At 71.3% G+C, this 54,668-nt stretch carries 52 protein-coding genes and 1 pseudogene (2 of these 53 only partly in view); 29 read left to right on the top strand and 24 right to left on the bottom strand.

All coding sequences use genetic code 11. The features are described 5' to 3' along the window. The 5 genes from ACWTPI_RS04650 to ACWTPI_RS04630 all read left to right on the top strand — a co-directional run. Positions 1–639, top strand: the 3' portion of a protein-coding gene (locus ACWTPI_RS04650; RefSeq protein WP_454731048.1) for a sensor histidine kinase. 1,323 nt of this gene lie to the left of the window's left edge; 639 of the gene's 1,962 nt are visible here — the last part of the coding sequence; the start codon falls outside the window, past its left edge; it ends in the stop codon at positions 637–639. After that, positions 629–1,951: a sigma-54-dependent transcriptional regulator gene (locus tag ACWTPI_RS04645; RefSeq protein ID WP_454731047.1), complete on the top strand. Its 1,323-nt coding sequence runs from the start codon at positions 629–631 to the stop codon at positions 1,949–1,951. The genes ACWTPI_RS04650 and ACWTPI_RS04645 overlap by 11 nt, the downstream gene beginning before the upstream one ends. A 324-nt stretch (positions 1,952–2,275) precedes the next feature. Further along, positions 2,276–2,842, top strand: coding sequence for an LbetaH domain-containing protein (locus ACWTPI_RS04640; RefSeq protein ID WP_020205648.1), 567 nt, complete (start codon positions 2,276–2,278; stop codon positions 2,840–2,842). Continuing rightward, the gene (locus ACWTPI_RS04635) at positions 2,823–3,878 is read left to right on the top strand and encodes a glycosyltransferase family 2 protein (protein ID WP_454731046.1); all 1,056 of its coding nucleotides are present in this window, start codon (positions 2,823–2,825) and stop codon (positions 3,876–3,878) included. The genes ACWTPI_RS04640 and ACWTPI_RS04635 overlap by 20 nt, the downstream gene beginning before the upstream one ends. A gap of 563 nt (positions 3,879–4,441) precedes the next feature. Beyond that, on the top strand, positions 4,442–5,044 hold the full coding sequence (locus ACWTPI_RS04630) for a helix-turn-helix domain-containing protein (protein WP_020205646.1): 603 nt from the start codon (positions 4,442–4,444) through the stop codon (positions 5,042–5,044). Between the two features lie 46 nt (positions 5,045–5,090). Here ACWTPI_RS04630 and ACWTPI_RS04625 read toward each other — a convergent pair whose 3' ends face one another. Further along, positions 5,091–6,167, bottom strand: a complete 1,077-nt coding sequence (locus ACWTPI_RS04625) for an ornithine cyclodeaminase (RefSeq protein WP_454731045.1) — start codon at positions 6,165–6,167, stop codon at positions 5,091–5,093. Between the two features lie 40 nt (positions 6,168–6,207). Further along, positions 6,208–7,107 carry a dimethylarginine dimethylaminohydrolase family protein gene (locus ACWTPI_RS04620; RefSeq protein ID WP_454731044.1) on the bottom strand — a complete coding sequence of 300 codons (900 nt, stop codon included), beginning with the start codon at positions 7,105–7,107 and terminating at the stop codon, positions 6,208–6,210. A gap of 204 nt (positions 7,108–7,311) precedes the next feature. On the opposite strand from ACWTPI_RS04620, the gene ACWTPI_RS04615 reads away from it, so the two are divergent. The 7 genes from ACWTPI_RS04615 to ACWTPI_RS04585 all read left to right on the top strand — a co-directional run bounded on the left by ACWTPI_RS04615 (position 7,312) and on the right by ACWTPI_RS04585 (position 15,812). Beyond that, positions 7,312–7,734, top strand: coding sequence for an Lrp/AsnC family transcriptional regulator (locus tag ACWTPI_RS04615; protein ID WP_020205643.1), 423 nt, complete (start codon positions 7,312–7,314; stop codon positions 7,732–7,734). A 632-nt stretch (positions 7,735–8,366) separates the two neighbouring features. Next, on the top strand, positions 8,367–10,682 hold the full coding sequence (locus ACWTPI_RS04610) for a catecholate siderophore receptor Fiu (protein ID WP_454731043.1): 2,316 nt from the start codon (positions 8,367–8,369) through the stop codon (positions 10,680–10,682). Positions 10,683–10,750: 68 nt separating this feature from the next. Then, complete coding sequence (locus tag ACWTPI_RS04605; RefSeq protein ID WP_020205641.1) at positions 10,751–11,437, top strand: Fe2+-dependent dioxygenase; 687 nt, start codon at positions 10,751–10,753, stop codon at positions 11,435–11,437. A 56-nt stretch (positions 11,438–11,493) separates the two neighbouring features. Beyond that, positions 11,494–11,898: a Fur family transcriptional regulator gene (locus tag ACWTPI_RS04600; protein WP_020205640.1), complete on the top strand. Its 405-nt coding sequence runs from the start codon at positions 11,494–11,496 to the stop codon at positions 11,896–11,898. Positions 11,899–12,118: 220 nt separating this feature from the next. Next, positions 12,119–13,771 carry a CHASE2 domain-containing protein gene (locus ACWTPI_RS04595; RefSeq protein ID WP_454731042.1) on the top strand — a complete coding sequence of 551 codons (1,653 nt, stop codon included), beginning with the start codon at positions 12,119–12,121 and terminating at the stop codon, positions 13,769–13,771. A gap of 5 nt (positions 13,772–13,776) precedes the next feature. Then, positions 13,777–14,172 carry a hypothetical protein gene (locus ACWTPI_RS04590; RefSeq protein WP_454731041.1) on the top strand — a complete coding sequence of 132 codons (396 nt, stop codon included), beginning with the start codon at positions 13,777–13,779 and terminating at the stop codon, positions 14,170–14,172. A 5-nt stretch (positions 14,173–14,177) separates the two neighbouring features. Further along, positions 14,178–15,812: a M48 family metalloprotease gene (locus ACWTPI_RS04585; protein ID WP_454731040.1), complete on the top strand. Its 1,635-nt coding sequence runs from the start codon at positions 14,178–14,180 to the stop codon at positions 15,810–15,812. Here ACWTPI_RS04585 and ACWTPI_RS04580 read toward each other — a convergent pair. Further along, a complete protein-coding gene (locus ACWTPI_RS04580) occupies positions 15,799–17,565 on the bottom strand; it encodes a chloride channel protein (RefSeq protein ID WP_454731039.1) in 1,767 nt (588 codons plus the stop codon). The two genes, ACWTPI_RS04585 and ACWTPI_RS04580, sit on opposite strands and share 14 nt — an antisense overlap. A gap of 200 nt (positions 17,566–17,765) precedes the next feature. Between ACWTPI_RS04580 and ACWTPI_RS04575 the strand changes: the two genes are divergently transcribed. From ACWTPI_RS04575 to ACWTPI_RS04550, 6 genes are all read left to right on the top strand, one after another. Further along, positions 17,766–18,971 (top strand): HPP family protein, encoded by a 1,206-nt coding sequence (locus tag ACWTPI_RS04575; RefSeq protein WP_231586365.1) that lies wholly within the window; start codon positions 17,766–17,768, stop codon positions 18,969–18,971. Positions 18,972–19,206: 235 nt separating this feature from the next. Next, the gene (locus ACWTPI_RS04570; RefSeq protein ID WP_020205634.1) at positions 19,207–20,328 is read left to right on the top strand and encodes an AI-2E family transporter; all 1,122 of its coding nucleotides are present in this window, start codon (positions 19,207–19,209) and stop codon (positions 20,326–20,328) included. Then, positions 20,325–20,993 carry a paraquat-inducible protein A gene (locus ACWTPI_RS04565; RefSeq protein WP_454731038.1) on the top strand — a complete coding sequence of 223 codons (669 nt, stop codon included), beginning with the start codon at positions 20,325–20,327 and terminating at the stop codon, positions 20,991–20,993. The genes ACWTPI_RS04570 and ACWTPI_RS04565 overlap by 4 nt, the downstream gene beginning before the upstream one ends. Next, positions 20,990–21,760, top strand: a complete 771-nt coding sequence (locus tag ACWTPI_RS04560; RefSeq protein WP_020205632.1) for a paraquat-inducible protein A — start codon at positions 20,990–20,992, stop codon at positions 21,758–21,760. Before ACWTPI_RS04565 ends, ACWTPI_RS04560 begins: the two co-directional genes overlap by 4 nt. Further along, entirely contained in the window at positions 21,747–23,381 is a 1,635-nt protein-coding gene (locus tag ACWTPI_RS04555; protein ID WP_454731037.1) for a PqiB family protein, read from the top strand. The genes ACWTPI_RS04560 and ACWTPI_RS04555 overlap by 14 nt, the downstream gene beginning before the upstream one ends. Continuing rightward, positions 23,378–24,010 (top strand): PqiC family protein, encoded by a 633-nt coding sequence (locus ACWTPI_RS04550; RefSeq protein WP_454731036.1) that lies wholly within the window; start codon positions 23,378–23,380, stop codon positions 24,008–24,010. Before ACWTPI_RS04555 ends, ACWTPI_RS04550 begins: the two co-directional genes overlap by 4 nt. Positions 24,011–24,033: 23 nt before the next feature. Here the strand turns inward: ACWTPI_RS04550 and ACWTPI_RS04545 are convergent, their stop codons facing one another. Continuing rightward, the gene (locus ACWTPI_RS04545; RefSeq protein ID WP_020205629.1) at positions 24,034–24,573 is read right to left on the bottom strand and encodes a nucleoside 2-deoxyribosyltransferase; all 540 of its coding nucleotides are present in this window, start codon (positions 24,571–24,573) and stop codon (positions 24,034–24,036) included. 187 nt (positions 24,574–24,760) lie between these two features. Here ACWTPI_RS04545 and ACWTPI_RS04540 point away from each other — a divergent pair, with 187 nt between their 5' ends. Next, positions 24,761–24,955, top strand: a complete 195-nt coding sequence (locus ACWTPI_RS04540; RefSeq protein WP_020205628.1) for a DUF1059 domain-containing protein — start codon at positions 24,761–24,763, stop codon at positions 24,953–24,955. Positions 24,956–24,984: 29 nt separating this feature from the next. Continuing rightward, a pseudogene (locus ACWTPI_RS04535) lies at positions 24,985–25,142 on the top strand (DUF2274 domain-containing protein); the annotation flags it as partial. Between the two features lie 9 nt (positions 25,143–25,151). Here ACWTPI_RS04535 and ACWTPI_RS04530 read toward each other — a convergent pair. Then, positions 25,152–26,054: a LysR family transcriptional regulator gene (locus ACWTPI_RS04530; protein WP_059410688.1), complete on the bottom strand. Its 903-nt coding sequence runs from the start codon at positions 26,052–26,054 to the stop codon at positions 25,152–25,154. Positions 26,055–26,210: 156 nt separating this feature from the next. On the opposite strand from ACWTPI_RS04530, the gene ACWTPI_RS04525 reads away from it, so the two are divergent. After that, positions 26,211–26,609 carry a RidA family protein gene (locus tag ACWTPI_RS04525; RefSeq protein WP_029044166.1) on the top strand — a complete coding sequence of 133 codons (399 nt, stop codon included), beginning with the start codon at positions 26,211–26,213 and terminating at the stop codon, positions 26,607–26,609. 131 nt (positions 26,610–26,740) lie between these two features. On the opposite strand, the gene ACWTPI_RS04520 is transcribed toward ACWTPI_RS04525, so the two are convergent. Further along, a complete protein-coding gene (locus ACWTPI_RS04520) occupies positions 26,741–27,508 on the bottom strand; it encodes a tetratricopeptide repeat protein (protein WP_454740515.1) in 768 nt (255 codons plus the stop codon). A 294-nt stretch (positions 27,509–27,802) separates the two neighbouring features. On the opposite strand from ACWTPI_RS04520, the gene modA reads away from it, so the two are divergent. The 3 genes from modA to ACWTPI_RS04505 all read left to right on the top strand — a co-directional run bounded on the left by modA (position 27,803) and on the right by ACWTPI_RS04505 (position 30,099). After that, positions 27,803–28,618: a molybdate ABC transporter substrate-binding protein gene (gene modA, locus ACWTPI_RS04515; protein ID WP_020205700.1), complete on the top strand. Its 816-nt coding sequence runs from the start codon at positions 27,803–27,805 to the stop codon at positions 28,616–28,618. An 82-nt stretch (positions 28,619–28,700) separates the two neighbouring features. After that, on the top strand, positions 28,701–29,372 hold the full coding sequence (modB, locus tag ACWTPI_RS04510) for a molybdate ABC transporter permease subunit (RefSeq protein ID WP_029044182.1): 672 nt from the start codon (positions 28,701–28,703) through the stop codon (positions 29,370–29,372). A gap of 7 nt (positions 29,373–29,379) precedes the next feature. Next, a complete protein-coding gene (locus tag ACWTPI_RS04505; protein ID WP_020205702.1) occupies positions 29,380–30,099 on the top strand; it encodes an ATP-binding cassette domain-containing protein in 720 nt (239 codons plus the stop codon). A 77-nt stretch (positions 30,100–30,176) separates the two neighbouring features. On the opposite strand, the gene ACWTPI_RS04500 is transcribed toward ACWTPI_RS04505, so the two are convergent. The 5 genes from ACWTPI_RS04500 to ACWTPI_RS04480 all read right to left on the bottom strand — a co-directional run bounded on the left by ACWTPI_RS04500 (position 30,177) and on the right by ACWTPI_RS04480 (position 35,117). Beyond that, positions 30,177–30,689 (bottom strand): CYTH domain-containing protein, encoded by a 513-nt coding sequence (locus tag ACWTPI_RS04500; protein WP_454731034.1) that lies wholly within the window; start codon positions 30,687–30,689, stop codon positions 30,177–30,179. A gap of 86 nt (positions 30,690–30,775) precedes the next feature. Then, positions 30,776–31,576 carry a TOBE domain-containing protein gene (locus ACWTPI_RS04495; RefSeq protein ID WP_454731033.1) on the bottom strand — a complete coding sequence of 267 codons (801 nt, stop codon included), beginning with the start codon at positions 31,574–31,576 and terminating at the stop codon, positions 30,776–30,778. A 109-nt stretch (positions 31,577–31,685) separates the two neighbouring features. Beyond that, a complete protein-coding gene (locus tag ACWTPI_RS04490; RefSeq protein ID WP_020205705.1) occupies positions 31,686–31,928 on the bottom strand; it encodes an RNA recognition motif domain-containing protein in 243 nt (80 codons plus the stop codon). A 108-nt stretch (positions 31,929–32,036) separates the two neighbouring features. Continuing rightward, complete coding sequence (gene fabI, locus ACWTPI_RS04485; protein ID WP_454731032.1) at positions 32,037–32,816, bottom strand: enoyl-ACP reductase FabI; 780 nt, start codon at positions 32,814–32,816, stop codon at positions 32,037–32,039. Positions 32,817–32,831: 15 nt separating this feature from the next. Beyond that, entirely contained in the window at positions 32,832–35,117 is a 2,286-nt protein-coding gene (locus ACWTPI_RS04480) for a DUF3141 domain-containing protein (RefSeq protein ID WP_454731031.1), read from the bottom strand. A 401-nt stretch (positions 35,118–35,518) separates the two neighbouring features. Here ACWTPI_RS04480 and ACWTPI_RS04475 point away from each other — a divergent pair, with 401 nt between their 5' ends. Next, on the top strand, positions 35,519–36,460 hold the full coding sequence (locus tag ACWTPI_RS04475) for a phosphate acetyltransferase (RefSeq protein WP_020205708.1): 942 nt from the start codon (positions 35,519–35,521) through the stop codon (positions 36,458–36,460). Positions 36,461–36,506: 46 nt separating this feature from the next. Then, the gene (locus ACWTPI_RS04470) at positions 36,507–37,769 is read left to right on the top strand and encodes an acetate/propionate family kinase (RefSeq protein WP_059410683.1); all 1,263 of its coding nucleotides are present in this window, start codon (positions 36,507–36,509) and stop codon (positions 37,767–37,769) included. 16 nt (positions 37,770–37,785) lie between these two features. On the opposite strand, the gene ACWTPI_RS04465 is transcribed toward ACWTPI_RS04470, so the two are convergent. Together ACWTPI_RS04465 and ACWTPI_RS04460 are read right to left on the bottom strand one after the other, a co-directional pair. Next, positions 37,786–38,559 (bottom strand): tyrosine-protein phosphatase, encoded by a 774-nt coding sequence (locus ACWTPI_RS04465; protein ID WP_454731030.1) that lies wholly within the window; start codon positions 38,557–38,559, stop codon positions 37,786–37,788. 54 nt (positions 38,560–38,613) lie between these two features. Then, positions 38,614–38,868 (bottom strand): RNA recognition motif domain-containing protein, encoded by a 255-nt coding sequence (locus tag ACWTPI_RS04460; RefSeq protein ID WP_020423949.1) that lies wholly within the window; start codon positions 38,866–38,868, stop codon positions 38,614–38,616. A 335-nt stretch (positions 38,869–39,203) separates the two neighbouring features. Here ACWTPI_RS04460 and ACWTPI_RS04455 point away from each other — a divergent pair, with 335 nt between their 5' ends. After that, entirely contained in the window at positions 39,204–39,899 is a 696-nt protein-coding gene (locus ACWTPI_RS04455) for a transglycosylase domain-containing protein (RefSeq protein WP_020205712.1), read from the top strand. A gap of 53 nt (positions 39,900–39,952) precedes the next feature. Here ACWTPI_RS04455 and ACWTPI_RS04450 read toward each other — a convergent pair whose 3' ends face one another. Genes ACWTPI_RS04450 through ACWTPI_RS04430 form a run of 5 tightly spaced genes read right to left on the bottom strand, consistent with a single transcriptional unit; the run spans position 39,953 to position 46,054 of the window. Beyond that, a complete protein-coding gene (locus ACWTPI_RS04450) occupies positions 39,953–40,216 on the bottom strand; it encodes a formate dehydrogenase subunit delta (RefSeq protein ID WP_020205713.1) in 264 nt (87 codons plus the stop codon). Next, positions 40,213–41,070, bottom strand: coding sequence for a formate dehydrogenase accessory sulfurtransferase FdhD (gene fdhD / locus ACWTPI_RS04445; protein ID WP_454731029.1), 858 nt, complete (start codon positions 41,068–41,070; stop codon positions 40,213–40,215). The genes ACWTPI_RS04450 and fdhD overlap by 4 nt, the downstream gene beginning before the upstream one ends. After that, entirely contained in the window at positions 41,067–43,922 is a 2,856-nt protein-coding gene (gene fdhF, locus ACWTPI_RS04440; protein WP_020205715.1) for a formate dehydrogenase subunit alpha, read from the bottom strand. The genes fdhD and fdhF overlap by 4 nt, the downstream gene beginning before the upstream one ends. A 57-nt stretch (positions 43,923–43,979) precedes the next feature. After that, positions 43,980–45,536 carry a formate dehydrogenase beta subunit gene (locus ACWTPI_RS04435; RefSeq protein WP_020205716.1) on the bottom strand — a complete coding sequence of 519 codons (1,557 nt, stop codon included), beginning with the start codon at positions 45,534–45,536 and terminating at the stop codon, positions 43,980–43,982. After that, entirely contained in the window at positions 45,533–46,054 is a 522-nt protein-coding gene (locus ACWTPI_RS04430) for a formate dehydrogenase subunit gamma (RefSeq protein ID WP_020205717.1), read from the bottom strand. Before ACWTPI_RS04430 ends, ACWTPI_RS04435 begins: the two co-directional genes overlap by 4 nt. Positions 46,055–46,377: 323 nt before the next feature. Between ACWTPI_RS04430 and ACWTPI_RS04425 the strand changes: the two genes are divergently transcribed. Continuing rightward, complete coding sequence (locus ACWTPI_RS04425; RefSeq protein WP_020205718.1) at positions 46,378–47,472, top strand: substrate-binding domain-containing protein; 1,095 nt, start codon at positions 46,378–46,380, stop codon at positions 47,470–47,472. Here the strand turns inward: ACWTPI_RS04425 and ACWTPI_RS04420 are convergent. From ACWTPI_RS04420 to hisN, 6 genes are all read right to left on the bottom strand, one after another. Beyond that, positions 47,469–47,801: a DUF5818 domain-containing protein gene (locus ACWTPI_RS04420; RefSeq protein WP_454731028.1), complete on the bottom strand. Its 333-nt coding sequence runs from the start codon at positions 47,799–47,801 to the stop codon at positions 47,469–47,471. The genes ACWTPI_RS04425 and ACWTPI_RS04420 overlap by 4 nt on opposite strands. A gap of 11 nt (positions 47,802–47,812) precedes the next feature. Continuing rightward, positions 47,813–49,507, bottom strand: coding sequence for a M30 family zinc metallopeptidase (locus tag ACWTPI_RS04415; RefSeq protein WP_454731027.1), 1,695 nt, complete (start codon positions 49,505–49,507; stop codon positions 47,813–47,815). A gap of 474 nt (positions 49,508–49,981) precedes the next feature. Continuing rightward, a complete protein-coding gene (ppk2, locus tag ACWTPI_RS04410; protein ID WP_020205721.1) occupies positions 49,982–50,899 on the bottom strand; it encodes a polyphosphate kinase 2 in 918 nt (305 codons plus the stop codon). A 115-nt stretch (positions 50,900–51,014) separates the two neighbouring features. After that, positions 51,015–52,031 carry a transporter gene (locus ACWTPI_RS04405; RefSeq protein ID WP_020205722.1) on the bottom strand — a complete coding sequence of 339 codons (1,017 nt, stop codon included), beginning with the start codon at positions 52,029–52,031 and terminating at the stop codon, positions 51,015–51,017. Between the two features lie 110 nt (positions 52,032–52,141). Next, positions 52,142–53,395, bottom strand: coding sequence for an Hsp70 family protein (locus ACWTPI_RS04400; protein WP_454731026.1), 1,254 nt, complete (start codon positions 53,393–53,395; stop codon positions 52,142–52,144). A gap of 119 nt (positions 53,396–53,514) precedes the next feature. After that, the gene (gene hisN, locus ACWTPI_RS04395; RefSeq protein ID WP_020205724.1) at positions 53,515–54,306 is read right to left on the bottom strand and encodes a histidinol-phosphatase; all 792 of its coding nucleotides are present in this window, start codon (positions 54,304–54,306) and stop codon (positions 53,515–53,517) included. A gap of 292 nt (positions 54,307–54,598) precedes the next feature. Here hisN and ACWTPI_RS04390 point away from each other — a divergent pair, with 292 nt between their 5' ends. Then, positions 54,599–54,668: the 5' portion of a tripartite tricarboxylate transporter permease gene (locus ACWTPI_RS04390; protein ID WP_059410676.1), read on the top strand. The gene runs 1,433 nt beyond the window's last position; 70 of the gene's 1,503 nt are visible here — the first part of the coding sequence; the start codon lies at positions 54,599–54,601; its stop codon lies off the right edge, out of view.

Genomic DNA, 54,668 nt, shown 5'->3' with positions numbered 1-54,668 from the left:
AAATTCCTCGCGCGCGGCGACAATGCCACCGCGCAGGCCAACCTCGCCACCATCATCGGCCTGGTCGAGCGCATGGGCCGCATCACCGGCGCGCTCCGGTCGTTCGCGCGCAAGCCCGGCCAGGGCGGGCGCACCGCGCGGCTGGACGAGGCGCTCGACAACGCGCTGTTCCTGCTCGACACGCGCCTGCAGGCCATGCGCCCGGAACTGCACCGCCAGCTCGAGCCCGGCCTGGTGCTGGCCTGCGACCCCAACCGCCTGGAGCAGGTGCTGGTCAACCTGATCGGCAACGCGCTCGACGCGATGGCCGCCACCGCCGCGCCGGTGCTGGAGATCCGCGCCCACCTGGCCGGCGACAAGCTGCGCCTGACCATCCGCGACAACGGCCCGGGCCTGTCCCAGGAAGCCTTCGCGCGCCTGTTCGAGCCGTTCTTCACCACCAAGCCCGCCGGCCAGGGCCTGGGGCTGGGGCTGACGCTGTCGGCCGGCATCCTGGACGAGTTCGGCGGCAGCCTCGACGCCAGCAACCATCCCGACGGCGGCGCCTGCTTCACGCTGGTGCTGCCGCTGGCGCGGCCCGGGGCCGGACCGGGCTGCCCGGGCGGCCAGCCAGGCAAGGAAACCGCACATGACGACTAGCCCGCTCACCGTACTGATCGTCGAGGACGACCCGGACGTGCGCCTGGGCTGCGAGCAGGCGCTGCGGCTCGAAGGCATCGCCACGCGCGCGGCCGGCAGCGCCGAGGCGGCCCTGCGCGAAGCCGGCGCGGGCTTCGCCGGCGTGGTGGTCAGCGACATCCGCCTGCCCGGCATGGACGGCATGGCGCTGCTGCGCGCGCTCCGCGCGCGCGACGCCACGCTGCCGGTGGTGATGGTGACCGGCCACGGCGACGTCAGCCTGGCGGTGCAGGCCATGAAGGACGGCGCCTACGACTTCCTCGAGAAGCCGTTCTCGCCCGAGCAGCTGGTGGAGGTGGCGCGGCGCGCGCTGGAGCAGCGCCGCCTGGTGCTGGAGGTGGCCGACCTGCGCCGCAGGCTGGCCGGGCGCGACACGCTCGAGGCGCGCCTGACCGGCCATTCGCCGGCCATCGAGCGGCTGCGCCGCCTGATCGCCGACCTGGCCGACACCGCCGCCAACGTGCTGATCCACGGCGAGACCGGCACCGGCAAGGAGCTGGTGGCGCGCTGCCTGCACGAAGCCAGCGCGCGCCACGCGCGGCATTTCGTGCCGATCAACTGCGGCGGGCTGCCCGAGCAGCTGTTCGAAAGCGAGATCTTCGGCCACGAGGCCGGCTCCTTCACCGGCGCGGCGCGCCGGCGCATCGGCAAGATCGAGCACGCCGAGGGCGGCACGCTGTTCCTCGACGAGATCGAGAGCATGCCGATGCCGATGCAGATCAAGCTGCTGCGCGTGCTGCAGGAGCGCGTGGTGGAGCGGCTCGGCTCCAACACCCCGGTGCCGGTCAACACGCGCGTGGTGGCGGCCACCAAGTCCGACCTCAAGGCGCTGTCGGAGGCCGGCCAGTTCCGCGCCGACCTTTATTACCGGCTCAACGTGGTCACGCTGGAACTGCCGCCGCTGCGCGAGCGCCGCGAGGACGTGCCGCCGCTGTTCGAGCATTTCGTGGCGCAGGCCGCGCTGCGCTTCGAGCGCGAGGCGCTGCCGGCGAGCCGCGCCGAGATGGCCGCGCTGATGGCCTACCAATGGCCCGGCAACGTGCGCGAGCTGCGCAACCTCGCCGAGCGCCACGTGCTCGGGCTGGGCTGCAACCCGGGCCACGGCACCGCCGCGCCGGCCGCGCTGCCGCTGGCGCAGGCCGTCGAGCAGTTCGAGCGCGCGCTGGTGGCCGACGCCATGCGCCGCCACGACGGCAACCTGAGCCGCGCCAGCGAGGCGCTCGGCATCGCCAAGACCACCTTGTTCGACAAGGTGAAGAAGTACCGGCTCTGAGCCGCGCGGCGGCGCGCCCGCCGACTGCCGCGCCGCCGCCCGCCCTTCCCCCTTCCCCCTTCCCCCTTCCCGCTCGTCCTTCCCCTTCGTCCGTCCCTTTCGTCCTTCCCCCGCTGCGCCGCGGGCCGGCCCGTGCCGCGCCGCCGCGCGCGCTGTGTGAGGTGCCGCACCGAAGCGCGCCGGCCGGCGCGCCACCATGAGCTCACCCCGTCCCGCGCGCCCCGCGTCCTCCCGGCGCCAGGCGCGGCCGGTGCGGGACCAAGCCCGGCCGCCGGCCGGGGCGCGCGCGCGTGCCGCGGCCGCCAACCATCGAGCGCAACGACGATGATCCTGCAAGGCAACGACCCGACCACCGGCGCCTCGTTCACGCTGGGCAACCGGCTCCAGCGCCAGCTCTGGCAGTGCGTCTGGCTGTGCCTGTTCCGGCCCAGCCCGCGCCCGCTGCACGCGTGGCGCGCGGCGCTGCTGCGGCTGTTCGGCGCGCGCCTCGGGCCGCATGTGCACATCTACCCGGACGTGAAAATCTGGGCGCCGTGGCAACTGAGCGTGGGCGGCCACAGCGGCGTGGCCGACGGCGTCACGCTCTACAACATGGCGCCGATCGAGATCGGCGCCCACTGCGTGGTCTCGCAGGGCGCGCACCTGTGCACCGGCAGCCACGACTACAACAGCGCCAATTTCCAGTTGGTGGCGCATCCCATCGTGCTGGCATCGCACGTGTGGATCTGCGCCGAGGCCTTCGTCTCGCCGGGCGTGTCCCTGGCCGAAGGCGCGGTGGTCGCGCCGCGCGCCGTGGTGACGCGGAGCCTGCGCGCGCCCTGGACCGTCTACGCCGGCGTCCCGGCCCGGCCCATCAGCACGAGGACAAGACATGGCACAGCCCCAGCCTAGTCCGGCCAGCGCGGCCGGCCAGATGCAGCCGCGGCACGCCGCGCCCGGCGTCTCGGTGCTGATCCTCACGCGCAACGAGGAGCAGGACCTGCCGGGCTGCCTGCAGAGCGTGGCGTGGTCCGACGACATCCACGTCTACGACTCCATGAGCACCGATGCCACCGTGCAGATCGCCCGGCGCTTCGGCGCCCACGTCACGCAGCGGCCGTTCGACAACTGGGCCAGCCACCAGAACTGGGGCCTGCGCCATATCCGCTTCCGCCATCCCTGGGTGTTCTACATCGACGCCGACGAGCGCATGACGCCCGCGCTGGTCGAGCAGGTGTGCGCCGCCGCGCGCGGCGCGCGCGACGAGGTGGCCTACCGCGTGCAGCGGCGCGACTTCTTCCTCGGCACCTGGCTGCGCCACGTGCAGGCCGCGCCGTTCTACCTGCGCCTGTTCCGGCCCGAGCGCATGCGCTACGAACGGCTGGTCAATCCCACCTCGATCCCCGACGGCCCGGTCGGCGAACTGTCCGGCTATCTCGACCACTTTCCCTTCAGCAAGGGCCTGAGCCACTGGATCGCGCGCCACAACGGCTACAGCAGCCTGGAGGCGCAGCAGACCATCGACAACCGGCGCGGCAAGGCGGACTTCAGCCTGCGCGAGGCGCTGTTCGCGCGCGACTTCCACCGCCGGCGCGCGCACCAGAAGGAACTGTTCTTCCGCCTGCCGCTGCGCCCGCTGGCCAAGTTCCTGCTGCTCTACCTGGGCAAGCGCGGCTTCCTCGACGGCCGCGCCGGGCTGACCTACGCGATCCTGCAATCGATCTACGAATACTTCATCGTCATCAAGACGCGCGAACTCAGGGCGCAGGCCACGGCCGCGGCCGCCACCGCGGACGGCGACCCGGCCACGCCGGACCTGGTGCCGTGCAGCGAGCCCGCGCTGGCCGCCGACCTCGCCAGGCTGCCCGCCGCCGCGCCCGCTGCGATGCCCGCTGCGATGCCGGCCGCGCTGCCCGTGCTCGAGACCGCCGGCTCCGGGCCGGCCTAGCGCCGGCGCCGCCCCTCATGCCCGCCGCCGGCCACGCCGGCGCGCGCGGACGCAAGCCATCTGCCGCGCGGCGCGCGGGCGGGCGTCCCGCGCGCGCCGCCGGCTGCCCTTCGCGCACCGCGACGGGGCATCCTGGGTGCAGGGTAGACCCCGCTTCAGATGTCTGCATTGTTTGCGATAAATTCCGCTGGCCGCGTGTCTGCCAGAACGCGACAATATGCGTTTAAAGACAGAAGTGGGAGCGTTCGAGGCGTTTTCGAAATATTTGCCACCCCCCGGTGGCAGCGTATGTTCGATAACGCATATGATTGGAAACCGGCATTCTTCCCTTGGAAGAAGAAGGCACCTGTGACGCAAGATCACGTCCTTGCATGGCTGCGGAGCACCTCCGCTTCCGGCGCCCGGGTTATCGGGCAGGTCATGCAAGAGGCTCAGGGTGCCGGCACGCCATGCGTCGTTGCGCTTTTTTTACGCGCGGCCGGAATCCAAACCAGCGCGGGAGGCACGCGCTGTCACTGCCAGTCGCACCGCAGTGCGGAGTTTTCTTGTTAACGGGTGAACGGATGAAACTGGATTCAGAACTGGCTGAAAAGCCTTACTACAGCACGCGTACCGCCGCCAAGCTGCTCAATGTCTCGTTGGGCACTGTACAGAAGATGGTGGAGCGCGGCGAACTCGGTGCCTGGAAGACCAACGGGGGCCACCGCCGCATTCACAAGGAGACCGTGCACCGGCTGCTGGCCACGCGCGTCGGCCAGGACCTGCCGTCGGTGCACGAGCTCGATCTCGTGGTGTTCCACCCCAACCACCAGGAAGCCCAGCGCATCCACGCGCAACTGGGCAAGTGGGGCCTGCCGCTGAAGAGCGTGGTGGTGGAGGACGTGGTGGACACGATCATCACGTCGGTCAGCTCGCACCCGCGCGTGGTGCTTTACTACGTGGAAGAACTGAGCGACGCCGAGTCGGCCACCATCGAGAAGCTGCAGAACTTCTTCGCGCGCCAGAACGTCATCTTCGCCGTGATCACCAACCGCCAGGCCTACGACGGCGTGGCCGACGCCCTGCAGCACTGGGGCATCATGGTCTTCCTGAAGACGCCGTCGCTCGAAGAGGTCAAGGGCTTCCTGCGCGCGCAGCTGATGATGACGCGCGGCGCGGCCGGCTGAGCCCCGCGGGCATCCGCCGGCACGGGCGGCCGATGCCGATGCCGGCTTACGCCGGCTCCGCCTCCGCCGCGCGCGCGGGCAGCGGCGCGGCCGCCGCCATCATCCAGCCGTAGAGATCGCGCGGGTCGGGCGGCGTGGCCACCAGCTCCACGTGGCTGCCGCGGTGCCGCGCGTGGGCCGCGGCATGAAGCCAGCGCAGCGCGGCGTAGTCCTCCAGCGCGAACCCGACCGAATCGAACACCGTCACCTCGTGCGCGCCGCCGCGCCCCGGCGCGCGCCCGGCCAGCACTTCCCACAGCTCCGTGACCGGCCAGTCGGCCGGCAACTGCTGGATCTCGCCCTCGATGCGCGTCTGCGGCGCGTATTCCACCACGATGCGCGCCGCGCGCAGGATGTCCGCGTGCAGCTCGGTCTTGCCCGGGCAGTCGCCGCCCACCGCGTTGATGTGCACGCCCGGCGCCACCATCTCCGGCGTCAGGATGGTGGCGCGTGTCTTGTCCGCGGTCACGGTGCTGACGATGTCGGCGCCGTCCACCGCGGCGCGCGCCGATGCCGCCGCCACCACCCTCAGGCCCGGTATCCCGTCGAGGTTGCGCGCCAGCCGCGCGGTCGCGGCCGGGTCGATGTCGAACGCGCGGATCTCGCGGATGCCGAGCATGGCGTGGAAGGCCAGCGCCTGGAACTCGGCCTGCGCGCCGTTGCCGATCAGCGCCATGACCCTGGCGCCGGGCCGCGCCATCGCGTGCGCGGCCAGCGCCGAGGTGGCCGCGGTGCGCAGCGCGGTGGCCAGCGTCAGGTCGGCCAGCAGCAGCGGAAAGCCGCTCGCCACCTCGGCCAGCACGCCGAAGGCCATCACCGTGGGCATGGCCGCCAGCGCGTTGCGCGGATGGCCGTTGACGTACTTGAACGCATACTGCACGCCGTCGCTGGCCGGCATCAGCTCGATCACGCCGCCCGGCGAATGCGAGGCCAGCCGCGCCGATTTCTCGAACGCGTCCCAGCGCAGGAAATCCTGGCGGATGTGATGGGCCATCTGCGCGATGGCGCTGGCGACGCCGGTCTCGCGCACCAGCGCGGCCACGTCGCCGGCATCCAGGAAGCGGGTCAAGGCGATCTCTCTCATGATGTTCCCCCGTTGAATGGCGTGCGCGCCCGGCCGGCGCTCACGCGGCGGCCGGCGCCGCGCGCGTGCCGGCGGTGGCCTGCGCCGCCGCGCTGGCGCGGTCCAGCCGCAGCGTCATGCAGTACGCGCCGCCGCCCGACAGCATGAACGGCGACAGGTCGACCTCGCGCAGGTGGTAGCCGCGCTGGCCCAGCTCGGCGCGCAGGTGCGGCGTGGTGCGCGTCATCACGATCTGGTCGTGCAGGTTGACGGCGTTGACGCTGAAGTGGCGCAGGTCGTCCTCGCTGGCCTCGATGCGCTGGCTGGCCGGCACGCGCGCGCGCAGCGTGCGCAGCGCCTGCGGCGTGAAGGCCGGCGGGTAGTACAGGATCTCGCCGCCCGACAGCGGGCAGAAGCACACGTCGAGGTGATAGCTCTGCTCGGTGGCCAGCTCCAGCGCCACCACCTCGCGGCCGAAGCGCTGCGCCATCACGTCGGCCGCGGCGCGCGTCGAGCGCGGGCCGAAGCCGGCCCAGAAATGGCCGCGCACCGCGTCCCAGATGCAGTCGCCCGCGCCCTCCTGGAAACAGCCTTCGGGCAGCACGCTCACCGCGTCGATCAGGCCGCGCTCGCGCAGGCCCTCGAAGATGCGCGCGAACGGCGCTTCCTCGCCGGCGCGCTCGGGATGGCGGAAGCGCGCCAGCACCGCGTGGCCGTCCAGCACCACCGCCGCGTTGGCCGGGAACACCATGTCGGGCAGGCCCGCCGTGCCGGGCGCGGTCTCCACCGCGAAGCCCGACGCGCGCAGCGCGGCGTGGAGCGCCTCGAACGAGCGCACCGCGTGCTGGTGCATGCCGCGCGGATCGCGCGCCCAGAGGCCCGGGTCCATCCACGGGTTGATGCTGTAGGACACGTCGTAGTGGGTCGGGTCGACAAGCAGGATGGTGGGCTGGTTGATCACGCTGGCTCCTTTCTGGGTGACGGCTGCGGGGGTGGAAGGTGCGTGCGGTCCGAGGACCGCAGTGACTGCATTCTGGTGCAGTGCAGCGCTAACTAAAAGGCAGCAGGTTGCGCAATCCGCCTGCTATGCTTTTCATATCGCCAGTTTCATCTGGCGAATCGCCAACCCGATCCAGGTACACCCCAGGCCACCCCGGAAACCCGCATGGACGACACCGACCGCCAGCTTCTCGCCCTGCTGCGCGACAACGCGCGCCTGCCCGCCACCGCGCTGGCCAAGGCCCTGCGGGTGTCGCGCGCGACCGTGCAGAACCGCATCGACAGGCTGGAGAAGGAAGGGCTGATCGTCGGCTACACGGTCCGCCTCAAACCCGAGGCCGAGGCCCACCGCATCCGCGCGTGGATGACCATCGCCGTGGAAGGCAACAAGGGCCGCCAGGTGCTGCAGGCGCTGCGCGGCGAGCCCAACGTGCAGGCCCTGCACACCACCAACGGGCGCTGGGACATCATCGCCGAGCTGCGCGCGGACACGCTCGAGGCGTTCGACCGCACGCTCGACCGCATCCGCATGATCGACGGCATCGGCGCCACCGAGACCAGCATCCTGCTGTCGAGCTACAAGCTCTGAGCGGCATGCGCTCCGGCATGCCCGCCGGGAGCGCGCGGTCCGGCGTAAACGCGCGTGACCCGGTGTAACCCCGCGTAATCCTGTGTAATCCCGGCGTGGCACCCGGCCGCGGCGCCCCGCAGCGGGCCGCCGCATCGCCTTTTCCCCCTCTCCCTCCCCCCTCCGACGACACGCGGCCAACCCGGGCGTCCCGCTTCCTGGCTGGCGCGCCGCATGGCCGCCGGGCGCCCCGCCCGGGCCGCCCAGGCGCGGCCCCGGTGGCATGTTCGGGATGCCCGCCGTGGCGTCTCCTGCCGCGCATAAGTTCAATTTATTTAAGTCTGTGTTGCAAAAAATACATTGCGGAAACTAAAATGATAATTATTTTCATTTACTTAGTGATCCATGCGCCACCAAGGGAGATCGGAGGCGGCCGCGACAGGGATCTCGCACAGCAAAAGGAGGTGCCGCCTAAACCACTTGGATCCAAATCATCCCCGTCATCACGTGGCGTCGGCAGCACCGCAACGCGCGAACCTGGCAAGCGCTGCCCGGCGACATGAGCATCAGCATGGCCGCATGCATGCACTGAAACGGGTGCCCCTATGACGATCTGTATCTGCCGCGATACGGACCCATCCAAAACACAACAAATGTCTTACATCCGCAGTCGAAAATCCTCGCCCTCCGAGTCCCGCACGGGTTATCCGTCGCTCGCCGGAGCCGCCGCCACCATCGCCACCGGCCTGACCCTGGGCTGCCCGCTGCCCGCCGCCGCGCAGGCCGCGGCCCCGTCGGAAGTCACGCTGCCGCCGGTGCAGGTCAGCGCCGCCTCGGGCACCTACAAGACCGATACCCTGGCCTCGCCGAAATTCACCGAGCCGCTGAAGGACACCACGCAGACCGTCACCATCATCAACCAGGAAATCATCAAGGACCAGCAGGCGACCACGCTGACGGAGGCGCTGCGCAACGTGCCCGGCGCGGGCACCTTCTTCGCCGGCGAGAACGGCAGCACCAGCACCGGCGACGCGATCTACATGCGCGGGATCGACACCTCGAACAGCATCTACGTCGACGGCATCCGCGACACGAACACCACCTACCGCGACATGTTCAACACGCAGCAGGTCGAGGTCATCAAGGGGCCGTCGGGCTCGGACTACGGCCGCAGCGCGCCGAGCGGCTCGATCAACCTGATCACCAAGCAGCCCACGCTCGACAACAGCTTCGACGCCAGCCTGAGCGCGGGCACGTCCAGCTACGCGCGCTCGACCATCGACTGGAACCGCGCGATCGGCGAAACCACCGCGTTCCGCCTGAACCTGATGGGGCACAAGGCCGACGTCGCCGGCCGCGACGAAGCCGAGAACCAGCGCTGGGGCATCGCGCCTTCGCTGGCGTTCGGCCTGAACACGCCGACCACGGTGTACATCGACTACATGCACGTGAAGCAGAACAACGTGCCGGACGGCGGCGTCTCGACCATCGGGCTGCCCGGCTACCGCGCGCCGAACGCCGCGCTGTCGCTGCTGAACACGAGCGGCAGGGTCGACACGCACAACTTCTACGGCACCGCGTCGGACCACGACGACTCGACCACGGACATGGCCACCATCCGCGTGGACCACCGCTTCAGCGACACCACCACGCTGCACAACACCACGCGCTGGGCGCAGACCAAGCAGGACTACCTGCTGACCTCGTTCATGGCCGCCGCGACCAACATCGTGACGCCCAACCCCGCCGATCCGTCGACCTGGACCATGACGCGCACGCCCAACCTGCGCGACAGCGTCAACCAGATCCTGAGCAACCAGACCAACGTCACCAGCAAGTTCGCGACCGGCAGCTTCAAGCACGACATCAGCGCCGGCGTCGAATTCACGCACGAAGAGCAGACCCTGTACGGCCACAATTCGCCGACGCTGCCCAACGTCAGCATCTACAGCCCGAACAGCAGCCTGTTCGCGACGAACTACGGCAAGAACGGCGCCGACTCCAGCGGCTCGACCAACACCGTCGCCGCCTACCTCTTCGACACGGTCGAGCTGACCGACCGCATCCAGGTCAACGGCGGGCTGCGCTGGGACCACTACAACACCCACTATTCGAGCGCCACCGCGTGCGGCGGCACCGGCCGCACCGTGGTGGCCTGCCCTGGCGGCGTCGCCGCCGGCACGCCCGTGACCACGGTCAACGCCTCGACCTCGGGCAACCTGTTCGACTGGAAGCTGGGCGCGCTGTACCGCGTGACGCCGAACGGCAACGTCTACGCCAACTACGCGGTTTCGCAGCAGCCCCCGGGCGGCGCCAACTTCGCCCTGGCCGCGGCCGGCAGCGGCAACAGCGCCAACCGCATCGACTTCTCGCCGCAGCGCGCGAAGACGGCCGAGATCGGCACCAAGTGGGAGCTGTTCGACAAGAAGCTGCTCACCTCGGCCGCGCTGTTCCGCACCGACATCACCAACGAAGTGCAGTTGCTCGACGACGGCACCTACGGGCAGATCGGCAAGAAGCGCGTGCAGGGCATCGAGCTGGGCGCGGCGGGACAGATCACGCCGAACTGGTCGCTGACGGGCGGCTACACGCTGCAGAACGCCACCGTCGCGGCGGGCAGCGCGGTCTCGCAGGACGGCTCCAGCCTGCTCTCCTACACGCCCAAGCACGCGCTCTCGCTGTGGACCACGTACAAGCTGCCGCTGGGCTTCACCATCGGCGGCGGCGCGCGCTACCTGAGCGGGCTCAAGCGCGGCACGGACGGCGCGGTCGGCACGCCGGACCACACCGATCCGTACTGGGTGTTCGACGCGATGGCCAGCTACCGCGTGTCGCGCAACCTGAGCTTCCAGGTGAACGTGTACAACATCTTCGACAAGAACTACGTCGCGTCCATCAACAAGAGCGGCTACCGGTATTTCCCGGGAGCGCCGCGCACCGCGCTGCTGACGGCTAACATCAGCTTCTGACGGCAGCCAGGCCGCCCCGCCGGCGGCCGCGCGCGGCCGGCGGGGCATCAATACAACATGTCGACATCATGATTCTCCACATCCCCGGCGTGCTGAGCGCCGCAGAAGTCCGGACCCTGCGCGGCAGGCTCGAGTCCGGCGCATGGGTGGACGGCCGCGCCACGGTCGGCACCGCCGGCGCCAGGGTGAAGAACAACCGCCAGGCCCCGGCCAATGCCCCGGCCTCGATCGAAATGGCGGGCATCGTCACCGAGGCGCTGAAGAAGAACGCCCTGTTCTTTTCCGCGGCGCTGCCGCTGCGCATCGCCCAGCCCTTGTTCAACCGCTACGACAGCGCGAATCTGGAGCACTACGGCTTCCACGTCGACGGCGCGGTGCGCGCCCACGACCACAGCCCGGGCTGGCTGCGCACCGACCTGTCGGCCACGCTGTTCCTGTGCGACCCCGAGGAATACGACGGCGGCGACCTGACCATCCGCGACACCTACGGCGTGCACGAAGTCAAGCTGCCGGCCGGCGACATGGTGCTGTACCCGTCCACCAGCGTGCACTGCGTCACCCCCGTGACCCGCGGCAGCCGCCTGTGCTCGTTCTTCTGGATGCAGAGCATGATCCGCAACGACGGCCGGCGCACGATGCTGTTCGAGCTGGACCAGGCCATCCAGTCGCTGCGGACCCGCTGCGGCGAGTCGGAGGAGCTGCTGACGCTGACCCACCACTATCACAACCTGCTGCGCGAATGGTCTGAGATCTGAGCGCCGAGCCCCTTCGGATGGCCCACGCCACGCCGCGCCCCCGCCCCCTTTCCACCATGAGCGCTTCCGAATCCGTACTCCGCGACGCCGGCCTGCGTCCCACCCTGCTGCGGCTCCAGGTCCTCGGCGCGCTGCAGCGCTGCGCCCACGCGCACCCGACCGCGGAGGCCCTCTACGTCGCCCTCCGGGACGCCGGCAACCAGGTCGGCATCGGCACCGTCTACCGCGTGCTGGGCGACATGGAGAACGCCGGCATCGTCCGGCGCAGCCAGCTCGGCCACGGCAAGTCGTTCTACGAGCTGTCCGACGGCAGCCGGCACGTCCACGTGGTCAGCATGCAGGACGGGAAGATCTTCAAGTTCGAGGACGAAGCCCTGCTCGAACGGCTGGACCGCTTCGTCGCGGAAAAAGGCTACCGCATCGTGGACCTGCAGCTCACGGTCTACGTGCAGCCCGCCTGAACCCGCGCGCGGCCCGCTTGCCCGCCTCCCGCCCTCCCGATCTCCGATGGGGCGGCTGTCTCCCCGCAGCCACATCGGCATATGTAAGCAAATGTAATTTCGAGCTATCATGAGCGCCGGCATTTGCCACCGTTGATCCACATCTGACCTCCCCCGGGACAGCCCTGCGCGCGCGAGCCGCGCACGGCCATCGCCAGGACAAGAACAAGAACGCCGCAGGATGACCAGCTCGCCTCACCACGCCACGCCGGCGGCGCCAGCCGGCACGGGCGCGCCGCCCATCGGCCACGCCGCCGGCGCGCGGGAAGACGCCCGGCGCTACAAGCCCGCGACGCGCTTCCTGGTCTCGCTGCCGTTCGCGCTGGTGATCTCCTTCCTGATGCTGTGGGGCGTGCCCAAGGTGGTGCCCTCCAGCGACGCCATCACTCACGTCACCGCGCGCGCGCAGAGCGCACTGGTGGGCGCCTTCTACCCCGCCGCGCGCCGCGACGACGTGACCGTGCTGCTGATCGACGACACCTCCCTGGCCGAGGCCGGCCAGGGCTGGCCGGTGCCGTACCGCACGCACGCGCGCTGGCTGTCGGTGCTGGGGCAGGCCTACAAGCCGCGCGCGATCTTCGTCGACATCACCTTCACGCAGGCGCGCGACGACGCCACGCTGCCCGCGCTGGTGCAGGCGCTGTGCCGGCTGCGCGACCGCGGCGTGCCGGTCTTCCTGGCCGCGCTGCCCGGCGCGGACGGCCGGCTGGCGCTGCGCCCGGGCCTGGCCACGCCTGCCGGCGAGGCGCCGTGCTTCACGCTGGTCGGCGTGGACTACGAGGCCGACCGCATCGACCGCCTGATCTGGAACTACCCGCTGTGGCGCGAGGCCGGCGGCCATGAAGGCAGGCACGAGAACCGGGCGCACGGCGGGGAGCACGGCGAAGCGCGCGGCGAAAACGGCGCCCCGCCCGCGCGCAGCGCCGCGCTGGCGGTGGCCGAGGATGCCGCCGGCGTGAAGCTCGAGCGCGAGGAAGCGCCGATGGCGCTGGTCTGGGGCGTGGACAATGCCGGCCTGCCGCGCTTTGCCGAATGGTGCCGGCCCTATGCCGGCCCCGGCGAGGTCCTGCCGCCCGCGCTGCGCGCGCTGTGGGCCGGCGACGAGGCGCTCAAGCCGATCTGCCCCTACAGCCGCGCGCTGACCATGCGCGAGCTCAAGCCGGCCACCGAGGCGGACGCGCAGCGGCTGCGCGAGCGCATCGACGGCCGCTTCGTGCTGATCGGCACCTCGATGGCGGGCAGCAACGACCTGGTGGCGTCGCCCGTGCACGGTCCGATCCCGGGCGTGTTCATGCACGCGATGGCGCTCGACAACCTGCTGACCTACGGCGCGCGCTACAAGCGCGCGCTGGAATGGGAGATGCCGCCGCCGTGGCGCCTGGCCGTGCTGGGCCTGGTCGCGGTGGCGCTGACCCACCTGCTGCTGCACCGCCGGCGCCTGTTCGGCGGCCCGCCCCCGCGGCACGCGCGCGGGCGCTGGCGGCGCCAGCCCGGGGTATGGCTGCGCCGCCTGCGCGCGCGCCTGCGCCACGCCTGCACCACCGGCGCGCGCGGCCCGCGCGACCGGCACCTGAGCGCGTTCCTGCTCGGCGCCGGCCGGGTCGGCGCGTTCCTCTCGGGGCAGGCCTGGCGCGTGGCCTATTCCACGCTGGCCATCATGCTGTTCATCGTCGGCGCCCAGTGGCTGCTCGACGTCGGCACGCTGCCCGTGGTGGACCTCGCCGCGATGGCGCTCGCCGCCGAATGGTTCGGCTGGACCCGCAAGATCACCGACATCGCGCTCGGCACCGACCCGGACGAGCCACCCCTGACCGAATCGCACCACCCGGAGTAAAAACCATGCGCCGCCTCCCGCTCCTCCGCGCCCGCCTCGCTGCCACCCTGCTCGCCCTGCTGCCGGTCCTGCCGGCGTTGCCGGCCGGCGCCGCCACGCCGCCGTCCGACCTCGGCCAGGTCGCCGGCGCCGTCGTCAAGCCGCTGCCGCTGTACGCGCACCCCGGCGACGCCGCCGCCGCACAGAGCGTGGCGCCGGACAACCTGCCGTGGCCCGTGCTCGAGTCGAAGGACGACTTCTACCGCGTGCGCGTGGCCGGGCACGACTACTGGGTCGACAGCATGACCGTGCGCGTCACGCGCGGCGCCAAGGCAAGCTGCGCCGGCACCGTGATGCAGGGCGGCAGCAACCACAGCCCGACCGGCTCCACCCCGGGCGCCGGCGAAGCCAACTGCCGCTGAGCGCCATGCGAGCAAGCCCGAAGCCCAGGCGCCCGCGCCGCGCGCCGGCGCGGCCTGTGCTGGCCACGCTGGCGGCGCTCGCCGCGGCATGGCTGGCCGCCGGCTGCGCCACGCTGCCCGGCGGCGACACCTTCGCCCTCAAGACCGGCGAGCTGCCGCCCGTGCCCACCGGGCGCACATGGCCCGACCCGGCCCCGGACGTGCGCAACCAGCGCGCGCGCGGCTACGGCCTGGTCGACATGCCGGAGATGCAGGCCTACCTCGACGGCCTGCTGGCCAGGGTCAAGACCGCGGCCGGCGTGCCGGACTGGCCCGGCGCGGTCTACATCACCGCCTCCGGCGACCTGCAGGCCTATTGCACCGGCAGCGGCAACATCTACCTGTCGCTGGGCTGGCTGGCCTCGGCCGAGTCGGAGGACGAGATTGTGGCACTGCTCTCGCACGAGTACGGCCACGTCTATCTCGACTACCACCAGCTCGAAGGCGCGGCCGACGCCGCCGACAAGGTCGCCACCTGGACCACCGTGGGCGTGGTGCTGGCGCGCAAGGCCGGCAACGCCGCCGGCTGGGGCCTGGCCGACAGCGTGCTGGCCTCCTACGCGCTCGGCAAGAGCGTGCTGGTGCCGGCCTGGGGCCGCCAGCAGGAAGAGAACGCCGACCGCTTCGGCGCCACCGTGAGCCTGCGCCTGGGCTACTCGTTCACGCAGGGCTTCAAGGCCTTCCTCGAGCGCCAGGACACCTGGGAGCAGAAGAACGCCGCGCTGCGCGAGGCCCAGCAGCAGCGCCTGCTCGAGCAGGTCAAGCAGGCCGCCGCCGACAATGCGCGCAAGAAGAGCACGGCGCAGGGCAACGACGCCGTCAACCAGACCGTGCGCGAACTGGAGGCCTCGCTGGAGTCCGGCGGCGCCGGGCTGTTCCAGAACCTCGACAACGGCATGCGCGGCCTGTGGGACCAGCTCACGGTGTCGCACCCGTCGACCGCGGGCCGGCTCGACTCGCTCACCGCGCAGGTCATGCCGCTGATGGCCGGCAAGCCGCGCCCGCGCCCGAGCATGGCGCCCTGGACGCGCGCGCTGGCGCAGCGGCGCACCGCCGCCACGCTGAAGAACTACCAGCTCGCCGCCGATGCCCAGGGCGCCTTGCAGGCGCAGGACTTCGCCCGCGCGCGCAAGCTGGCGCTGGAAGCCAGCTCCGGCCCCACGGCGCGCCAGGCGCTGCCGCTGATGACGCTGAGCCTGGCCGAGCTCGGCCCCGGCGGCAACGCGCAGGGCATGCAGCGCGCCGGCGCGCTGCTGGACCGCAACCTGCAGTCCGAGCCCGACCGCAGCTGGACGGTCTACGTGACCCGCGCCAGCGGGCTGCTCGGCGCCGGCCAGGGCCGGCAGGCGGGCCAGGTGATGGAGCAGGGCCTGAGCTACTTCAGTGACGCCCCCGCGGCCTGGCCCGACGCCATCCGCTTCTACGGCCAGGCCGGCGACTGGACCCGCGCCAAGCAGCTGGCGGCGCAGTGCGCCAGCCGCTTCTCCAGCTACGCCGGCGCCTGCAACACGGCGGCGCTGACCCCGGCCGAGAAGGCGGAGATCGACCGCCGCAACGAGCAGAAGGTCAAGAGCATGATGGACCGGCTCACGAAGAAGTGACGGCGCGCGCGGGCCCGCCGCGGCCCGCGCCGCGCAGCCGCTCGCGCCGCGTTTCTTCGTCGAGCACCTGCCCGCTGGGATGCAGCAGGTCGCGCAGCGACACCACGCCCACCAGCCGCATCGACTCCGCGCCCGCCACCACCGGCAGGCGGCCCACGCCGAGCGCCGCCATGCGCCCGGCGGCGGCGCGCGCGGTGTGCGCGGGCAGCAGCACCTGCTCCGCGCCCAGCGGCATCATCAGCTCGCGCCCGCGCAGCGGCGAATCCTCCCGGCCGCGCAAGGCGTTGCGCTCCAGCATGCCCGCCACGCGCCCGCCGCACACCACCGGATAGGCGCGGTGCGGCGCGTGCTCGCCGAAATGGCGCGGCCACAGCGCGCCGACCGCCTGCTCGCCGTCCACGCTCACCACCGCGGTGGTCATCAGGTCCGCCACGTGCTGGCGCTCGAGCGGGTCGACGCCGTACTCGCGGTAGACGTGCAGGCCGCGGCGCGCGATCTTCTCGGTCATGATCGAGCGCTTCATGGTCAGCACCGTGAAGCCGTGCGCCACCGCGGTGGCCAGCAGCAGCGGCAGCAGCGCCTCGCTGTCGTGGGTCAGCCCGAACGCGAACACGATCGCGGTCAGCGGCGCGCCGAGCACGCTGCCCAGCACGCCGGCCATGCACACCAGCGCCCACAGCTGCGGCGAGCCGCCGGGCAGCACCGGCCCGAGCGCCACGCCCAGCCCCGCGCCGAGCATCAGCAGCGGCGCCAGCACGCCGCCCGAAGTGCCCGAGCCGAGCGCCGCGACCCAGATCGCCGCCTTGACCGCCAGCAGGGCCAGCGCCACCTCCAGCGCCAGGCGGTTGTGCAGCAGGTCGGCGATCACGTCGTAGCCCACGCCGAGCGCGCGCGGCTCGAAGTAGCCGCCGATGCCGACCACCGCGCCGCCGATGGCGGGCCACCACATCCAGTGCAGCCCGAGCCGGGAGAACAGGTCCTCGGTGCGGTACAGCGCCAGCGTCAGCACCGCGCCGAGCACGCCGCACAGCAGCCCGGCGACCACGCACGAGCCGAGCGCCACGGCGGACGCGGGCGGCGTCTGCATGGCGAACAGCGGGCCGGAACCGAACGCCAGCGGGCGCAGGAAACCGGCCACCGCGCACGCCAGCGCCACCGGCAGCAGGCTGCGCGGGCGCAGCTCGAACAGCAGCAGCTCCACCGCCAGCAGCACCGCCGCCACCGGCGTGCCGAAGATCGCCGTCATGCCGGCGCAGGCGCCCGCCACCAGCAGCGTCTTGCGCTCGGCGGCGGTCAGGTGCAGGTATTGCGCCAGCAGCGAGGCGATCGAGCCGCCGGTCATGATGATCGGCCCCTCGGCGCCGAACGGCCCGCCGCTGCCGATCACGATGCCCGACGAGAGCGGCTTGAGCACCGCCACGCGCGGCGACATCCGGCTCTTGCCGAACAGCACCGCCTCGATGGCCTCGGGGATGCCGTGGCCGCGGATCTTGTCGCTGCCGTAGCGCGCCATCAGTCCCACCAGCAGCCCGCCGGCCACCGGCACCAGGATCGCCCACGCGCCGGGCGCGTGCTGCGCCGGCGAGCGCTCGGCCAGCGACAGCGTCTGGAAGAAGAAGAGATTGGTGAAGAAGCGGATCAGGTTCAGCAGCAGCAGCGCCGCCGCCGTGCTGACCGCGCCGATCGGCAGCGCCAGGGCGGCCAGCAGCAGCAGGCGCCGGCTGACGGCGTAGTCGCGTTTTTCGAAGTGCATGATGGGACTCGTGGGGGCTTGCGCGGTGCGCATATGGGGTAGTGCCGCGGCCGGCGCCGCGACAGCGAAATGTATCACGTCATGATATATTTGCGCCCGGCTTGCTGCGATGCGGCCGGCGGCGGATGCGTGCCGCCGCGCCCGCGCAGCCAGCCTTGCGCCCCGTCCCGGGCCACCGAACCGAGAACCAGGCCCGCCCCATGCCGCCATCCCAGGCCCCTTCCCCGGCTGATTCCCGAGCCGCTTCCGCCACGGCTTCGGCCGCTGTGTCCACCGCCGCGCCGGCCGGTTTCCCGCCCGCGCCGGCGCGCGCCTGGCTGCGCGCGTTCGTGCCCGCCCCCGTCGCCGGCAGCCGGCGCGAGCGCTTCAAGAGCTGCCTGGGCGCGCTGCTCGGCCTGCTGGCCACCGAATGGATCAGCCACCGCATGCTCGGCGGCCTCAACCCGTGGTTCGTGGCGCCGATGGGCGCCTCGGCGGTGCTGCTGTTCGCGGTGCCGGCCAGCCCGCTGGCGCAGCCGTGGTCCATCGTCGGCGGCAACCTGGTGGCGGCGCTGATCGGGGTGGCGTGCGCGCGCTGGATTCCCGACCCCGGGCTGGCCGCCGCGGCGGCGGTGGCGCTGGCCATCGCGGCGATGTTCCGGCTGCACTGCGTGCACCCGCCCAGCGGCGCGGTGGCGGTCACGGCCGTGTTCGGCGGGCCGGCCGTGGCCAAGCTCGGCTTCGGCTTCGCGGCGTTCCCGGTGGCGCTCAATTCGATGTTGCTGCTGCTGGTGGCGCTGCTGTTCAACAACGCGCTGCGGCGGCGCTACCCGCACCGCCCGGCCGAGCACGCCAATGCGCACCGCACCGCCGATCCGCCGCCGAGCGCGCGCGTGGGCTTCAGCCGCGCCGACCTGGACGCGGTGCTGCGCGCGCGCGGCGAATTCCTCGACATCGAGGAAGACGACCTGGAAGACATCCTGGTGGCCGCGCAGATGCGCGCCTACCGCCGCCGCTTCGGCGAGGTGCGCTGCGAGCACATCATGTCGCGCGACGTGGTCACGGTGCAGCCCGGCCACAGCGGCGTGCAGGCGCGCGCGCTGCTCAACCGCCACGGCCTGCGCACGCTGCCGGTGGTGGACGAGGCGCGGCGCCTGGTCGGCATGCTGGGCCTGGCCGACCTGCTGGCCGCGCGCGCCGGCGGCCAGCCGCGCGCGGGCAGCGCCGGCGACCTGATGCACACCGGCATGGCCACCGCCCGGCCGGAGCAGCCGATGGTGGAGCTGGCGCGCGCGTTCTCCGACGGCGGCCTGCACGAGATGCCGGTGGTGGACGCGCAGCGCCGGCTGCTCGGCATCGTCACGCAGTCCGACCTGATCGCGGCGCTGCTGGAGCAGGGGCCGCCGCCGGCTCACCCGCCGGCCTAGCGTCCGGCCCCGTGCCCGCCGCACCCGCCGCGAGCCGCGGCGGCTGCGCGCCGGCCCCGCCTCCCACACTCCCACACCCCGCGCCGGCGCGCGCCCGTGCCGCGGCGCAGCAACCGCAATGCAGCATTTTTTGCCCGCGCGCGCGCCGGCATCCCCGCTATCGGGCGGGAGGGTCTATGTTTTCCTATATATTGTCGGCGTTCCCGTCACGCCGGCATGCCCGGAGATGCACCCGATGAACTCCAGCCAACTGATCGAAAAAATTGCCGCCGTCCTGGCGCTGGTCGTCCTGATCGGCGGCTCGCTGCTGGTGCTGGCGCCGTTCACCACGGCGCTGCTGTGGGCCGCCATCCTCGCGTTCAGTTCCTGGTATCCGTATTCGGTGCTGTCGCGCTGGCTGGGCAACCGCCGCAGCCTGGCCGCCATGATCTGCGTGCTGCTGGCCGCCGTGATCGTGCTGGGCCCGTTCGTCTACGCCGGCGCCAGCTTCTCGGCCCATATCGACCAGCTCTCCGGCGTGGTGGACCGCTTCATCGACAGCGGCCTGCCGGCGCTGCCGGACTGGCTGAGCGGCCTGCCCTACGTCGGCAGCTACCTGCAGACCAGCTGGGACAAGGTGATCCACGCCGACTCCGACATGGTGGCCAACCTGCGCAAGCTGATCGCGCCGGTCGGCCACGCGGTGCTGGGCGCGGGCCTGTCGATCGGCGCCGGGCTCGGGCAACTGGCGCTGTCGATCGTGCTGGCGTTCTTCTTCTATACCGGCGGCGAGTTCGCGGTGGCGTGGCTGCGCGCGGGCATGCGCCGCATCGCCGGCGAGCGCGCCGACCACCTGCTGGCGCTGGCCGGCAACACCGTCAAGGGCGTGGTCTACGGCGTGCTGGGCACGGCCTTCGTGCAGGCGCTGCTGGCCGGCATCGGCTTCTGGATCGCGGGCGTGCCGGGCGCGGCCATCCTCGGCTTCGTGACCTTCTTCCTGTCGGTGATCCCGGTCGGGCCGCCGCTGGTGTGGATCCCGGCCGCGCTGTGGCTGTACCACACCGGCGCGCTCGGCTGGGCCATCTTCATGGTGGTGTGGGGCGTGGGCGTGGTCAGCATGGCCGACAACATCATCAAGCCGCTGCTGATCAGCAAGGGCACCGACATGCCGCTGATCTGGGTCATGCTGGGCGTGTTCGGCGGCGCGCTGGCGTTCGGCTTCCTCGGCGTGTTCATCGGCCCGACGCTGCTGGCGGTGGCCTACGCGCTGCTGCGCGACTGGACCATCGGCTCGCAGCAGCTGGCCGATCCGCCGCGCGCGCTGGCGCAGGGCAAACCCATCGCCGCCGAGGACGTGGCCGGCTCCGGCAAGGCATGAGCGAAGCGCGCCGCGACGACGCCCGCCCGCAGCCGCAGCCGCAGCCGCAAGATCCGGCCGCGCTCGCGCGGCTGGTGGCCTGCGAATACTGCGACGCGGTCTACCAGCGCGAGCCCCTGGCCGACGGCGAGCGCGCGCTGTGCCTGCGCTGCGGCGGCCAGCTCTACCGCGAGAGCACGCGCGCCTATGCGCGCCTGCTGCCGCTGGTGCTGGCCGCGCTGATCCTGTTCGCGGTCTCCAACGCCTATCCGATCGTCGAGATGGACCTCAAGGGCGTGCGCACCGAGACCACGCTGTGGGGCGCAGTGCGGGCGCTCTACGCCGACCACATGGAGCTGGTGGCGATGCTGGTGTTCGCCACCACCATCCTGTTCCCGCTCACCGAGATGCTGATGATGCTGTACCTGCTGGTGCCGATGGCGCGCCACCGCATGCCGGCCGGCTTCGAGCGCATCGTGCGCGGCATCCGGCAGACGCGCCCGTGGGGCATGATCGAGGTGTTCATGATCGGCGTGCTGGTCACGCTGGTGAAGCTCTCGACGATGGCCCAGGTGCTGCCGGGCGTGGCGCTGTGGTCGTTCGGCGCGCTGGTGGTGGTGCTGGCGGCGATGCTGTCGTTCGACCCGCGCAACCTGTGGGACTACCTGGACGAGGAGCCGCGATGAGCGCCGCGCCGGATTCCGCCCCCAACCCTGCCCCCGCTCCCGCGCCGCGCGGCAACGGCGAAAGCGCGCTGGCGCGCTCGCGCCGCATGGCCGCCGGCGTGATGGCGGAGCTGGCCGACGACGACGAAGACAAGCCGCTGCCGCAGGTGCCCACCGCCACCTCGATGGGGCTGGTCTCGTGCCACGCCTGCGACGCGCTCAGCCCGCGCGCGCTGGAGGGCGGGCCCTGCCCGCGCTGCGGCGCCACGCTGCACCACCGCAAGCCGCACAGCGTGGCGCGCACCTGGGCCTTCCTGCTGGCGGCCTACATCCTCTACATTCCGGCCAACCTGTTGCCGGTGATGGTGACGCAGTCGATCCTCGGCACGCAGCACGACACCATCTTCTCGGGCGTGATCTACCTGTGGCTGTCGGGCTCCAACCTGCTGGCCATCGTGGTGCTGATCGCCAGCATCGTGGTGCCGCTGCTGAAGATGTGCATCCTCACCTTGCTGCTGCTGTCCGTGCATTTCCGCTCGCGCTGGCGCATCCGCCAGCAGACCCGCCTGTACGGCCTGGTCGAGGTCATCGGCCGCTGGTCGATGCTCGACATCTTCGTGGTGGCGCTGCTGGCCTCGCTGGTGCGCGCCGGCGCGCTCGCCACCATCATCCCGGGCGGCGGCGCGCTGGCCTTCGGCTCCGTGGTGGTGCTCACCATGCTGGCCTCACTCAGTTTCGACCCGCGCCTGCTGTGGGATTCGCTGGATGCAAACGATGCCCGATCTTGACAACGCTTCCCCCTCCCCGCCACCGCAGCCGCCCTCGCCGGCGCGCCGCCGGCGCTCGCGCTGGCTGCCCTCGCTGGTGTGGCTGATCCCGATCGTCGCCGCCGTGGTCGGCCTGTCGCTGCTGATCCGCACCATCGCCGAGCGCGGCCCCGAAATCACCGTCACCTTCCGCACCGCCGAAGGGCTCACGCCGGGCAAGACGCCGGTGCGCTACAAGGACGTGGACATCGGCCTGGTCAAGTCGGTGCGCCTGGCGCCGGACCGCTCGCACGTGATCGCCAGGATCGACCTGACCCAGGACGCGGCCAGCTTCTCGGCCAAAGACACGCGCTTCTGGGTGGTGCGCCCGCGCTTCGCGACGAGCGGCATCTCCGGGCTGGAGACGCTGCTGTCGGGCGCCTACATCGGCGTGGACGCCGGCAAGTCCGAGGAACGCATACGCGACTTCACCGGGCTGGAGGTGCCGCCGGCCGTCACCACCGACGCCTCCGGCAAGCAGTTCGTGCTGCGCGCGGCCGACCTCGGCTCGCTCGACATCGGCTCGCCGGTCTACTACCGCCGCGTGCAGGTCGGCCAGGTGGTGGCCTACCAGCTCGAGCCCAACGGGCGCGACCTGTCGCTGCGCGTGTTCATCAACAAACCCTATGACAAGCTGGTCACGGCCGACACCCGCTTCTGGCACGCCAGCGGCGTGGACATCAAGCTCGACGCCGGCGGCTTCAAGCTCAACACGCAGTCGCTGGTGACGGTGCTGCTGGGCGGCGTGGCGTTCCAGGCGCCGGACGACTCCAGGGCCACCGCGGCGGCCAGCGAGAACACCCAGTTCCTGCTCTCCAGCGACCAGACCGAGGCCATGAAGGAGCCCGAGGAACTGGTGCCCTCGCTGGCCGTGCTCAACTTCGACCAGTCGGTGCGCGGGCTCTCGCCGGGCGCGCCGGTGGACTTCCGCGGCGTGGTGGTGGGCCAGGTGCGCTCGATCGGCATCGAGTACGTGGGCGACAAGAAGGCCTTCCGCCTGCCGGTGGTGGTGGAGCTCTACCCGTCGCGCATGGGCTTCCGCGCGCGCGACGTCGAGGACGTCAACCGCGCGCGCACCATCGTCCAGGCGCTGGTCAAGCGCGGCATGCGCGCGCAGCTGCGCACCGGCAACCTGCTGACCGGCCAGCTCTACGTGGCGCTCGACTTCTTCCCCAAGGCGCCGCCGGTCGGCGTGGAATACAACGGCCCGATGCCCGAGCTGCCCACCACGCCCGGCACCTTCGACGAGCTGCAGGCCAAGCTCGGCGACATCGTCAACAAGATCGACAAGGTGCCGTTCGAGCAGATCGGCCAGGACCTGCGCGCCTCGCTGGCCACCATGAACACCATGCTCGCCAGCGCCGACAAGCTGGTCGGCCAGCTCAACGGCGACGTCGCGCCGCAGGTGGTGGCCGCGCTGCAGGACGCGCGCAAGACGCTCAGTGCCGCCAACGGCACGCTCGCCTCCGACGCGCCGCTGCAGCAGGACACGCGCCGCATGATGCAGGAGCTCACGCGCACCGCGGTGTCGCTGCGCGCGCTGACCGACTACCTGGAACGCCACCCCGAAGCGCTGGTGCGCGGCAAGCCGGAGACCCCATGATGACCCGCAAGATGATCTCCTCCGCCATGCTGGCGCTGCCGCTCGCGGCCGCGCTGCTGGCCGGCTGCGCCTCGCCCGAGCCGCGCTACTACACGCTCGCGGGCAGCGCGAATGGGGCGCCCACGGTGAACGGCGCACCCGCGGCGGCCCCGGCGCCCGGCGCCCGGCCGCTGTGGATCGAGGTGGCGCCGGTGCGCGTGCCCGAGCGCCTGAACCGCCCGCAGCTGGTGGTGCGCAGCGGCCAGGACGGCGAGCTGCGGCTGCTCGACCAGTCGCGCTGGTCGGCGCCGCTGCCCGACGAGCTGCGCGACGCGCTCTCGCAGCAGTTGCAGGCCCGGCTCGGCGCGCTGGACACCTACCAGCAGGGCCTGTCGGGCCTGCCGGACGAGGCCCCCGTGTACCGCATCACCACCGAGGTGGTGCGGCTGGAAGCCAGCGTCGGCGAGCGCGCCAGCGCCACCATCAACTGGACCGTGCGCCGCCTGCCCGACGGCAAGGTCAGCGCCGGGCGCACCCAGGCCGAACTGCCGGCGCCGGGCGCGGTGGACGGCGTGGTGGCGGCCTACCGCCAGATCGTGTCCGGCACCGCGGACGACATCGCCGCCGGCATGGCCAGCCTGCGCCGCTGAACCGGCGCCGCGCGCCCGGCCGCTCAGTCCTCGGCCGGCGCGCCGGCGCCGCGGCAACTGCGCCGCCGCTCGGCCTGCTCCATCGCGGCCAGGCATGCCTCCGGGCCGCCGGCCACCAGCTTCACCGAGCAGGCCAGCATCAGGTTCTTGGCGAGGCCGAAATCCTCCACCACGAAGCCGCGCGCGTCGCGCATGGCGCCGTCCTCGCCCCTGGCCACGCCGACGCGCTCCAGCAGGGTGCCGGCGTCGGCGCTGTAGCCCCACACCGGCTTCTGCAGCGCCACCGCGAAACCGGCCTCGAACACGGTCCCCGAATCCGGCTCGCCGGGCCCGCGGAAATCGTCGAGATTGGCCATCACCATGTCGGCGCGGCGCAACAGGTTGATGTTGGCCTCGTAGATCCAGCGCGCGGCGTCGGGACCCGGCAGGCCGGCGGGCGCCGCCTTGTCGAGCGGATAGAGGCCGAGGAAGCCGTGCCGGGCGCACAGCGCCTTGAGGTATTCGCCGTGGGCGACGGCGTCCGGGCGGAAGACGTCGAAACCGGCTAGGTAGATCGATTTCATCTTGGCTTGGGTATGTCGGGTTGGGCAGCGGGCAGGCGCTTGAGGATAGCCGATCCGGCCCCGGCATGGGCTTTCGCGCGGGCCGCCCTATACTGGACTCGCACGCCGCGCGTGGCCCGCCACGGCGCCGCGACCGGAGCCTCGGCGAGGCCCCGCCGATACACCCTCATCGCGTCAGGAGCCAGTCATGGGACGCAAATACATCGATTGCCGCGAGTTTCCCAGCGAATCCAAGTGCACGGTCGCCCTGAGCGCCGACAGCGAGGAAGAACTGCTTCAGGTCGCCGTGCAGCATGCGGTGCAGGTCCATCACCATGAAGACGGACCGGAGCTGCGCCAGATGCTCAAGAGCGCATTCAAGGACGGGGCGCCGCCGGCGTGAGCGCGGCACCCCGGGTTGCCGGCAAGGTCAGCCTGAAGACCGGCCTCGACCGTCACGCCGCGCTGCACGCGCAGACGTATGGCGAGGCGGTCGATGCCGAAAAGCCGATCCCGCCCATGTTGGAGGCGTTCATGGCGGGGATCGGGGACTCGGAAAAGGAAGCCCTGGCAAAGCAACGCCGTCGAAAACGAACGGATCAGGAGATCGCGCCGATGCGTTCCTCCACCCAATCGATGAAGGCGCGCAGCCTGGCATTGGCACGCCGGCTTGGGTGGAAAGCGACATGCAATGGCATGGGGTCCAGTTGCCACTCGGGAAACAACCGGATCAACGTGCCCTCGGCTGTACAACGCTGGGCCATGTAGTCTGGCAGCCATACGATTCCCAGTCCGGCCACGCCTGCAGCCAGATAGGCATTGCCGTCATCGACGGCAAGGGCATAGTTGCCACGGATGCTGACAATCTCCTCGCCACGTCGCATCGGATACGGGACGCGCTGGTTTCTGTGTGCCCACAGATAACCCACGATCCGATGCGCGGATCCATCGAGCTCGCTCGGATGGCCGGGGTTCCCGGCGCGCCGCAGGTACTCGGGCGCGGCGTAGGTCTGTAGATGGAGATCGCCCACCCGCCTGGCGATCAGTGTCTGGTCAGCAATGGGCCCGCCCCGGATCACGCAGTCGATGTTCTCATCCAGTAGATCAGACGTGCGGTCGCTGACACGCATGTCAAGCTGAATGCCGGGGTAGCGCTCGTAGAAACCGGGGAGTGCAGGTACCAGGATCAAGCGGGCCAGTGGGCTGGGCACATCGACCCGCAAGCGCCCTTCGAGCATGTCTGATCCTCCTGCCACGCCACGTTCCGCTTCCTGCAGGTCGGCCAGCAGCCGAATCGCATGGTCGTAGAAGGTTTGCCCTGCAACCGTCACCTTGACCTTGCGGGTGGTTCTATGCAGCAGCTTGGCATGCAGGCGTGTCTCGAGCTGCTGCACCAATTGGGTTGCCGTCGCCCGGCTGATATGCAGGGTCTCCGAGGCCTTGGTGAAGCTGCCTGTTTCCACCACGCAAGCAAAGACGCGCATCGCATCGAACCGATCCATCTTTTGTTCCGAGAATTTGATTCATATTGTTTGGATTTTACAAATTCTGGTGAAGAGAATAGGCCATTTATCGATGACATCCCCGCCTGTAGAGTCTTCCATTCATCCCAATGAAGTCCGGCAGAGATTGCTGGACAAAGAAAGTGAGAACTCGCCATGGCGTCATCCCGCGATGTTGTATTCCCTGCAGGGCGTCAAGCTTTGTATGAACGAAATCATTACTCCCCGGCCGTACGTGTGGACGGCTTCCTTTTCGTGTCCGGCCAAGTCGGCAGCCGGGAGGATGGCTCGCCAGAGCCGGAGTTGGAGGCACAGATTCGACGCGCTTTTGACAATCTCAATGCTGTGCTGGAGGCCGCTGGATGCACGTTTGACGATGTGGTCGATGTCACGGCATTCCTGATTGATCCGCAGGACACGCTAGAGACCGTCTGGAAAGTGCTGCCGGATTACTGGGGCGAGGCGCCATACCCGACACTGACGGGGGTTGGCGTGACCTGGCTGTCCGGCTTCCAGTTCGAGATCAAGGTGATCGCGCGACTGCCTGCGGCTTGAGCGGTCGGATGGCAGTATGCGTGAACGGGACGATCAGCTCGCGGGGCGAATGTCGAACCACTGCCTTGTATGCGATTTCAGGCCTCGCGCGACTTACGCGACATGCTTGGTGTTCCCGCGCAGCGCGTCCCCTAGCGGCGCGCCAGCGCGCGGATCGCCGCGGCATGGCCGCGCTGGGCCGCCGCTTCGTACCATGCCAGCGCGCGGCGCTCGTCGCGCGCCACGCCGGCGCCGTCGCGGTAGGCGTTGGCGAGCATGAACATGGCCGGGGCCACGCCGGCGTCGGCGGCCACGCCGAACCAGCGCGCGGCGCTGGCGGCGTCGGGCGCGCGACCGTAGCCGCCACGGTGCAGCAGGCCGAGGTAGTAGGCGGCGCCGCTGTCGCCGGCGGCGGCGGCAAGCGCGAAGTGATGCCAGGCCGCGGCGGCGTCGGGCGCGGTGCCGCCGGCTTCGCTGCCGTCGCCGCTGTCCGCGCCGTCGCCCGGGAACGCGGCCTTGCCCAGCAGGAAATGCGCGCGCGCGTCGCCGCCCTCGGCGGCGGCGCGCAGCCAGCGGCTGCCTTCGGCGCGCTGCGCGGCATCGCCGCCGGCCAACAGCGCCTCGCCGAGCGCGGCCTGGGCCGCCGCCTCGCCCTGCTGCGCGGCGCCGCGCAGCGCGGCCAGCGCGTGGCGGTCGGCGCCCGCCTGCGCCTGCCAGTGCGCGAGTTCCAGGCGGCGCGCGGCGGCGCGCTCGCGCCACACCGAAGCGCCGCCCACGCAGCCGGCAGCCACCGCCACGGCCACCAGCACGGCGGCGAGCAGGCGGCGCTGGTCGTGGCTGTCGGCCACGCGCGCGGCGGCCACGGAAGTCCGCGGGACGCCGCCCGCCGCGAGCGGCCGCGCCGCCCTGCCTGCCACCATTGCCGCCGTTCCCGCCGTCGCTGCCGTCATCGTCATCGCCATCGCACCAGCCATTGAGGTCGCGGCCATTGTCATGAACGCAGATGGCAGCAGGGTGACGCGGCGGTGACACGCCCGTGACGCCAGGCCGGGCCGCGGGGCCCGCATGCACCGAATGTGCCATTGACGCCGCGTTATATACCGTCATATATTGCGAATTCATGTAGCGCGCATTCGCTTCCAGCGTTCGCGGCACGCGCGCCGAGCCTTCCGGCCCGCCGCGGCCGCTCTCCCAACCTCCGCACAGCCATGCCCATGCAACCGATTCCCGCCTGCCCGCCCGCCCTGCCCCGTCCGCCGCGCGGCGCCCGCCGGAGCGCCTCGCTCGCGGCCGGCCTGCTGCTGTCCGCCACGCTGGCGCTGTCCGCGCCGGCCGCCTTCGGCGCCGACCTGGTGGTCTCCGCCGCGGCCAGCCTGACCAACGCCTTCAAGGCGCTGTCCGAGTCCTACGAGCGCGCCCACCCGCAGACCAAGGTGATCCTGAACTTCGGCGCGTCGGACGTGCTGATGCAGCAGATCATCAACGGCGCGCCGGCCGACGTGTTCGCCTCGGCCGACCAGGACGCGATGAACAAGGCCGAGGCCGCGCGCGTGGTGAACGCCGCCACCCGCCGCGACTTCGCCGCCAACCAGCTCGCGCTGATCGTGCCGGCCGACAGCAGGCAGGAAGTGGGCAAGCTGCAGGACCTGACCAAGCCCGAGTTCAAGCGCATCGCCTTCGGCAACCCGGCCTCGGTGCCGGTGGGCCGCTACACCAAGGGCGCGCTGGAAGCGGCCGGCGTGTGGGATGCGGTGTCGGCCAAGGGCGTGATGGCGCAGAACGTGCGCCAGAGCCTGGACTACGTGGCGCGCGGCGAGGTCGAGGCCGGCTTCGTGTTCGCCACCGACGCGGCCATCATGCCGGACAAGGTCAAGGTCGCGCTGCGCGTGCCGACCCGCCAGCCGGTCACTTACCCGATCGCCGTCACTGCCGTCGCCAAGCAGCCGGCCGAGGCCGCCGCCTTCGTCGGCTACGTGCTCTCGGACGAAGGCCAGGCCGTGCTGGCCAAGTACGGTTTCCTGAAGCCCTGACCCCGCGCGCCGGGCCGCGCCGCGGCCCCGGCGCCATCCGCCGCCGGGCCGACGCGCCCGGCCGGCCATGCCTATGAATTCCCTGCAAGCCGTCTGGGTCCCGCTGGCGCTGTCGCTCAAGGTGGCGGGCTGGGCCACGCTGATCAACGCCGTGCTCGGCGTGGCGGTGGCGTATGCGCTGTCGCGCTGGCGCTCGGGCGCGCGCGACCTCGTCGACGCCATCCTCACGCTGCCGCTGGTGCTGCCGCCCACCGTGATGGGCTATTACCTGCTGGTGCTGGTGGGCCGGCGCGGCGTGCTCGGCGCCTGGCTCGGCCAGCTCGGCATCGAGCTGGTGTTCACCTGGCAGGGCGCGGTGCTGGCGTCCACCATCGTGGCCTTCCCGCTGGTGCTCAAGTCGGCGCGCGCCGCGTTCGAGGGCGTGAACAGCCAGTACGAGGATGCCGCGCGCGTGCTCGGCACGCCCGAGGCCGGCATCTTCTTCCGCATCACGCTGCCGCTGGCCGCGCGCGGCATCATCGCCGGCGTGCTGCTAGCGTTCGCGCGCGCGCTGGGCGAGTTCGGCGCCACGCTGATGGTGGCCGGCAACCTGCCGGGCCGCACGCAGACCCTGTCGGTGGCCATCTACGAAGCGGTGCAGGCCGGCGACGACAACACCGCCAACCTGCTGGTGCTGGTGACGTCCGTCACCTGCGTGGTGCTGCTGGTGGCGGCGGGCCGGCTGGTGCCGGCCGCGCGCAAGACCCTGGGATGACACGGCCATGAGCATGCACGTCACGGTCCGCAAGGATCTCGGCACCGACGACCGCCGCTTCGCGCTGGACATCAGCTTCGTCTCGGAGAGCCGGCGCATCGCCCTGTTCGGGCCGTCCGGCGCGGGCAAGAGCCTCACGCTGCGCGCCATCGCCGGGCTGCTGCGGCCCGACAGCGGCCGCATCGTGCTCAACGGGCGCACGCTGTTCGACAGCGAGGCCGGCATCGACGTGCGCCCGCAGGAGCGCCGCGTGGCCTACCTGTTCCAGGACTACGCGCTGTTCCCCCATCTGACGGTGGCGCAGAACATCGCCTTCGGCCTCGCGCGCGGCTGGCGCAACCCGGGCCGCAAGGCGAGCCACCCGGAGGCGCAGCGCTGGATCGACGCGTTCGGCCTGGGCGCGATCACCGGCAACTATCCCGGCGAGATCTCGGGCGGGCAGAAGCAGCGCACGGCGCTGGCGCGCGCGCTGGTGGCGCAGCCCGACATCGTGCTGCTCGACGAGCCGTTCTCCGCGCTCGACCCGGCGCTGCGCGTGCGCATGCGCAACGAATTGCGGGCGCTGCAGGCCAGCCTGGACGTGCCGATGCTGGTGATCTCGCACGACCCCGAGGACGTCGAGGCGCTGGGCGACCACGTGCTGGAGGTGCGCGACGGCCGCATCCACGGCGGCGGCCCGGTCAAGGGACATCCGCAGATCTACGCGCCCGTGCCGGCGCACGAATAGGAAGCCGTTTCGGGAAGACCCTGGCGTCGTCGCGCGGCACGGCAGGTTGAAACGACTTCCAGGCGCGCGCGGCCGTCTCAGCGCGCGCGCAGCAGGTCCACGTAGGCGGTTTCCACCAGTTGCGCGCGCACCACGCCGAGCTTGTCCAGCAGCGCGTGCGCCTCGGCCACGCCCGCCGCGGCCGCTTCGCCGTCGGCCAGCACCACTTCCAGCTCGAGAAAATCCCCCAGCCCGGCCACGCGGTCCAGGTGCACGCGCGTGCGGCCCACGAGGTACAGCACGCGCGTCTTGCGCACGCGCCCGCCCTCGCCCCACGCCGCCGCCAGCGCGGCGCGCAGGGAATCGGGCGCCGCCGTCGGCGAGATGATGTAGTGGCTTTCCTTCGGCCCGGCCTGGTCGGCGCGCGCATAGAAGATCAACTGGCCTTCGCCGGGCGCCAGCACGCGCAGCTTGAGGCGGCCGTTGGCGCACGCGAAGAAGGTGTCGTCCTGCTCGATCCGTTCCGGGCCGTGGTCGGCCAACGGCGCCACCAGCGGCGCCAGCGCCTCGACGCTGGCGATGCGGGCCTTGATTTCCACGTTGGTGGGCATGGGGTGTCCTCTTGCTGTTGCTCTGCCGGTTCCGGCTGCCGGGAATCGATGCGGCCGGCCTCCCGGGCCGCCGCGCCACGCGCGCCTCACAGCGCGCCGAGGATCACGCTCGAGGCCTTGAACACGGCCAGCGCGCGGCTGCCTTCGGCCAGGCCCAGCGCCGCCACGCTGTCGTGGGTGACGACCGCCACCACGGTGCCGCCGCCGTCGAGCGCGAGCGCCACCTCGGTGCTGACCGCGCCGGGCAGCACGCGCGCCACGCTGCCGGGCAACTGGTTGCGCGCCGACAGCCGCAGGCCGGCGTCGGCAACGCCGAGCAGCACCGACGAGGCCTTGACCAGCGCGAAGGCTTCCATGCCGGGCGCCAGCCCCAGCATCTCCACGCTCTCATGGGTGATGCTGGCGACCACCTGCTGCCCGCCCGGCAGCGCCAGCGCGACTTCGTCGTTGACGGCGCCGGCGCGGATCGCCGCCACGGTGCCGAACAGCTTGTTGCGCGCGCTGGTGCGGACCATGAAGCGGCGGATCAGGTCGAGGTCCTGCGGCGCGGGCTCGGCGAGGTTGCCCAGGCGCGCCAGATGGGCGAGGAAGCGCTGGTGTTCCTGCTCGAGCGCGCGATAGGTGCGGATCAGGCTCTCGCCGCGCGCGGTCAGCAGGGTGCCGCCGCCGCCCTTGCCGCCGGTGGCGCGCACCACCAGCGGCTCGCCGGCGCTGTTGTTCATGGCGTCGATGGCGTCCCACGCGGCCTTGTAGCTCAGGCCCACGGCCTTGGCCGCCGCGGTGATGGAGCCGTGCTCGCCGATCGCGGCCAGCAGGGCGATGCGCTCGCGGCCGCCCCAGTCGCGGCTGCCGGAGCGGAACCAGATCGCGCCGTCGAGTTCAAGCATGAGTGGACGGGCGCCGCCGCGCGGGCGGCGCCGCAAAGTGGCACAAGCGGGCTATGGTAGCGCCGATCCGAGCGCGAGGGGCGGCGCGCGGTGCTCGACGGGCGGCGCGCTAGCCCTGATGGGCGGGGATGTACCAGCGCATCATGCTGCCGGCGAAATACTGGCGGTCGAGCTGGCGCAGCAGGCGCCACGCGGTGAACGGATCGATGTCGAGGTCGACCCAGGCCCACGGGTGGTCGGGATCGCCGTCGCGCACCATCTCCACGGCAGTCACCGGCGCGTAGGGCGCCAGTTTCTCGCGCAGCATCGGTTCGGTCACATCGCGGTGCAGGCCCCGGATGAGTACCTTCATGTGTGGCTCCCGAGTCAAGGCCGCGCGCGCACCGCGGCTGCGGCCTTCGTTGTTTCCACCATTGTAGGCCGCCGCCGCGCGCGCGGCGGGCGGACGCGGCGGCCCCGCCTAGCCCATGATGTGCACGCCGCCGTCCACGTACACGGTGTTGCCGGAGATGCGCCGCGCGTAGGGCGTGGCGAGGTAGGCGGTGGCGAAGCCGACGTCCATGATGTCGACCAGCTCGCCCAGCGGCGCGCGGCCGGCCGCTTCCGCCAGCAGGTGGTCGAAGTCCTTCAGGCCGGAGGCGGCGCGGGTCTTGAGCGGCCCCGGCGAGATCGCGTGCACGCGGATGCCGCGCGGGCCCAGCTCGTGCGCGAGATAGCGGCAGGCGGCTTCGAGCGCGGCCTTGACGGGCCCCATCAGATCGTAGTTCGGCACCACCCTGACGGCGCCTTCGTAGCTCATGGCGAACAGGCTGCCGCCGTCGGGCATCAGCGGCACCGCGCGCCGCGCGAGGCGCACGAAGGAGTGGCAGGAAATGTCCATGGCCCGCGCGAAGCCGGCCGCGGAAGAGTTGAGCAGGCCGCCGTGCAGGTCGTCCCTGGGCGCGAACGCGACCGAATGCACCACCGCGTCGAGCCGGCCCCACTGTTGCTCGATGCGTTCGAACAGGGCCTGCTCCTGCGCGGCGTCCTCCACGTCGAGCGGCATCACGATGGTGGCGCCCACCACCTCGGCCAGCGGCGCCACGTGCGGATAGGCCTTGTCGTTGAGGTAGGTCAGCGCCAGTTCCGCGCCGAGCTCGCGAAAGGCGCGCGCGCAGCCCCACGCGATGGAATCCTCGTTGGCCACGCCGACCACCAGCACGCGCGCGCCCCGCAGCGGGGGATTGGAGACCTGGACCATGCTGTCGCCCCGTCCCTACTTGCCGGGCGCGTTGCCGGGCGCGGCCGCGTCGGGTACGTCCGGCACGCCCGCCGCCGGCGCGGCACCGGCGAGCGGCGCCTCCAGCCGCGCGGTGTGGTCGGTGCCGAGCACGTTCGCCACCTCGCGGTAGCGCGCCAGCCGCCCGCCTTCGAGCGGGCCGGCCACGGTGAACACGCGGTGCATCGCCACCATCGCGTGGTGGCGCAGCGCGGGGTCCGGCAGCAGCTCGGGCAGCGCGGCCACGGCGCGCGCGGGGTCGAGCGCGACGATGAAGCTCTGGCGCCTGACCGCGGCCTTGACCGCGGCGATGTCGGGCTGCTGCGCGAGGTGCTCCTGCGCCATCTTGCGCATCAGGTTGAAGGGCCGCTCCTCGATGGCGGCGTTCTCGTCGGCGACGTAGACCAGGATGCGCATGAACGCGTCGAGCGGCGTGCCCTGCGCGATGCGCCGCTCGGCGTCGTGGATGCGCCGCGCGGCCAGCTCGCTGCGCAGCGCCGCGCTCTGCGGCGGCGGCCCGCGCCGGTGCGCGCCGGGGTCGAGGCCGACCAGCGCCGACAGCCACGGCGACTGGTACAGCGCTTCGAATACGTGCTCGTAGCAGGCGTCGCGCTGGTCGCGCCAGGCGTCGAGCGCGCGCACGATGCTGTCGGAAGCGGCGCGCTCGAGCGCCAGGAACGGGTTGTCCTGCTCCACCGGCCGGCGGGCCTGGCGCACCGCCGGCGCGAGCGCGGCGATCCACGCCATCCACGGGTTCGCGTCGGACGCCAGCGAGCGCTCCAGCCGCGCCGGATGCGTCTGCCGCATGGCGTAGGCGCTGAACTCGTTGGACATGGCCTGCACCAGCGGCGAGGCGAAGGTGTCGTAGAGGCGCTGGTTGATCTCGGCCACGCGCCGCACCACCTCGAACGGGTCCTCGTCGTCGCGGCCGTCGTCGAGCGCGAGGATATCGTCGATGGTGCGGCGCTCGAAGCGCATCAGGTAGCGCCCGTCGATCAGGTCCAGGTGCGAGGTGCCCGGCGCGATGTCCTCGATGCGCGCCTCGTACAGGCCCGGCGGCAGCACGTCGATCAGGTCGAGCGCGGAAATCAGCTCGGTGTGCTCGCGGTTGGCCACGCCGGCCGAGACGAAGATGCCGAGGTGGCCGACCTTCTCGTGCAGGCAGTAGACGATGACCTGCTCGTTGGCCACGATCTCGTCGACGCTGGCGTAGAGGTCGGGGATCCAGTCCAGCGCCTGCTGCGGCGGCGTGATGTTGTCGCCCCAGGAGGCGAACACCACGATCGGCGAGCGCACGTTGCGCAGGTCCACGGCGAGGTTGCCGTCGGCGCTGCGCACCTCGCCGGCCGTGAGGTGGTTGCCGACGAACAGGTTCTGCACGATCCAGTCGATCTCGGCGCGGTTGAGCAGGAAGTGGCCGCCCCACCAGAGCTCGAACTCGAGGAAGCGCTCGCGCTCGGTGTCGACCCTGGCGTACACGTCGTAGAGCTTCTTCCACAGCGTGTTGGCCGGGTTGAGCTGCTCGAAGTTCTCCACCAGCCAGGCGCCGTCGAAGCGGCCGTTGCCGAGGTCGGCGAACAGCGAGGCCAGCCACGAGCCGCCCAGCAGCCCGCCGCTGTAGCGCATCGGGTTGCGCCCGCGCATGCCGGCCCAGTACGACAGCGGCGAGCCCGCCAGCAGCAGCGGCCCGGGCAGCTCGGGCGCGGCGGCGGCCAGCAGCATCAGCGCCCAGCCGCCCTGGCAGTTGCCGATCACGAAGGGCTTGCCCTGCGCGTCCGGATGGCGCTCGATCACGGTCTGCAGGAACACCGCCTCGGCGCGCGTCACGCTCTCGATGGTCTGGCCCGGGCACGGTACCGGGAAGAAGGTGACGAAGTAGCACGGATGGCCGCGCCGCAGCGCGATGCCGATCTCGCTGTCGATCTTGAAGCCGCCGATGCCGGGGCCGTGGCCGGCGCGCGGGTCGATCACCACGAACGGCCGCCTGGCATCGTCGGTGGGCGCGCAGCCCGGCGGCGGCAGCACGCGCAGCAGCGCGTAGTTGGCGGGCTGATCGAGCGTGCGGCCGTCGACCACGATCTCGTGGTCGAACACCAGCACCGGCGGCATGCCCTCGCGCTCGTGCTCGAAGGTCTGGTTGCCGCGCTCGCGCAGCACGTCGAGCAGCAGGATGGTGCGCTGCCAGGCATCGACCGCATAGGACCACGCGGGAGGCGGCGCCAGCAGGCCTTCGGTACTTCCGGATGCTCCGGCGGTCTGGGTGGCGGGTACACGTGCGTTCACTCGGCGTCCTCCTGCGGTGTGGCGTTGGAGGCAGCGGCAGCCGCGCGCGGGGCGGATCATGTCCGCGCCCGGGTCGCATTGCTGCCCTGCAGCACGGCCAATCTACCAGCGCCGCATGACGTTGACAAGCGCGCCCGGAAAAGACCGCCGGGCGCACTTCGGGCGCCTGCGCGCCGCGTGCCGGACAAGCTGCGCGAGCTTGCGCCATGTCATCTTTCCGCCGGAAACATGCCCTATACTTGGCCTTGCTTTTTGCGCGACGCAGCATGCCCGGCGCGCCCGGCCGGCGCCCCGGGCCGATGCCCCGGTTCAAGACATCGGACCGGCGCGGCGCGCCGACACCCTGGACCGACACCCCGGACCACACCATCCGGACCGACGCACTGGAGACTGGAGCAGCGATGAACCACCCCCTCGACAAGTACTCCGTCCTGCTGGCGCGCTGCAACGAGCTCCCGGCCATCCCCACGGCGGTGGCCCATCCGTGCGACGCGTCCTCGCTCGGCGGCGCGCTGCAGGCCGCGCAGCTTGGCCTGATCGTGCCGCTGCTGATCGGGCCGGTGGCGCGCATCCGCCAGGTCGCCGACGCCAACGGGCTGGAACTGGGCGACGCGGTGCTGATCGACGTGCCGCACAGCCACGCCGCCGCCGCGCGCGCAGTGGCCGCCGTGCGCGCCGGCGAGGCCGAGCTGCTGATGAAGGGCAGCCTGCACACCGACGAGCTGATGCACGAAGTCACCGCCGCGGACACCGGCCTGCGCACCGCGCGCCGCCTCTCGCACGTGTTCGCGATGGACGTGCCGAGCTACCACAAGCCGCTGTTCATCACCGACGCCGCGGTCAACATCTTCCCCACGCTCAACGACAAGGCCGACATCTGCCGCAACGCCATCGACCTGCTGCGCGTGCTCGGCATCGACAACCCCAAGGTGGCGATCCTCTCGGCGGTGGAGACCGTGACCGACAAGATCCCCTCCACCATCGACGCCGCCGCGCTGTGCATGATGAGCCGGCGCGGCCAGATCGAAGGCGGCATCCTCGACGGCCCGCTGGCCTTCGACAACGCCATCAGCCGCGAGGCCGCCATCACCAAGGGCATCGTCTCCGAGGTCGCGGGCGACCCCGACATCCTGCTGGTGCCGGACCTCGAATCGGGCAACATGCTGGCCAAGCAGCTCACCTTCCTGGCCGGCGCCGAGGCCGCCGGCATCGTGCTGGGCGCGCGCGTGCCGATCATCCTCACCAGCCGCGCCGACAGCGTGCGCGCGCGCATCGGCAGCTGCGCCATCGCCGTGCTGGTGGCGCATGCGCGCCGCCTCGCGCAGGCGCCCGCCGCGGTCTGAAGCCACCCATTCCCCCATCGCCGTCGCCGCAAGGAGGCATCCCAGCGTGAGCGCCACCCATCCCACCATCCTCGTCGTCAATGCCGGCTCGTCCAGCGTCAAGGTCTCGGTCTACAACGTGCCCGAGGCCGCGCACGCCAACACCGACATCAACCCGGTGCTCAGCGCGCACGGCCAGATCGAGGGCATCGGCATCGCGCCGCGCCTGACCGCCAGCATGGCCGACGGCCGCGCGGTCGCCGACGAGCACTTCCCGGTCGCGCAGGTGTCCGACCACGACGCCGCCTTCCGCCTGATCCGCCTGGTGCTCAGCATCGGCCTGCGCGACACGCCGCCGGTGGCGATCGGCCACCGCGTGGTGCACGGCGGCGCCGACTACGCCGCGGCGGTGAAGATCGACGACGAGGTGATCGCCAAGCTGGAGGCGCTGGTGCCGCTGGCGCCGCTGCACCAGCCGCACAACCTCACCGCGATCCGCGCGGTGCGCGAGGCGGCGCCCGCGCTGCTGCAGGTGGCGTGCTTCGACACCGCGTTCCACGCCGGCCACGACGCGATGGCGCAGCTGCTGGCGCTGCCCTACGAATACTTCGAGCGCGGCATCCGCCGCTACGGCTTCCACGGCCTGTCCTACGAGTACATCGCGCGCCGGCTCCAGCAGGTGGCGCCCGACCTCGCCGCCGGCCGCGTGATCGTGGCCCACCTCGGCAACGGCGCCAGCCTGTGCGCCATGCGCGCGGGCCGCAGCATCGAGTCGACGATGGGCCTGACCGCGCTCGACGGCCTGCCGATGGGCACGCGCTGCGGCGCCATCGACGCCGGCGCCATCCTGTGGCTGTCGCAGCAAGGCATGACCACCAAGGACATCGAGACCATGCTGTACCACGACTCGGGGCTCAAGGGCCTGTCCGGCGTGAGCAGCGACATGCGCGTGCTGCTGGCCAGCGACGCGCCGCGCGCGCGCCTGGCGATCGACTTCTACGCCTACCGCGCCGCGCAGGAGATCGGCAAGCTGGCCACCACGCTGGGCGGGCTCGACGCGCTGGTGTTTACCGCCGGCATCGGCGCCAACTCGCCGCCGGTGCGCGAGCGCATCTGCGCGCATCTGGCGGAGCTGTTCGGCATCGACCTCGACGCTGGCGCCAACGGCGAGAACCGCCAGCGCATCAGCCGCGACGACAGCCGCGTGCCGGTGCTGGTGCTGCCCACCGACGAGGAAGGGATGATCGCGCTGAATACCGCGCGCATCATGCTGGAGCAGCAACAGCAACAACAACAACAACAGCAGAAGAAGGAAGACCTCGCGGCATGAGCGCCGCGGCCCGCGCCTACTCCGCCAGGTAGGCCCCGCGCAGGCGCCGCACGTCCACCGCGAGCACGTCGGCCAGGTAGGCCGGCATGCCGCCGTAGTCGCGCTCGATGGCGTGCAGCGACGCCTCCAGGTACGCGGCCTTGACCTCCAGCAGCGGGCGCATCACCTCCGGGTCGACGCCGCCCTCGGCGGCGCGCGCGCTCATGCGCGCGTTGAAATCCCGGTTCCAGTGATTGGACGCGAGGTAGTTGGCCATGATGGCGTCCGCGTCGACACCGAGCCCGGCCAGCAGCAGCAGCGAGGCGAAGCCGGTGCGGTCCTTGCCCGCGGTGCAGTGGTACAGCAGGTTGCCGCCCGCCTCCGCGGCCTTGAGGAAGCCGCCGAAGGCGGCCTGGTACTTGCGCGGGAAATCGCCGTAGACCTCCAGCATGAAGGCCTCCATCTGCGCGGGGCTGCCGCCGAGCATGCGCGGCATCAGCTCGGCCATCGACATGCTGCCTTCCAGCACCGGCGTGGCGACCCAGCGGAAGGCCTCGCCGAACGCGCGCTCCTGCGGCGACTTCTCGCCCGAGGAGCGGAAGTCGATCACCAGGTCGAGCCGCAGCGCGCGCAGCAGCGCGAGATCGGCCGCGCTGGCGCAGGCCGGGTTGCCGCTGCGGAACAGCTTGCCGGCGCGCACGCGGCGGCCGTCGCGCGTGGCCAGGCCGCCGAGATCGCGCAGGTTGACCACGTTGTCGAGCGGCAGCGCCGCGCCCTGGACCAGCTTCGCGCCGGCTTCGCCTGCCTGCATTCCCCGCATCTGTCATTGTCTCCCTCGATGAGCCGCGCGCGCCGGATGCGCGCCTCAGCGCGCGCGGTGCGCCGGCACGTGCCAGCGCGTATGGCAGCCGGCAATATAGCGGTGATCGAGCCGCGCCACCAGTTTCCACACGCTCATCGGATCGGCGTCGCCGAGGTCGAGGTCGACCCAGGCCCACGGATGGGCGCCATCGCCGTCGAGGATCAGCTCGACGTCGACGACGCGCACATACGAGGCCAGCGCCTCGCGCAGGCGAGCCGCGTCGATGCCCTGGTGCAGGCCCCTCACTAGAATCTTCATCATGCACTCCGAATCATTGCTTCAGACCGCCGCGGGCCACAACGGCCCCGGCGATCGCGCGCGCGGCGCCCGTGAACCCTTGCCGCGCGATGCTCCGGCAATGGGACAGCGTACGGTACCCGAAAAATCCCGGCGCGGGCAGGCGGCTTGACCACCATCATGAACGCTTGCGCCCGGCCTCGACAAGTGCCGCGGCGCGGCGGGATAATCCGCCCCGCCGGACGCCGCGGGCGGGCTGTCCCCAGCATGCCGGCGCGCCCGTGCCGGCCGGCTGAAGTGCGGGACCGGCGGCACGCGCGGCGGCACCGTCGCCGCGTGCTGGCACAATACGGCCCATGAAACGTCTCTGGTCAAATTTCATCAGGCTGGCGCTGCTGCTGGTGCTCGGCGCGGCCCTGCTGGGCACGCTGGCCGTGCTGGTGGCCCAGCGCCAGCTGCCCTCGCTCGACGCGCTCGCCGCGTTCCGCCAGTCGCCCGGCTACGTGCCCATCGGCCAGATGCCGCCCGCGCTGACGCAGGCGGTGGTCGCCATCGAGGACGAGCGCTTCTACCTGCACGACGGCATCGACTACGTCGGCGTGATCCGCGCCGGCGTGGCCAACCTGTCTGACGAGCTCTCGCAGGGCGCCTCCACCATCACCATGCAGGTCGCGCGCAACTTCTTCCTGTCGCGCCAGAAGACGTATACGCGCAAGCTGTACGAGGTGCTGCTGTCCTACCGCATCGAGCATGCGCTGGGCAAGGACGAGATCCTCGAGCTGTACATGAACAAGATCTACCTCGGCCAGGGCGCCTACGGCTTCGCCGAGGCCGCCGAGACCTATTTCGGCAAGCCCGTGGGCGAGCTCACGCTGGCCGAGTGCGCGATGCTGGCCGGCCTGCCCAAGGCGCCGTCGGCCAACAACCCGGTGGTCAACCCGCGCCGCGCGCGCCAGCGGCAGGCCTACATCCTGCTGCGCATGCTGGAACTGGGCCGCATCGACCGCGGGCAGTACGACGCGGCGCTGCTGGAGCCGTTGCGGCTGAGGTAGGCGGCTGAGGTAGGCGTCTGAAGTAGACGGCCAAGCGGCGGCCGGGCGGCCGCTCAGTGTTGCTCGGGCTGCTGCTCCGACGCGCGCGGCGTCACGGCCAGCAGGCCGCGGTGGCGCATCACGGCCTGGCGGACGATGTCGTCCAGCCCGGCGGCTTCGCCGTCGTCGATCTGCGCCAGCAGCGCGCGCCGCATGCGCGGCTCCCAGAAGCGCTTGATGTGCGAGGCGATGTCCGTGAGCGCTTCTTCGCGGTCCGGCATGGCCGAGAAGAAGGTGCCGATCTGGTTCGCCATCTTGACGAGGTTGTCCGTGTTCATGCCGGTTCCGTCCTGTCCTGCAGGCGTTGGGGGTGGGTGTAGACCACGTGGCGGCCGTCGCGCACGAAGCCGGCCAGCGTCACGCCGGTCCGCTGCGCGAGCCGCACCGCGAGCGCGGTGGGGCCGGACACGGCGGCCAGCAGGCCGACGCCGGCGCTGGCGGTCTTGAGCACCATTTCATAGCTGGCGCGGCTGGTCACCAGCACGGCGCCGCGCGCGCGGTCCTCGCCGCCGCGCGCCAGCGCGCCGATCAGCTTGTCGAGCGCGTTGTGGCGGCCCACGTCCTCGCGCACCAGGCCGACCTGGCCGTCGGCGCGCAGCCACGCCGCGGCGTGGGTCGAGCCGGTGTGGCGCAGCAGTTCCTGGCGCGTCTGCAGCTGCGCGAAGGCGGCGTACAGCGCGGCGCCGGAGAAGCTGGCGCTGCTGGCCACCGGCGCCGGCACGCGCATGACTTCCTGCAGCGACTCGGTGCCGCACAGGCCGCAGCCGGTGCGCCCGGTCATGGCGCGGCGCCGCTCCTTGAAGCCGGCGAACGCCTCGGCGGCGATGCGCAGGCGCACCGTGATGCCGTCGCAGCCGGCCTCGGTGTCGATCTCGTAGACGTCGCGCGGGCTCGCCACCAGGCCTTCGCTCAGGCTGAAGCCGAGCGCGAAGTCTTCGAGGTCGGCCGGCGAGGCCAGCATGACCGCGTGCGAGATGCCGTTGTACTCGAGCGCGACCGGCACTTCCTCGGCCAGTTCGTCGGCCTCCAGCGCGACCTGGCCAAGCCGGCTGCGCCCGACCTCGAAGGTGCTGTGGGTGGGCGGCTCGGCGTCGCCGGCCGGCCACGCCGCGCTGGTGCGGAGCTCGCTCATGCCGGGCGCGCCTCCGCGCTGGCGGCCTGCAGCAGGCGCAGCTGCTGCGCGTGGAAGTCGTGGTACTGGCGCTGCCATTCGGACGGCTGCGCCACCGGCGTGACCTGCACCGCCGTGACCTTGTATTCGGGGCAGTTGGTGGCCCAGTCGGAGTTGTCGGTGGTGATCACGTTGGCGCCCGATTCGGGGAAGTGGAACGTAGTGTAGACCACGCCCGGCTGCATGCGCGCGCTGACGATGGCGCGCAGCACGGTCTCGCCCGCGCGGCTCTGCACGCCGACCCAGTCGCCGTCCTTGATGCCGCGCTCCTCGGCGTCGTGCGGGTGGATCTCGAGCCGGTCCTCGTCGTGCCACATCACGTTCTCGGTGCGGCGCGTCTGCGCGCCCACGTTGTACTGCGAGAGGATGCGCCCGGTGGTGAGGATCAGCGGGAAGGCGCGGTTGACGCGCTCGGTGGTGGGCACGTAGCGCGTGATGATGAACTTGCCCTTGCCGCGCACGAAGCTGCCGATGTGCATGGTGGGCGTGCCCTCGGGCGCGTCTTCGTTGCACGGCCACTGGATGCTGCCGAGCTCATCCAGGCGCGCGTAGCTCACGCCGCGGAAGGTCGGCGTGAGGCGCGCGATCTCGTCCATGATCTGCGACGGATGGGTGTACTCCATCGGGTAGCCGAGCGCGTTGGACAGCAGCACGGTGGCTTCCCAGTCGGCGTAGCGCGCCTTGGGCGGCATCACCTTGCGCACGCGCGAGATGCGGCGCTCGGCGTTGGTGAAGGTGCCGTCCTTCTCCAGGAACGACGAGCCCGGCAGGAACACGTGCGCGTACTTGGCGGTCTCGTTGAGGAAGATGTCCTGCACCACGATGCATTCCATCGCCGACAGCGCCGCGGCCACGTGCTGCGTGTTGGGGTCGGACTGCACGATGTCCTCGCCCTGGCAGTACAGGCCCTTGAAGCTGCCCGACAGCGCGGCCTCGAACATGTTGGGGATGCGCAGGCCCGGCTCGGGGTTGATCTCCACGTTCCAGGCAGCCTCGAACTGGCCGCGCGTGGTGGAGTCCGACACGTGGCGGTAGCCCGGCAGCTCGTGCGGGAACGAGCCGATGTCGCACGAGCCCTGCACGTTGTTCTGCCCGCGCAGCGGATTCACGCCCACGCCCTCGCGGCCGATGTTGCCGGTGCACATGGCGAGGTTGGCGATGCCCATCACGGTGGTGGAGCCCTGCGCGTGCTCGGTCACGCCCAGGCCGTAGTAGATCGCCGCGTTGCCGCCGGTGGCGTACAGGCGCGCGGCGCCGCGCAGCTGGTCGGCCGGGATGCCGGTGACGTCCGCCATCGCCTCGGGCGAATTCTCCGGCAGGCTGACGAAGTCGCGCCATTGCTGGAACGCGCGGTCCTCGCAGCGCTCGGCGATGAAGGCCTCGTTCATCAGCCCTTCGGTGACGATCACGTGGGCCATCGACGTGACCACCGCCACGTTGGTGCCGGGGCGCAGCTGCAGGTGGAAATCGGCGCGCACGTGCGGCGAGTCGGCCAGGTCGATGCGGCGCGGGTCGATCACGATCAGCCTGGCGCCGGCGCGCAGGCGCTTCTTCATGCGCGAGGCGAACACCGGATGGCCGTCGGTCGGGTTGGCGCCCATCACCATGATGACGTCGGCCTTCCCGACCGAGCGGAAGGTCTGGGTGCCGGCCGATTCGCCGAGCGTCTGCTTGAGGCCGTAGCCGGTCGGCGAGTGGCACACGCGCGCGCAGGTGTCGACGTTGTTGTTGCCGAACGCGGCGCGCACCAGCTTCTGCACCAGGTAGCCTTCCTCGTTGGTGCAGCGCGAGGAGACGATGCCGCCGATGGCGTCGCGGCCGTGCTCGGCCTGGATGCGCTTGAACTGCGCGGCGGCGTAGGCGATGGCCTCTTCCCACGACACCTCGCGCCACGGGTCGGTGATCCTGGCGCGGATCATCGGGTTGAGGATGCGGTCGTTGTGGGTGGCGTAGCCCCACGCGAAGCGCCCCTTCACGCACGAGTGGCCTTCGTTGGCCTGGCCGTCCTTGTACGGCACCATGCGCACCACTTCGTTGCCCTTCATCTCGGCCTTGAACGCGCAGCCCACGCCGCAGTACGCGCAGGTCGTGACCACGCTGTGCTCGGGCTGGCCCATGCGGATGATGGAGGTCTCGGCCAGCGTGGCGGTGGGGCAGGCCTGCACGCAGGCGCCGCACGACACGCAGTCCGACTCCATGAAGCTGCCGCCCTGCCCCGCGGTCACGCGCGAGTCGAAGCCGCGCCCGCCGATGGTGAGCGCGAAGGTGCCCTGGGTTTCCTCGCAGGCGCGCACGCAGCGGTTGCACACGATGCACTTGGAGGGGTCGTAGGTGAAGTACGGGTTGGATTCGTCCTTGGCCGCGGCGCGGTGGTTGGCGCCGTCGTAGCCGTAGCGCACCTCGCGCAGGCCGACCACGCCGGCCATGTCCTGCAGCTCGCAGTTGCCGTTGGTCGGGCAGGTCAGGCAGTCGAGCGGGTGGTCGGAGATGTACAGCTCCATCACGCCGCGGCGCAGGTCGGCCAGCTTGTCGCTCTGCGTGCGCACCTTCATGCCGGCCTCGGCCGGCGTGGTGCACGAGGCCGGGTAGCCGCGCCGGCCTTCGATCTCGACCAGGCACAGGCGGCACGAGCCGAACGACTTGAGGCTGTCGGTGGCGCACAGCTTGGGCACGTTGACGCCGGCCTGCACGGCCGCGCGCATCAGCGAGGTGCCGGCCGGCACGGTGATGTCGATGCCGTCGATCTGCAGCGTGACCTGCTCCCGGGCATCGCTGGCGGGCGTGCCGAAATCGATTTCATTGCGTGTGTTCAAGGCGGTCTCCGGCTTGATGCTGGCGTTGGCTGGCTTGTTTTTCTGGGTGTGCGGGGATCAGGCAGCCTTGGCGGGCACGGCCACGCCGAAGTCTTCCGGGAAGGCGTCGAGCGCCGACAGCACGGGGTACGGCGTCATGCCGCCCATCGCGCACAGCGAGCCGCCCAGCATGGTGTCGCACAGGTCGCGCACCAGCTTGACATGCCTGACGGGCTGGTCGCCGGCGATGATCTTGTCGATCACCTCCACGCCGCGCGTGGAGCCGATCCGGCACGGCGTGCACTTGCCGCACGACTCGATCGCGCAGAACGCCATCGCGTAGCGGGCCTGCCGCGCCATGTCCACGGTGTCGTCGAACACCACGATGCCGCCGTGGCCGAGCACCGCGCCGAACGCGGCGAACGCCTCGTAGTCCATCGGCGTGTCCAGGCGCGAGACCGGCAGGTAGGCGCCGAGCGGGCCGCCCACCTGCACCGCGCGGATGGGCCGGCCGCTGCGCGTGCCCTGGCCGAAGTCTTCCAGCAGCTCGCGCAGCGTCAGGCCGAACGCCTTCTCGACCAGCCCGCCCTGGCGGATGTTGCCGGCGAGCTGGAACGGCAGCGTGCCGCGCGAGCGGCCCATGCCGTAGTCGCGGTAGAACTGCGCGCCGCGCGCCAGGATCAGCGGCACGGTGGCCAGCGAGATCACGTTGTTGATGACGGTGGGCTTGCCGAACAGGCCTTCGAGCGCCGGCAGCGGCGGCTTGGCGCGCACCACGCCGCGCTTGCCTTCGAGGCTTTCCAGCAGCGCGGTTTCCTCGCCGCACACGTAGGCGCCGGCGCCCTTGCGCACTTCCAGGCGGAAGCGGCGGCCGCTGCCGCGGATGTCGTCGCCGAGCCAGCCGGCGGCCTGCGCCACGTCGATGGCGGCTTCCAGCATGGCGATGGCGTGCGGGTATTCGGAGCGCACGTAGACGTAGCCGTGTTCGGCGCCGACCGCCAGCCCGGCGATGGTCATGCCTTCGATCAGCATGAACGGGTCGCCTTCCATCGCCATGCGGTCGGAGAAGGTGCCGGAATCGCCCTCGTCGGCGTTGCAGACCACGTACTTGACCGGCGACTTCGCGTTCAGCACGGTCTGCCACTTGATGCCGGTGGGGAACGCCGCGCCGCCGCGGCCGCGCAGGCCGGACTCGGTGACTTCGCGCACGATCTGCGCGCCGTCCAGCGTCAGCGCGCGGGTCAGCCCGGCGAAGCCTTCGTGGGCGGTGTAGTCGGCCAGCGAGAGCGGATCGGTGATGCCGACGCGGGCGAAGGTCAGGCGTTCCTGCCGCTTGAGGAAGGGGATCTCGCCGGTCGGACCGAGCGCCAGCGCGTGCGCGCCGCCGCCGAGGAAACCCGCGTCGAACAGACCCGGCACGTCTTCCGGCGCGACCGGGCCGTAGGCCACGCGGCCGGCCGCGGTCCGCACCTCGACCAGCGGCTCCAGCCAGAACATGCCGCGCGAGCCGTTGCGCACCAGCGTGATCTCGGCGCCGCGCGCCGCGGCCTCGCGCGCGATGGCCTGCGCGACCTCGTCGGCGCCCAGCGCCAGCGCGCTGGAATCGCGCGGAACGAATACCGTGATGGCGCTCATGCCGTGGCCTCCCCGCCGCGCGCGCACGCCGCCAGCAGCGCGTCGAAGCGCTGCGGCGTAACGCGCCCGGCCAGCTTGCCGTCGACCGTCACGGCCGGGCCGCACGCGCACTGGCCCAGGCAATAGACCGGCTCCAGCGTGAATTCGCCGTCGGCGGTGGTTTCATGGAACGCGCAGCCCACGGCCTGCTCGGCATGCGCGGCCAGCGCCTCGCTGCCGACCGACTGGCACGCCTCGGCGCGGCACACGCGCACCACGTGGCGGCCGGCCTTGCGCTCGCGGAAGTCGTGATAGAACGTGACCACGCCGTGGACCTCGGCGCGCGACAGGTTGAGCGCGCGCGCGATGTCGGGCAGGACCTCGGACGGCACGTAGCCCACCGTGTCCTGGATGTCGTGGAGGATGGGCAGCAGCGCGCCCGGCAGGTCGCGGCGCGCCGCGATGATGGCGGCGATCTGCGCGCGGGCCGGTTCGCGCAAGGCGCCGGCGGCGGATGGGGACAGCGACGGGGACGACATCGGATCTCCTGGTGAAGCAGCACTGGCCGGCGCCTGCGGCCGGCGGCAGACGGTGCGGCGCATTGGCTTGCGCGTCTTGCCAGGAACTGCTGCGGGGCGCGGCCGGCCATCGGATGGCCACCGCTTTATATGCGATTCGCTTTATATGCTATTTTTTTCATATCTCGAGGCACCCGGGCCGGCCCGCGTGCAGCGTCCGCCATGCTGCGCCGCCACTTGTGGCCATGCGCTGCCATGCGCCGCCATATCGGCCAGCCTGCAATGCCTGTTTGAGCGGACTATAGGCAGTTGGATCCATTCGGGCAATATGCTATTTTTCGCATATGTTACGCATCTCCATCGAACCGCATCTGCAGGTCCGCGCCGACGATCCCGGCGCCGGGCCGGCGCTCGACGTGTCGCGCCTGGTCGGCCTGCTGGGCCTGATCGAAAGCACCGGCAGCATCAGCCAGTCGGCGCAGGCCAGCGGCCTGTCCTACCGCTACGCCTGGGGCATCCTGCGTGATGCCGAGGCGCTGTTCGGCGGCGCGCTGATCGCCAAGACGCGCGGGCGCGGCAGCGCGCTGTCGCCGCTGGCGCAGCAGCTGGTGTGGGCCAGCAAGCGCATCGCCGCGCGGCTGTCGCCGACGCTGGAAAGCCTGGCCTCGGAGCTGGAGATCGAGATCAAGAAACTGGTGGACCGCGCCGAGCCCGCGCTGCGCCTGCACGCCAGCCACGGCTTCGCGGTGGCGGCGCTGCACGACTTCCTCGAGACCCACCAGGTGCGCCACGACCTGAAATACTGCGGCAGCCTGGAGGCGGTGGCGGCGCTGGCCCAGGGCGGCTGCGACATCGCCGGCTTCCATGTGCCGATCGGCGAGTTCGAACAGCGCACGCTGGCGCGCTTCGCCGCCTGGATCCGGCCCGAGACGCACCTGCTGATCCACCTCGCGGTGCGCTCGCAGGGTCTCTTCGTGCGGCCGGGCAACCCGCGCGGCGTCACCGGCCTGCGCGACCTGTGCCGGCCCGACGTGCGCTTCGTCAACCGCCAGACCGGCTCCGGCACGCGGCTGCTGCTGGACCTGATGCTGGAGGCGCGCGGCATCGACAGCAGCCGCATCGAGGGCTACAGCAACGGCGAGTTCACCCACGCGGCGGTGGCCGCCTACATCGGCAGCGGCATGGCGGATGCGGGGTTCGGGGTGGAGACGGCGGCGCGGCGCTTCGGCCTCGATTTCGTGCCGGTGCTCAAGGAGCGCTATTTCTTCGCCATCGAGCGCGAGCGGCTGCAGAGCCCCGCGCTGGCGGGCGCCGTGGCGGCGCTGCGCAGCGGCAGCTTCCGCCAGGTGGTGGATGCCCTGCCCGGCTACGACGGCAGCCTCACCGGCACCGTGCTGACGCTGGAAGAAGCCTTCCCGCGCGGCGGCGCCGGGCGCTAGCGCGCGGCCGGCGCGCCCTCCGCAGGTGCCACGCGCTCGACGCGCACGGCCGGCCCCCAGGTGCCCGGCGCGGCGGCGCGCAGCACCACGCCAGTGACCGTCACCGCGCGGCCGTCCAGCGCGCGGGCCTGTTCCAGCGGCAGCGCGTCGAGCTGCCACGCCTGGCCGCCGGCGGTAATCAGCACCGGCTGCTGGAACCCGGCGCTGCCGTTGACCGCCACCCTGCCCGTGAGCGTGACCGTATTGCCCGACTGCGCCGACGGCGCCGGCTGGGCGCAGGCGGCCAGCGCCAGGCACAGCGCCGCGGCCAGGAGCAGGATGCGGTGCATGGCGCGCCCGCTCAGTACACCACCACCGACAGGGTCGAGCCGGCCGGCACGCGCACGGTCTCGCTGAAGGTGGCGCCGGTGCCGCCGCGCACCACCGGGAAGCTGCCATACGGCTGCAGCGTGGCGGCCACCGAGCTCGGCAGCTTGCGGATCGCGCCATACAGCGACGGATCGATCACCGGCAGCGTGAAGCCGCCGTCGATCCGCTCGGGATAACCGTAGCGCGCGGGCGAGGAGACGGCCGGCATCAGCGCGTTGCTGGTCACGCTCCAGCGCTGCAGTTCCTGCTCGAAGCCGGAATCGGCGCGCGCGGCCTTGATGGCCTGGTCGAGCACGGTCTTCGAGTCGGTGCTGGTGGTGCGCGCGAGCAGGTCCTTGTAGAAGGCCAGCCCGAGCTGGCGGTCGAGGAAGCCGCCGAAGCTGCCCGACACCGAATAGCTTTCGCAGGTCGGGCCGAAGCCGGTGAAGTTCAGGATGTTGCAATTGAAGTTGCCGTTGCCGTAGCCCAGGTAGTCGCGGAAGCGCACGTCGCGGATCGCGTTGTAGCTCGGGTCGATGGTATGGCTGGCGAAGTCTTCCATCATCATCGCGGACATTTCCTCGAGCCAGGTCTGGAACGCGTACTGCGAGCCGGCCTTGACGCCGCGGCGGTAGAAGTTCTGCATGTGCATGCCTTCGTGCGCCATCGTCATCTTCATCGACTTCATGCCCTCGGTGCCGCCCAGGTAGAGCGTCTCGGAATCGAGATAGAGCGACAGCGACTCGTTGCTGCGCGCATCCGACGTCTTCAGCAGATTGTGCACGCCCCAGAAATACCCGACCGTGCCGAACGGCGTGGCATTGTTGTCGAAGTTCAGGATGACGATGTCGACGGGCTGGCCGGTGCCGGCAATCAGGTTGCTGTAGCTGTGCGGTCCCCACAGCGGGCCGCCGACCGAGGTCAGCATCGAATAGATGCCGCCGGAGCCGGCAAAGCCGCTGGCGAGCGCATCGAGGATGGTGTCGCTGACCTTGCTGCCGGCCTGCGTCCACTCGGTGGTTTCCACCCAGAAGTTGACCACCGTGCCGTCCGGCGCGCTGACCTGCCGCTCGAGCGTGGCCGAGCGCGACGTGCCGTCGGTGTGATACCAGCTCTTGACGTCGCTGACCACGGAGGCGTGCGGCGGCGGCGCGGCCATCTCCGACTGGCTGGCGGGATGCTTGGCGCCGGCCAGCGCGGCCCAGCCCGTGCGGTTGAACTCGCCGATGTCGCGCATGGTCTGCTCGTCGCGCGCCGACGGCGCGGCCTGCGCGGACTGCACCGACAGGCTGCCCACCACCGGCTGGATCACCGACAGCGACAGCGCCGGCATGGCCTGCGCGGTGGCGCCGTTGGTGTAGAGCAGCGTGACCGGCTTGCCGTTCACGCCGCCGATGGAGACCGGCAGGTCGAGCGCGACGCCGGCCGTGTTGGAGGCCGACCAGACGCCCGTGCCGCTGCCGCTGTAGTTGCTGCCGTCGGCCGCGCCGCATTCGGTGCCGGCGCACGCGGGCGCCAGCGCCGGCATGGTCGGGGCCGGCGCGGCGACCACCGGGGGCACCACCGGGCCGCTGGTGGTCTGCGGGGCCGGGGCGCTGTCCCCTCCGCCGCCGCAGGCGGCCAGCGCGGCGGCGGCCAGGAGGGATGCGAGGACGCTGGCGCGCGGGCGGATTCTGGTGTCCGACATGTTCTTCTTGCTCCGTTTCGGGGATAAGCGGCGGCCGGCGGCAGCCGGCGCATGCATTGGCCAATACAAATCAAGACAAATATCGGCAGCCGCGGCGGGGAGCTTTAGTTCGGCATGGGATGCCCGCGCTGCGCCGCGGGGTCGGTCGGCCGCCGGCCGCCGGTATATTGCCATCGGCGGCGTGGCCCGGGGGGCCGCGCGGCGCCAGGCGGCGCGCGGAAAGGACGGTCATCGTCGGGAACCCGTCTTGCCGCGCTTCGCGGAGCCGCATTGCACGGCGGGCGGGGGAGAAAGCGCGCGGCCCGGGCGGCGGCCGGCATGGCCCGGATCGCTGACAAGCCTCCGGTTGCCGGAGGTTTGCTCCCCTCTCCCGCGAAGTGGGAGAGGGGCGAACACAAGCGGTGAGCCGGCTTCGTCGACAGCCCGGGCAGCCCGGGCAGCGCCGGGCGGCGGCGTCCTTCGCCCGTCGCCGGCTCAGTAAATCTCGGGAACGATCATTTCCTGCGGCACCGGCTGGCGCGAGTAGTCCTCGTGCCGCTCGCGCTGCGGCAGCACCACCGGCGGCTGCGTGCGCTCGACGTAGGGCATCTGCTGCAGCAGGTGGTGGATGCAGTTCAGGCGCGCCTTCTTCTTGTCCACGGCCTGCACCACCCACCACGGCGCCTCGGCGATGTGGGTGCGCTCCATCATGACTTCCTTGGCGCGCGTGTAGTCTTCCCAGCGGCGGCGCGACTCCAGGTCCATCGGGCTGAGCTTCCACTGCTTGAGCGGGTCGTGGATGCGCGAGAGAAAGCGCAGGTGCTGTTCCTCGTCGGAGATCGAGAACCAGTACTTGATGACCTGGATGCCCGAGCGCACCAGCATGCGCTCGAACTCCGGCACCGAGCGGAAGAATTCCTCGTACTGGTCGTCGCTGCAGAAGCCCATCACGTGCTCGACGCCGGCGCGGTTGTACCAGGAACGGTCGAACAGCACGATCTCGCCGGCGGCCGGCAGGTGCGAGACGTAGCGCTGGAAATACCACTGCGTGCGCTCGCGGTCGTTGGGCGCCGGCAGCGCCGCCACGCGGGCCACGCGCGGATTGAGCCGCTGGGTGATGCGCTTGATCACGCCGCCCTTGCCGGCGGCGTCGCGCCCCTCGAACAGGATCACGACCTTGTGGCCGGTGTCCACCACCCAGCTCTGCAGCTTGACCAGTTCGCCCTGCAGGCGGAACAGCTCGCGGAAGTAGTGGCGGCGCATGGCGCGCTCCGCCTCGTCCAGGCCGCCGCCGCCCTCGCCGAACAGCGTGTCGACGTGGTGGTCCTCCAGCTCCAGTTCGAGTTCTTCGTCGTAGTGATCGGCCACCTCGCGGTGGATACGCCGGATCAGATCGCTCTCTTCTGGCCTCATTTGCACGCTCCTGTTCGCAACAACGTGCCACGCTAGCATCGTCATATGACGCCGGCATGAACGGTTGCCTCGCGGCGCGGCGTGGCCCCGGAGCCGCGCCGCGGTGGTGCGCCGCTCAGGAGTCCTGCTTGCGGAACGCCCAGCGCCCGGCCAGCACGGTGAAGCTGGCCACCAGCACCACCAGCACCCAGAAGCCGTGCGGGTGGTCGGCCAGCGGGATGCCGCCCACGTTCATGCCGAAGAAGCCGGCCACGATGTTGATCGGCAGCGCCAGCACCGTCACCAGGGTCAGCGTGAACAGCGTGCGGTTGGTCTGCTCGTTGAGCGTGGCGGCGATCTCTTCCTGCAGCAGCTTGATGCGCTCGACCAGCGCCGTGAGGTCGTTGAGCACCAGCGAGAACTCCTCGGTGGAGGCGCGCAGGTCCAGGCTGTCTTCCTCGCGCAGCCACGGCGGCGGCCGGTTGAGCAGGCGGAACAGCGCGCCGGGCTCGGGCGCCAGCAGGCGCTGCAGGCGCACCAGCCCGCGCCGCATCGAGCCCAGCTCCACGCGGTTGCCCTGCAGCCGCTGGGACAGCAGGCGGTCCTCGATCTGGTCCACGTTGGCGGTGGTCTCGCGCACGATGTGCACCAGCACGTCGGCCTGGTCGCGCAGCAGGTGCACCAGCAGCGACAGCGGCGAGGCGAACACCTCGCCGCGCTTGACCGAGGCGCGCAACTGGTCCACCGAGCGCAGCGGCTTGAGGCGCGCCGTCACCAGCAGGCGGCGGTCGGCGCAGGCCCACAGCGTGGAGATGTCGGTGGAAGTGACGCCGAAGTTATAGATGACGTCGTTGACCACGGCCAGCAGCGCCGTGTCCAGGCGTTCGATGCGCGTGGAGCGCGAGCCTTCGCGCAGCGCCTCGAAAAACCCTTCGGGCAGCTCCATCTGCCCCTTGAGCCAGCGCTCGCAGGCGCTGTGGGCGAGGTTGAAATGCAGCCAGATGAATTCGTCGCCGGGCGGCGGCGACTTGAGCCAGGCGGACGCGCTGGCCGAGTCGATGGGCTGGCCCGCCTCGCCCGGCGGAAAGCGGAAGCCGCTGACCAGGCCGACCGGATCGGAGCCGTAGCCGGCTTCGACGATTGCCGCTTGCATGTGTTGCCTCTTCGATTGCGCGAAAACGGCACATTAGCATGACGGCATGGCGGCGGGGAGAGGCCCCGCCGCCATGCGCCGCGCCGCGCTTTTTTCGCGCGGCCCGGCCCTCAGCCGAACTTGCGGCGCGCGTCCAGCGCCAGCCCCGAGCCGATGCCGCCAAACAGATCGCCCTCGATGCGCTGCGCGCCCGGGATCAGGTCGGACAGCCGCTCGCGCAGCAGCGGCACGCTGCTCGAGCCGCCGGTAAACAGCACGGTGTCGATGTCGCCGGCCCGCACGCCGGCGTCGCGCAGCAGCGCCTGCACGGTCTGCTCGGTCTTGCCGACCAGCTTGCCGATGGCGTGGTCGAAGTCGGCGCGGCCGATGGTCATGGTCTCGCCCGGCGCGATGCGGCCCAGGTCGAGTTCGGCATGCGGCTCGGCGGACAGCGCGATCTTGGCCGCTTCCACCTGGATCGCCAGCCAGTGGCCGGCGCGCTGCTTGATGAGGCTGATCAGGCGGTCGAGCTTGACCGTGTCGGCGGCGTCGCGGTAGTTGTCCATCACGTGCGACCACGCCTTGCGCGTGTACACCTGGTTGATGGTGTGCCAGCTCGCCAGGTCGAAGTACTGGCCGGACGGCATCGCCTTGCCGTTGCGCAGCTCGCTGCCCAGGCCGAGGAACGGCATCACGCTGGCCAGGCTCAGGCTCTTGTCGAAATCGGTGCCGCCGATGTGCACGCCGCCGTTGGCGAGGATGTCGCCGCGCCGGTCGGCCTTGCCGGCGCGCTCGGGCGACAGGCGCACCAGCGAGAAGTCGGAGGTGCCGCCGCCGATGTCGGCCACCAGCACCAACTCCTCGCGGCCGATGGTGGCTTCGTAGTCGAACGCCGCGGCGATCGGCTCGAACTGGAACTCGATGTCCCTGAAGCCGGCGTCGGCGGCGATCTCGCGCAGGGTCTGCTCGGCGAGCCGGTCGGCCTGCTCGTCCTCGTCGATGAAGAACACCGGGCGGCCCAGCACGACCCGCTCGAAGCGCGCGCCGGCGGCGCGCTCGGCGCGCTGCTTGAGCTCGCCGATGAAATGGGCGAGCAGCTTGCGGAACGGCATGGCCTGCCCCATCACCTCGGTGCTGTCTTCCATCATCGAGGTGCCCAGCAGGCTCTTGAGCGAGCGCATCAGCCGGCCTTCGTAGCCGGCCAGGTAGTCGCCGAGCGCGGCGCGGCCGTAGCTGACCAGCGGGTCTTCCGCATGGAAAAAGATCACCGACGGCAGCGTCAGCTTGTCGTCTTCCAGCGGCAACAGCGTGGCGTGGCCCGGACGGACCCAGCCCACCGTGGAATTGGAGGTGCCGAAATCGAGGCCGCATGCGTTTGACGTCATGTTTCTGGTTTCTTCCCGTGCTGCAAAAAAAGAGGTCCGCATCATACTCTTCCTGCGGACCGTGATCCGGCCGTGACGGCCTGCCGCGACACCCGCCGCGGGGCAGGCGCGGCGCGCGCCTACGCCGGCGCGTTGAGCAGCGCCAGGATCTGGCCGTGCAGGCGCGCGTCGCCGCAGGCCACCACGGTGCCGCCGTGCTGCGCGTCGCCGCCGCTCCAGCTCGTCATCACGCCGCCGGCGCCCTGCACAATGGGAATCAGCGCCTGCACGTCATACGGCTTGAGGCCGGCCTCGACCACCGCGTCGACGTGGCCGGCGGCGACCATGCAATAGGCATAGCAGTCGCCGCCGTAGCGCTGCATGCGCGCGGCATCGGCCACGCGCCGGAAGGCCGCGAACTGGGCCTCGTCGTCGAACATCTCGGGCGTGGTGCACATCACCTTGGCCTGCGCGAGCTCCGCGCAGGCGCGCGTGCGCAGCGGCTGGCCGTTGAGCCACGCGCCGCGGCCGTCGCCGCTGAAGCGCTCGCGCGTGTAGGGCTGGTCCATCACGCCCAGCACCGGGCGCTGGCCGTCGTTGAGCGCGATCAGCGTACCCCACAGCGGCAGCCCGGTGATGAACGCGCGCGTGCCGTCGATCGGGTCGAGCACCCAGGTCAGCGGCGAGCTGCCGGCCACGCGCCCCTCTTCCTCGCCGAGGATGCCGTGCTGCGGATAGCGCGCCCGGATCAGCGCGCGCATGGCGTGCTCGGCGGCCTTGTCCGCCTCGGTGACGGGATCGAAGCGCCGGCCGCCCTTGTCCTCCACCGCGGGCGCGCTGCGGAAATACGGCAGGCTGGCGGCACCGGCCGCCTGCGCGAGGCTGGCGGCGAAATCCATGTATTCGGTCAACTGCTCGGCGCTCAGCGGCATGGGGGCGTCCTGTGGCGAAGTGGAAGCGGCGCGCGGCCGGCAATCCGGCATTGTAGCGGGCCGCGGCCGGCACGCCGGCGCCGCGCGCGAAGGCCGCCCCGACGCGTTGGCGCCGGGCGGGCCGCGCCAGCCGCGGCGCATCGGTGAATACCCGCGAGCGGCCCCGCTGAAAGGCGGATGAAAGCACATCCGCCTAGTGTGATTGGTGAGCCACCGAGGCGCGCAACCTGCGCACGCCTGCTGTCGAGGACGATCTCGTGGCACCACACAATGCAGGCCGGGAGACGGCGTCATGGATCTGATCGAACATCTGGGCCTCGGGTTTTCCACGGCCCTGACGCTGCAGAACGTGGGCTACTGCT

The organism is Cupriavidus ulmosensis (genome assembly GCF_977008105.1).
The sequence above is the reverse complement of the archived record's forward strand: the minus strand, read 5'-3'. Positions and strand labels throughout refer to the sequence as shown.

What these genes read in the sequence shown, in the direction of transcription:
- ACWTPI_RS04635 (WP_454731046.1), top strand. Translation starts at nt 2,823, where the DNA reads ATGGCACAGCCCCAGCCTAGTCCGGCCAGCGCGGCCGGCCAGATGCAG.
- modA (WP_020205700.1), top strand. Translation starts at nt 27,803, where the DNA reads ATGCAACCGATTCCCGCCTGCCCGCCCGCCCTGCCCCGTCCGCCGCGC.
- ACWTPI_RS04560 (WP_020205632.1), top strand. Translation starts at nt 20,990, where the DNA reads ATGAGCGCCGCGCCGGATTCCGCCCCCAACCCTGCCCCCGCTCCCGCG.
- ACWTPI_RS04450 (WP_020205713.1), bottom strand. Translation starts at nt 40,216, where the DNA reads ATGAACACGGACAACCTCGTCAAGATGGCGAACCAGATCGGCACCTTC.
- ACWTPI_RS04465 (WP_454731030.1), bottom strand. Translation starts at nt 38,559, where the DNA reads ATGCAGGCAGGCGAAGCCGGCGCGAAGCTGGTCCAGGGCGCGGCGCTG.
- ACWTPI_RS04570 (WP_020205634.1), top strand. Translation starts at nt 19,207, where the DNA reads ATGAACTCCAGCCAACTGATCGAAAAAATTGCCGCCGTCCTGGCGCTG.
- ACWTPI_RS04405 (WP_020205722.1), bottom strand. Translation starts at nt 52,031, where the DNA reads ATGCAAGCGGCAATCGTCGAAGCCGGCTACGGCTCCGATCCGGTCGGC.
- ACWTPI_RS04400 (WP_454731026.1), bottom strand. Translation starts at nt 53,395, where the DNA reads ATGACGTCAAACGCATGCGGCCTCGATTTCGGCACCTCCAATTCCACG.
- ACWTPI_RS04545 (WP_020205629.1), bottom strand. Translation starts at nt 24,573, where the DNA reads ATGAAATCGATCTACCTAGCCGGTTTCGACGTCTTCCGCCCGGACGCC.
- ACWTPI_RS04435 (WP_020205716.1), bottom strand. Translation starts at nt 45,536, where the DNA reads ATGAGCGCCATCACGGTATTCGTTCCGCGCGATTCCAGCGCGCTGGCG.
- ACWTPI_RS04455 (WP_020205712.1), top strand. Translation starts at nt 39,204, where the DNA reads ATGAAACGTCTCTGGTCAAATTTCATCAGGCTGGCGCTGCTGCTGGTG.
- ACWTPI_RS04590 (WP_454731041.1), top strand. Translation starts at nt 13,777, where the DNA reads ATGCGCCGCCTCCCGCTCCTCCGCGCCCGCCTCGCTGCCACCCTGCTC.
- ppk2 (WP_020205721.1), bottom strand. Translation starts at nt 50,899, where the DNA reads ATGAGGCCAGAAGAGAGCGATCTGATCCGGCGTATCCACCGCGAGGTG.
- fdhD (WP_454731029.1), bottom strand. Translation starts at nt 41,070, where the DNA reads ATGAGCGAGCTCCGCACCAGCGCGGCGTGGCCGGCCGGCGACGCCGAG.
- ACWTPI_RS04550 (WP_454731036.1), top strand. Translation starts at nt 23,378, where the DNA reads ATGATGACCCGCAAGATGATCTCCTCCGCCATGCTGGCGCTGCCGCTC.
- ACWTPI_RS04640 (WP_020205648.1), top strand. Translation starts at nt 2,276, where the DNA reads ATGATCCTGCAAGGCAACGACCCGACCACCGGCGCCTCGTTCACGCTG.
- ACWTPI_RS04595 (WP_454731042.1), top strand. Translation starts at nt 12,119, where the DNA reads ATGACCAGCTCGCCTCACCACGCCACGCCGGCGGCGCCAGCCGGCACG.
- ACWTPI_RS04420 (WP_454731028.1), bottom strand. Translation starts at nt 47,801, where the DNA reads ATGCACCGCATCCTGCTCCTGGCCGCGGCGCTGTGCCTGGCGCTGGCC.
- hisN (WP_020205724.1), bottom strand. Translation starts at nt 54,306, where the DNA reads ATGCCGCTGAGCGCCGAGCAGTTGACCGAATACATGGATTTCGCCGCC.
- ACWTPI_RS04415 (WP_454731027.1), bottom strand. Translation starts at nt 49,507, where the DNA reads ATGTCGGACACCAGAATCCGCCCGCGCGCCAGCGTCCTCGCATCCCTC.
- ACWTPI_RS04645 (WP_454731047.1), top strand. Translation starts at nt 629, where the DNA reads ATGACGACTAGCCCGCTCACCGTACTGATCGTCGAGGACGACCCGGAC.
- ACWTPI_RS04555 (WP_454731037.1), top strand. Translation starts at nt 21,747, where the DNA reads ATGCCCGATCTTGACAACGCTTCCCCCTCCCCGCCACCGCAGCCGCCC.
- ACWTPI_RS04475 (WP_020205708.1), top strand. Translation starts at nt 35,519, where the DNA reads ATGAACCACCCCCTCGACAAGTACTCCGTCCTGCTGGCGCGCTGCAAC.
- ACWTPI_RS04605 (WP_020205641.1), top strand. Translation starts at nt 10,751, where the DNA reads ATGATTCTCCACATCCCCGGCGTGCTGAGCGCCGCAGAAGTCCGGACC.
- ACWTPI_RS04630 (WP_020205646.1), top strand. Translation starts at nt 4,442, where the DNA reads ATGAAACTGGATTCAGAACTGGCTGAAAAGCCTTACTACAGCACGCGT.
- ACWTPI_RS04425 (WP_020205718.1), top strand. Translation starts at nt 46,378, where the DNA reads ATGTTACGCATCTCCATCGAACCGCATCTGCAGGTCCGCGCCGACGAT.
- ACWTPI_RS04565 (WP_454731038.1), top strand. Translation starts at nt 20,325, where the DNA reads ATGAGCGAAGCGCGCCGCGACGACGCCCGCCCGCAGCCGCAGCCGCAG.
- ACWTPI_RS04610 (WP_454731043.1), top strand. Translation starts at nt 8,367, where the DNA reads ATGTCTTACATCCGCAGTCGAAAATCCTCGCCCTCCGAGTCCCGCACG.
- ACWTPI_RS04585 (WP_454731040.1), top strand. Translation starts at nt 14,178, where the DNA reads ATGCGAGCAAGCCCGAAGCCCAGGCGCCCGCGCCGCGCGCCGGCGCGG.
- ACWTPI_RS04505 (WP_020205702.1), top strand. Translation starts at nt 29,380, where the DNA reads ATGAGCATGCACGTCACGGTCCGCAAGGATCTCGGCACCGACGACCGC.
- ACWTPI_RS04495 (WP_454731033.1), bottom strand. Translation starts at nt 31,576, where the DNA reads ATGCTTGAACTCGACGGCGCGATCTGGTTCCGCTCCGGCAGCCGCGAC.
- ACWTPI_RS04575 (WP_231586365.1), top strand. Translation starts at nt 17,766, where the DNA reads ATGCCGCCATCCCAGGCCCCTTCCCCGGCTGATTCCCGAGCCGCTTCC.
- fabI (WP_454731032.1), bottom strand. Translation starts at nt 32,816, where the DNA reads ATGGTCCAGGTCTCCAATCCCCCGCTGCGGGGCGCGCGCGTGCTGGTG.
- ACWTPI_RS04580 (WP_454731039.1), bottom strand. Translation starts at nt 17,565, where the DNA reads ATGCACTTCGAAAAACGCGACTACGCCGTCAGCCGGCGCCTGCTGCTG.
- ACWTPI_RS04490 (WP_020205705.1), bottom strand. Translation starts at nt 31,928, where the DNA reads ATGAAGGTACTCATCCGGGGCCTGCACCGCGATGTGACCGAACCGATG.
- ACWTPI_RS04520 (WP_454740515.1), bottom strand. Translation starts at nt 27,508, where the DNA reads ATGGTGGCAGGCAGGGCGGCGCGGCCGCTCGCGGCGGGCGGCGTCCCG.
- ACWTPI_RS04460 (WP_020423949.1), bottom strand. Translation starts at nt 38,868, where the DNA reads ATGAAGATTCTAGTGAGGGGCCTGCACCAGGGCATCGACGCGGCTCGC.
- ACWTPI_RS04615 (WP_020205643.1), top strand. Translation starts at nt 7,312, where the DNA reads ATGGACGACACCGACCGCCAGCTTCTCGCCCTGCTGCGCGACAACGCG.
- ACWTPI_RS04530 (WP_059410688.1), bottom strand. Translation starts at nt 26,054, where the DNA reads ATGGATCGGTTCGATGCGATGCGCGTCTTTGCTTGCGTGGTGGAAACA.
- ACWTPI_RS04430 (WP_020205717.1), bottom strand. Translation starts at nt 46,054, where the DNA reads ATGTCGTCCCCGTCGCTGTCCCCATCCGCCGCCGGCGCCTTGCGCGAA.
- ACWTPI_RS04625 (WP_454731045.1), bottom strand. Translation starts at nt 6,167, where the DNA reads ATGAGAGAGATCGCCTTGACCCGCTTCCTGGATGCCGGCGACGTGGCC.
- ACWTPI_RS04600 (WP_020205640.1), top strand. Translation starts at nt 11,494, where the DNA reads ATGAGCGCTTCCGAATCCGTACTCCGCGACGCCGGCCTGCGTCCCACC.
- ACWTPI_RS04525 (WP_029044166.1), top strand. Translation starts at nt 26,211, where the DNA reads ATGGCGTCATCCCGCGATGTTGTATTCCCTGCAGGGCGTCAAGCTTTG.
- ACWTPI_RS04540 (WP_020205628.1), top strand. Translation starts at nt 24,761, where the DNA reads ATGGGACGCAAATACATCGATTGCCGCGAGTTTCCCAGCGAATCCAAG.
- ACWTPI_RS04500 (WP_454731034.1), bottom strand. Translation starts at nt 30,689, where the DNA reads ATGCCCACCAACGTGGAAATCAAGGCCCGCATCGCCAGCGTCGAGGCG.